General features: G+C 71.5%; 50 protein-coding genes and 2 pseudogenes (1 of these 52 only partly in view). 22 read left to right on the forward strand and 30 right to left on the reverse strand.

Features of this window, described 5'->3' with window-relative positions:
- Window positions 1-89 precede the first annotated feature (89 nt).
- The 10 genes from ABTX62_RS15575 to uvrC form a co-directional block, all read right to left on the reverse strand.
- Window positions 90-425, reverse strand: coding sequence for an RNA polymerase-binding protein RbpA (locus ABTX62_RS15575; protein ID WP_003957010.1), 336 nt, complete (start codon window positions 423-425; stop codon window positions 90-92).
- A 208-nt stretch (window positions 426-633) separates the two neighbouring features.
- The gene (gene secG, locus ABTX62_RS15580; RefSeq protein ID WP_502997958.1) at window positions 634-870 is read right to left on the reverse strand and encodes a preprotein translocase subunit SecG; all 237 of its coding nucleotides are present in this window, start codon (window positions 868-870) and stop codon (window positions 634-636) included.
- Between the two features lie 125 nt (window positions 871-995).
- Window positions 996-1,772 (reverse strand): triose-phosphate isomerase, encoded by a 777-nt coding sequence (gene tpiA / locus ABTX62_RS15585; RefSeq protein ID WP_352116662.1) that lies wholly within the window; start codon window positions 1,770-1,772, stop codon window positions 996-998.
- Between the two features lie 5 nt (window positions 1,773-1,777).
- On the reverse strand, window positions 1,778-2,989 hold the full coding sequence (locus ABTX62_RS15590) for a phosphoglycerate kinase (RefSeq protein WP_352116663.1): 1,212 nt from the start codon (window positions 2,987-2,989) through the stop codon (window positions 1,778-1,780).
- 144 nt (window positions 2,990-3,133) lie between these two features.
- The gene (gene gap, locus ABTX62_RS15595; RefSeq protein WP_283969818.1) at window positions 3,134-4,141 is read right to left on the reverse strand and encodes a type I glyceraldehyde-3-phosphate dehydrogenase; all 1,008 of its coding nucleotides are present in this window, start codon (window positions 4,139-4,141) and stop codon (window positions 3,134-3,136) included.
- 227 nt (window positions 4,142-4,368) lie between these two features.
- Window positions 4,369-7,323, reverse strand: coding sequence for a M14 family metallopeptidase (locus ABTX62_RS15600; protein WP_352116664.1), 2,955 nt, complete (start codon window positions 7,321-7,323; stop codon window positions 4,369-4,371).
- A gap of 165 nt (window positions 7,324-7,488) precedes the next feature.
- The gene (gene whiA / locus ABTX62_RS15605; RefSeq protein ID WP_283969816.1) at window positions 7,489-8,478 is read right to left on the reverse strand and encodes a DNA-binding protein WhiA; all 990 of its coding nucleotides are present in this window, start codon (window positions 8,476-8,478) and stop codon (window positions 7,489-7,491) included.
- Complete coding sequence (locus tag ABTX62_RS15610; RefSeq protein WP_352116665.1) at window positions 8,469-9,548, reverse strand: gluconeogenesis factor YvcK family protein; 1,080 nt, start codon at window positions 9,546-9,548, stop codon at window positions 8,469-8,471. The genes whiA and ABTX62_RS15610 overlap by 10 nt, the downstream gene beginning before the upstream one ends.
- A complete protein-coding gene (rapZ, locus tag ABTX62_RS15615; protein WP_352116666.1) occupies window positions 9,545-10,504 on the reverse strand; it encodes an RNase adapter RapZ in 960 nt (319 codons plus the stop codon). The genes ABTX62_RS15610 and rapZ overlap by 4 nt, the downstream gene beginning before the upstream one ends.
- A complete protein-coding gene (uvrC, locus tag ABTX62_RS15620) occupies window positions 10,501-12,696 on the reverse strand; it encodes an excinuclease ABC subunit UvrC (protein ID WP_352116667.1) in 2,196 nt (731 codons plus the stop codon). The genes rapZ and uvrC overlap by 4 nt, the downstream gene beginning before the upstream one ends.
- Window positions 12,697-12,959: 263 nt before the next feature.
- Here uvrC and ABTX62_RS15625 point away from each other — a divergent pair, with 263 nt between their 5' ends.
- From ABTX62_RS15625 to ABTX62_RS15640, 4 genes are all read left to right on the forward strand, one after another.
- Window positions 12,960-13,112, forward strand: coding sequence for a hypothetical protein (locus ABTX62_RS15625; RefSeq protein WP_352116668.1), 153 nt, complete (start codon window positions 12,960-12,962; stop codon window positions 13,110-13,112).
- Window positions 13,113-13,373: 261 nt separating this feature from the next.
- Window positions 13,374-14,321, forward strand: coding sequence for a hypothetical protein (locus tag ABTX62_RS15630; RefSeq protein WP_352116669.1), 948 nt, complete (start codon window positions 13,374-13,376; stop codon window positions 14,319-14,321).
- 146 nt (window positions 14,322-14,467) lie between these two features.
- The gene (locus ABTX62_RS15635; protein ID WP_352116670.1) at window positions 14,468-15,511 is read left to right on the forward strand and encodes a LacI family DNA-binding transcriptional regulator; all 1,044 of its coding nucleotides are present in this window, start codon (window positions 14,468-14,470) and stop codon (window positions 15,509-15,511) included.
- Entirely contained in the window at window positions 15,508-16,416 is a 909-nt protein-coding gene (locus ABTX62_RS15640) for a carbohydrate kinase family protein (RefSeq protein WP_352116671.1), read from the forward strand. The genes ABTX62_RS15635 and ABTX62_RS15640 overlap by 4 nt, the downstream gene beginning before the upstream one ends.
- Before the next feature lie 34 nt (window positions 16,417-16,450).
- Here the strand turns inward: ABTX62_RS15640 and ABTX62_RS15645 are convergent, their stop codons facing one another.
- Complete coding sequence (locus tag ABTX62_RS15645) at window positions 16,451-17,320, reverse strand: helix-turn-helix domain-containing protein (RefSeq protein ID WP_352116672.1); 870 nt, start codon at window positions 17,318-17,320, stop codon at window positions 16,451-16,453.
- A 101-nt stretch (window positions 17,321-17,421) separates the two neighbouring features.
- Between ABTX62_RS15645 and ABTX62_RS15650 the strand changes: the two genes are divergently transcribed.
- On the forward strand, window positions 17,422-17,973 hold the full coding sequence (locus tag ABTX62_RS15650; protein WP_352116673.1) for a YceI family protein: 552 nt from the start codon (window positions 17,422-17,424) through the stop codon (window positions 17,971-17,973).
- A gap of 76 nt (window positions 17,974-18,049) precedes the next feature.
- Here the strand turns inward: ABTX62_RS15650 and uvrA are convergent, their stop codons facing one another.
- Entirely contained in the window at window positions 18,050-21,076 is a 3,027-nt protein-coding gene (gene uvrA / locus ABTX62_RS15655) for an excinuclease ABC subunit UvrA (protein ID WP_352116674.1), read from the reverse strand.
- A 222-nt stretch (window positions 21,077-21,298) separates the two neighbouring features.
- Between uvrA and ABTX62_RS15660 the strand changes: the two genes are divergently transcribed.
- Window positions 21,299-21,988 (forward strand): maleylpyruvate isomerase family mycothiol-dependent enzyme, encoded by a 690-nt coding sequence (locus ABTX62_RS15660; protein WP_352116675.1) that lies wholly within the window; start codon window positions 21,299-21,301, stop codon window positions 21,986-21,988.
- Window positions 21,989-22,042: 54 nt separating this feature from the next.
- Window positions 22,043-22,699: an MBL fold metallo-hydrolase gene (locus tag ABTX62_RS15665; protein ID WP_352116676.1), complete on the forward strand. Its 657-nt coding sequence runs from the start codon at window positions 22,043-22,045 to the stop codon at window positions 22,697-22,699.
- 321 nt (window positions 22,700-23,020) lie between these two features.
- On the opposite strand, the gene aroQ is transcribed toward ABTX62_RS15665, so the two are convergent.
- Window positions 23,021-23,494 carry a type II 3-dehydroquinate dehydratase gene (aroQ, locus tag ABTX62_RS15670; RefSeq protein WP_352116677.1) on the reverse strand — a complete coding sequence of 158 codons (474 nt, stop codon included), beginning with the start codon at window positions 23,492-23,494 and terminating at the stop codon, window positions 23,021-23,023.
- Window positions 23,495-23,824: 330 nt separating this feature from the next.
- Here aroQ and ABTX62_RS15675 point away from each other — a divergent pair.
- A pseudogene (locus ABTX62_RS15675) lies at window positions 23,825-24,909 on the forward strand (S66 family peptidase).
- A gap of 94 nt (window positions 24,910-25,003) precedes the next feature.
- Window positions 25,004-26,278 carry an MFS transporter gene (locus tag ABTX62_RS15680; RefSeq protein ID WP_352116678.1) on the forward strand — a complete coding sequence of 425 codons (1,275 nt, stop codon included), beginning with the start codon at window positions 25,004-25,006 and terminating at the stop codon, window positions 26,276-26,278.
- 116 nt (window positions 26,279-26,394) lie between these two features.
- Here the strand turns inward: ABTX62_RS15680 and ABTX62_RS15685 are convergent.
- From ABTX62_RS15685 to ABTX62_RS15710, 6 genes and pseudogenes are all read right to left on the reverse strand, one after another.
- Window positions 26,395-26,549 (reverse strand): annotated as a pseudogene (locus tag ABTX62_RS15685) (ionic transporter y4hA); the annotation flags it as partial.
- Between the two features lie 117 nt (window positions 26,550-26,666).
- Entirely contained in the window at window positions 26,667-27,668 is a 1,002-nt protein-coding gene (locus tag ABTX62_RS15690; RefSeq protein WP_352116679.1) for a TerC family protein, read from the reverse strand.
- A gap of 222 nt (window positions 27,669-27,890) precedes the next feature.
- Complete coding sequence (locus ABTX62_RS15695; protein ID WP_352116680.1) at window positions 27,891-29,909, reverse strand: TerD family protein; 2,019 nt, start codon at window positions 29,907-29,909, stop codon at window positions 27,891-27,893.
- Between the two features lie 76 nt (window positions 29,910-29,985).
- Complete coding sequence (locus tag ABTX62_RS15700; RefSeq protein ID WP_283969801.1) at window positions 29,986-30,564, reverse strand: TerD family protein; 579 nt, start codon at window positions 30,562-30,564, stop codon at window positions 29,986-29,988.
- 139 nt (window positions 30,565-30,703) lie between these two features.
- A complete protein-coding gene (gene uvrB, locus ABTX62_RS15705) occupies window positions 30,704-32,830 on the reverse strand; it encodes an excinuclease ABC subunit UvrB (RefSeq protein ID WP_352116681.1) in 2,127 nt (708 codons plus the stop codon).
- Between the two features lie 40 nt (window positions 32,831-32,870).
- A complete protein-coding gene (locus tag ABTX62_RS15710; protein WP_352116682.1) occupies window positions 32,871-33,737 on the reverse strand; it encodes an MHYT domain-containing protein in 867 nt (288 codons plus the stop codon).
- A gap of 286 nt (window positions 33,738-34,023) precedes the next feature.
- Between ABTX62_RS15710 and ABTX62_RS15715 the strand changes: the two genes are divergently transcribed.
- Window positions 34,024-34,896, forward strand: coding sequence for a glycerophosphodiester phosphodiesterase (locus ABTX62_RS15715; RefSeq protein WP_352116683.1), 873 nt, complete (start codon window positions 34,024-34,026; stop codon window positions 34,894-34,896).
- A gap of 50 nt (window positions 34,897-34,946) precedes the next feature.
- Window positions 34,947-35,501 (forward strand): methylated-DNA--[protein]-cysteine S-methyltransferase, encoded by a 555-nt coding sequence (locus ABTX62_RS15720; protein WP_352116684.1) that lies wholly within the window; start codon window positions 34,947-34,949, stop codon window positions 35,499-35,501.
- A gap of 13 nt (window positions 35,502-35,514) precedes the next feature.
- Here ABTX62_RS15720 and ABTX62_RS15725 read toward each other — a convergent pair whose 3' ends face one another.
- The gene (locus tag ABTX62_RS15725; protein WP_352116685.1) at window positions 35,515-35,943 is read right to left on the reverse strand and encodes a VOC family protein; all 429 of its coding nucleotides are present in this window, start codon (window positions 35,941-35,943) and stop codon (window positions 35,515-35,517) included.
- Between the two features lie 105 nt (window positions 35,944-36,048).
- Here ABTX62_RS15725 and ABTX62_RS15730 point away from each other — a divergent pair, with 105 nt between their 5' ends.
- Window positions 36,049-36,957, forward strand: coding sequence for a pseudouridine-5'-phosphate glycosidase (locus tag ABTX62_RS15730; protein ID WP_352116686.1), 909 nt, complete (start codon window positions 36,049-36,051; stop codon window positions 36,955-36,957).
- The gene (locus ABTX62_RS15735) at window positions 36,954-37,919 is read left to right on the forward strand and encodes a carbohydrate kinase family protein (protein ID WP_352116687.1); all 966 of its coding nucleotides are present in this window, start codon (window positions 36,954-36,956) and stop codon (window positions 37,917-37,919) included. The genes ABTX62_RS15730 and ABTX62_RS15735 overlap by 4 nt, the downstream gene beginning before the upstream one ends.
- 84 nt (window positions 37,920-38,003) lie before the next feature.
- On the opposite strand, the gene ABTX62_RS15740 is transcribed toward ABTX62_RS15735, so the two are convergent.
- Window positions 38,004-38,795, reverse strand: a complete 792-nt coding sequence (locus ABTX62_RS15740; protein WP_352116688.1) for a methyltransferase — start codon at window positions 38,793-38,795, stop codon at window positions 38,004-38,006.
- Window positions 38,796-39,087: 292 nt separating this feature from the next.
- Here ABTX62_RS15740 and ABTX62_RS15745 point away from each other — a divergent pair, with 292 nt between their 5' ends.
- Entirely contained in the window at window positions 39,088-40,215 is a 1,128-nt protein-coding gene (locus tag ABTX62_RS15745; protein ID WP_352116689.1) for a magnesium and cobalt transport protein CorA, read from the forward strand.
- A gap of 58 nt (window positions 40,216-40,273) precedes the next feature.
- On the opposite strand, the gene ABTX62_RS15750 is transcribed toward ABTX62_RS15745, so the two are convergent.
- Window positions 40,274-40,702, reverse strand: a complete 429-nt coding sequence (locus ABTX62_RS15750; RefSeq protein ID WP_352116690.1) for a CBS domain-containing protein — start codon at window positions 40,700-40,702, stop codon at window positions 40,274-40,276.
- Between the two features lie 244 nt (window positions 40,703-40,946).
- Complete coding sequence (locus ABTX62_RS15755) at window positions 40,947-41,606, reverse strand: nucleoside/nucleotide kinase family protein (RefSeq protein WP_352116691.1); 660 nt, start codon at window positions 41,604-41,606, stop codon at window positions 40,947-40,949.
- A 132-nt stretch (window positions 41,607-41,738) separates the two neighbouring features.
- Between ABTX62_RS15755 and ABTX62_RS15760 the strand changes: the two genes are divergently transcribed.
- The 3 genes from ABTX62_RS15760 (at window position 41,739) to ABTX62_RS15770 (ending at window position 44,824) form a co-directional block, all read left to right on the forward strand.
- Window positions 41,739-42,437 (forward strand): DUF2293 domain-containing protein, encoded by a 699-nt coding sequence (locus tag ABTX62_RS15760; RefSeq protein ID WP_352116692.1) that lies wholly within the window; start codon window positions 41,739-41,741, stop codon window positions 42,435-42,437.
- A 284-nt stretch (window positions 42,438-42,721) separates the two neighbouring features.
- A complete protein-coding gene (locus ABTX62_RS15765) occupies window positions 42,722-43,201 on the forward strand; it encodes an anthrone oxygenase family protein (protein ID WP_352116693.1) in 480 nt (159 codons plus the stop codon).
- 132 nt (window positions 43,202-43,333) lie between these two features.
- On the forward strand, window positions 43,334-44,824 hold the full coding sequence (locus ABTX62_RS15770) for a glutamate synthase subunit beta (protein WP_352116694.1): 1,491 nt from the start codon (window positions 43,334-43,336) through the stop codon (window positions 44,822-44,824).
- A gap of 121 nt (window positions 44,825-44,945) precedes the next feature.
- Here ABTX62_RS15770 and ABTX62_RS15775 read toward each other — a convergent pair whose 3' ends face one another.
- The gene (locus ABTX62_RS15775) at window positions 44,946-45,431 is read right to left on the reverse strand and encodes a carboxymuconolactone decarboxylase family protein (protein ID WP_352116695.1); all 486 of its coding nucleotides are present in this window, start codon (window positions 45,429-45,431) and stop codon (window positions 44,946-44,948) included.
- Window positions 45,432-45,478: 47 nt separating this feature from the next.
- Here ABTX62_RS15775 and pdxR point away from each other — a divergent pair, with 47 nt between their 5' ends.
- Window positions 45,479-46,891, forward strand: coding sequence for a MocR-like pyridoxine biosynthesis transcription factor PdxR (gene pdxR, locus ABTX62_RS15780; RefSeq protein WP_352116696.1), 1,413 nt, complete (start codon window positions 45,479-45,481; stop codon window positions 46,889-46,891).
- A 187-nt stretch (window positions 46,892-47,078) separates the two neighbouring features.
- On the opposite strand, the gene ABTX62_RS15785 is transcribed toward pdxR, so the two are convergent.
- From ABTX62_RS15785 to ABTX62_RS15795, 3 genes are all read right to left on the reverse strand, one after another.
- On the reverse strand, window positions 47,079-47,891 hold the full coding sequence (locus tag ABTX62_RS15785; protein WP_352116697.1) for an SAM-dependent methyltransferase: 813 nt from the start codon (window positions 47,889-47,891) through the stop codon (window positions 47,079-47,081).
- A gap of 118 nt (window positions 47,892-48,009) precedes the next feature.
- Window positions 48,010-48,264, reverse strand: a complete 255-nt coding sequence (locus tag ABTX62_RS15790) for a DUF397 domain-containing protein (RefSeq protein ID WP_283969783.1) — start codon at window positions 48,262-48,264, stop codon at window positions 48,010-48,012.
- A complete protein-coding gene (locus ABTX62_RS15795; protein WP_352116698.1) occupies window positions 48,265-49,125 on the reverse strand; it encodes a Sco1979 family transcriptional regulator in 861 nt (286 codons plus the stop codon).
- 216 nt (window positions 49,126-49,341) lie between these two features.
- Between ABTX62_RS15795 and ABTX62_RS15800 the strand changes: the two genes are divergently transcribed.
- The 3 genes from ABTX62_RS15800 to ABTX62_RS15810 all read left to right on the forward strand — a co-directional run bounded on the left by ABTX62_RS15800 (window position 49,342) and on the right by ABTX62_RS15810 (window position 52,600).
- Entirely contained in the window at window positions 49,342-50,031 is a 690-nt protein-coding gene (locus tag ABTX62_RS15800) for an ATP-binding protein (RefSeq protein WP_502997959.1), read from the forward strand.
- Window positions 50,028-50,462 (forward strand): hypothetical protein, encoded by a 435-nt coding sequence (locus ABTX62_RS15805; RefSeq protein WP_352116700.1) that lies wholly within the window; start codon window positions 50,028-50,030, stop codon window positions 50,460-50,462. The genes ABTX62_RS15800 and ABTX62_RS15805 overlap by 4 nt, the downstream gene beginning before the upstream one ends.
- A gap of 182 nt (window positions 50,463-50,644) precedes the next feature.
- Window positions 50,645-52,600, forward strand: coding sequence for an ABC transporter ATP-binding protein (locus tag ABTX62_RS15810; RefSeq protein WP_352116701.1), 1,956 nt, complete (start codon window positions 50,645-50,647; stop codon window positions 52,598-52,600).
- A 9-nt stretch (window positions 52,601-52,609) separates the two neighbouring features.
- Here the strand turns inward: ABTX62_RS15810 and ABTX62_RS15815 are convergent, their stop codons facing one another.
- Window positions 52,610-52,792, reverse strand: coding sequence for a DUF8839 family protein (locus ABTX62_RS15815; protein WP_184912631.1), 183 nt, complete (start codon window positions 52,790-52,792; stop codon window positions 52,610-52,612).
- Between the two features lie 917 nt (window positions 52,793-53,709).
- Complete coding sequence (locus tag ABTX62_RS15825) at window positions 53,710-55,593, reverse strand: FUSC family protein (RefSeq protein WP_352116702.1); 1,884 nt, start codon at window positions 55,591-55,593, stop codon at window positions 53,710-53,712.
- A 251-nt stretch (window positions 55,594-55,844) separates the two neighbouring features.
- Here ABTX62_RS15825 and ABTX62_RS15830 point away from each other — a divergent pair, with 251 nt between their 5' ends.
- Entirely contained in the window at window positions 55,845-56,795 is a 951-nt protein-coding gene (locus tag ABTX62_RS15830) for an expansin EXLX1 family cellulose-binding protein (protein WP_352116703.1), read from the forward strand.
- Here ABTX62_RS15830 and ABTX62_RS15835 read toward each other — a convergent pair.
- Window positions 56,782-57,069: the 3' end of a nucleotidyltransferase domain-containing protein gene (locus tag ABTX62_RS15835; protein ID WP_352116777.1), read on the reverse strand. It continues 489 nt past the right edge of the window; only the last 288 of its 777 coding nucleotides appear in the window; the start codon falls outside the window, past its right edge; it ends in the stop codon at window positions 56,782-56,784. The two genes, ABTX62_RS15830 and ABTX62_RS15835, sit on opposite strands and share 14 nt — an antisense overlap.

The raw sequence follows: 57,069 nt of genomic DNA on the forward strand, positions 1-57,069 counted from the left end.
CCTCGTACTGGGTGTACTTGGGCTTGCGCCCGGTGCGGCGAGAGTGCGTGCCGGGCGTCGCGACGGGGCGAACGTTGCCTGCTGCGGCACTAGATCTCGCCCCGGAGTTTGGCGAGCGCCTCGGCGAGGATCGCTTCGCCGTCCGCGTCGCTGCGCCGCTCCCGTACGTACGCCAGGTGCGTCTTGTAGGGCTCGGTGCGCGGCGGGTCCGGCGGGTTGTCCCGGTCCTGGCCTGCCGGAAAGCCGCAGCGGGGACAGTCCCAGGTATCGGGCACCTGCGCGTCGCTGGCGAAGCTCGGCTGGGTCTCGTGTCCGTTGGAGCACCAGAAGGAGATGCGCAGCCGCGGCGCGGACTCGCCGCGCTCGGCCTCGCCCATCGGCCCCGCCCCGACCCGGCTTCCCCGGATCGCGTTGCCACTTGCCACGGTCGTAACTCCCTGCGTGATGGTGCCGCGAAGCGAGTCGGCGTTCCGCTTCGCTGCGAGCGCCTCAGTCTACGTAAGGCCCAACGCGCGTCCAGTGATTGGAGTTACAACCCTCACACCTGGACGCAAGCCCCATGATAGGCCGCGCTCAGCTGCGCGTACCGAACATGGGGCCTTACGTACGAGTTCCGTGTGGATTGCTGCTCGGTCAGTTGTTCACCTTCATCAGGATGCCGAGCACGATGATGCACGCGAACCACAGCAGACCGATCACGACGGTGATCCGGTCGAGGTTGCGCTCGGCGACCGAGGAGCCGCCGACGGAGGACTGCATGCCGCCACCGAACATGTCGGAGAGACCGCCGCCCTTCCCCTTGTGCATCAGCACCAGCAGCATCAGCAGCAGGCTGAAGAAGATCAGGGCGATCGAGAACCCCAAAACCACGGCTGGACCAACTTCCTCGGATTCGGACGGACGACGCGGGGCCCAGCACAGCGCTGGACCCCGCAAGGGTACGACGGATCGTCGCTACGGCATACTCGCGATGCGCCGGGTCGCCTCCGGGGCGCTCACTGATCGCGGAAGCGCACGATCTTGACGAACTCGTCGGCGTCCAGTGAGGCGCCGCCGACCAGGGCACCGTCGATGTCGGCCTGGGCCATGATCTCCGCGACGTTGCCGGCCTTGACCGAGCCGCCGTACTGGATACGGACCTTGTCGGCCAGCTCCTGCGAGTACAGCTCGGCGATCTTGCCGCGGATCGCCGCGCAGACCTCCTGGGCGTCCTCGGCGCCGCAGACCTTGCCGGTACCGATGGCCCAGACGGGCTCGTAGGCGATCACGACGGTCTCGGCCTGCTCGGCCGGGAGGTCCTTCAGACCGCCCTCGACCTGGGCGAGGGTGTGGGAGACGTGGTTGCCCGCCTCGCGGACCTCCAGCTCCTCACCGACGCACAGGATCGGCGTCAGACCGTGCTTGTAGGCGGCCTTGACCTTGGCGTTCACCAGCTCATCGGTCTCGGCGTGGTACTGGCGGCGCTCGCTGTGGCCGATGGCGACGTACGTGCACTTCAGCTTGGCCAGCATGGGGCCGGAGATCTCGCCGGTGAAGGCACCGCCGTCGTGCGCCGAGATGTCCTGGGCGCCGTACTTGATCTTGAGCTTGTCGCCGTCGACCAGGGTCTGCACGGAGCGCAGGTCGGTGAAGGGCGGCAGGACGGCGACCTCGACGGCCTCGTAGTCCTTGTCGGCCAGGGCGAAGGCGAGCTTCTGGACGTGCGCGATGGCCTCGAGGTGGTTGAGGTTCATCTTCCAGTTGCCCGCCATCAGCGGCGTGCGCGTGCTCATTGAGTTCAGTCCTCCAGTGCGGCGAGGCCGGGGAGCGTCTTGCCCTCGAGGTATTCGAGGGAGGCGCCGCCACCGGTCGAGATGTGGCCGAATGCGTTCTCGTCGAATCCCAGGATGCGGACGGCCGCGGCGGAGTCGCCACCACCGACCACGGTGAAGGCCTGGGAGTCGAGGAGGGCCTGGGCGACCGCCTTGGTGCCCTCGGCGAAATCGGGGTGCTCGAAGACGCCCATGGGGCCGTTCCAGAAGACGGTGGCGGCGTCGGCGATCTTCGAGGCGTACAGCGTGCGGGACTCGGGGCCGATGTCCAGCCCCATCTGACCGGCCGGCATGGCGTCCGCGGCGACGGTGCCGGGCCGGGCGGGGGCCTTGGTCTTGAGGTCCGGGAACTCCGGCGCGACCACGACGTCCACGGGCAGGACCAGTTCGACGCCGTTCTTCTCGGCGCGCTCGATGTACTCCCGGACGACCGGGAGCTGGTCCTCCTGCACCAGGGACGTGCCGATCTCGTGGCCCTTGGCCTTGAGGAAGGTGAAGACCATGCCGCCGCCGATGAGCAGGCGGTCGGCCTTGCCGAGCAGCTGGTCGATGACGGCGAGCTTGTCGGACACCTTGGCGCCGCCCAGGACGACCGCGTAGGGCCGCTTGACGTCGTCGGTCAGCTTCCTCAGCACGCCGACCTCGGTGGCGATGAGGTGGCCGGCGTAGTGCGGCAGGCGGGCCGGGAGGTCGTACACGGACGCGTGCTTGCGGTGCACCGCGCCGAAGCCGTCACCGACGTAGACGCCGGCGAGGGCGGCGAGCTCGTCGGCGAAGGCGCCGCGCTCGGCGTCGTCCTTGCTCGTCTCACCGGCGTTGAAGCGCAGGTTCTCGACGACCGCGACCCGGCCGTCGGCGAGACCGGCGACGGCGGCACGGGCGGACTCGCCGATCGTGTCGGTCGCGAAGGCCACGTCCGCCCCGAGGAGTTCACCGAGGCGCGCGGCGGCCGGGGCGAGGGAGAAGGCCGGGTCCGGGGCGCCCTTGGGGCGGCCCAGGTGAGAGGCGACGACCACCCGGGCGCCCGCGTCGGCGAGGGCCTTGACCGTGGGCAGCACGGCGCGGATGCGGCCGTCGTCGGTGATGCGCGTGCCGTCCAGCGGCACGTTCAGATCGGCGCGGACGAAGACCCGCTTGCCTGCGACCCCTTCGGTGAGGAGTTCGTCGATCGTCTTCATGAGGGGACTCTCCTGAAAGAGCTCGTGAACGCTCGAAAGCGCTCTTGATCGAACAGCTCTGATCTGTACGTGACGCAGGGCTCGGGCGGCGCGTCCTCGCGCCGCCCGAGCCCTGCTGTCACATGGCCGTGCCTGCTCGGTTGATCAGAGCTGGTTGCCGACGAAGACCGTAAGGTCGACGAGGCGGTTGGAGTAGCCCCACTCGTTGTCGTACCAGCCGATGACCTTCACGTTCTTGCCCTCCTGGACCATGGTCAGGGAGGAGTCGAAGGTGCAGGACGCCGGGGCGTTCACGATGTCGGAGGAGACGATCGGGTCCTCGGTGTACTCGAGGATGCCCTTGAGCTCGCCCTCCGCGGCCTTCTGGAAGGCGGCGTTGACCTCTTCCTTGGTGACCTCGCGGCCGAGCTCCAGCACCAGGTCGGTGACCGAGCCGGTCGGGACCGGGACGCGCATGGCCATGCCGTCCAGCTTGCCCTTGAGCTGCGGCAGGACCAGCGCGGTCGCCTTGGCGGCACCCGTGGTGGTCGGAATGATGTTCTCGGCGGCGGCACGCGCGCGGCGCAGGTCCTTGTGCGGGAAGTCCAGGATGCGCTGGTCGTTGGTGTACGCGTGCACCGTCGTCATCAGGCCCTTGACGATGCCGAAGTTCTCGTCGAGGACCTTCGCCATCGGCGCCACACAGTTGGTGGTGCAGGAGGCGTTGGAGATGACGTGGTGGTTCGCCGGGTCGTACGTGTCCTGGTTGACGCCCATCACGATGGTGACGTCCTCGTCCTTGGCCGGAGCCGAGATGAGGACCTTCTTCGCGCCACCGGCGATGTGCTTCTCGGCGTCGGCCTTCTTGGTGAAGATGCCGGTCGACTCGATGACGACGTCGACGCCCAGCTCGCCCCACGGGATGTCGGCGGGGTTGCGCTCGGCGAGCACCTTGATCGTCTTGCCGTCGACCGTGATGGTGTCGGCGGTGTGGGTGACCTCCTGCTTGAGACGGCCCAGGATGGTGTCGTACTTCAGCAGGTGGGCGGTGGTCGCGGTGTCACCCAGGTCGTTGACAGCCACGATCTCGATGTCTGCACCCTGCTCCAGCAGCGCGCGGAAGTAGTTGCGACCGATACGACCGAAGCCGTTGATGCCTACGCGGATCGTCACGAACCGATCTCCTCGTTGGTACGCCGGCCACGAGGTGCCGGCGAGCTCTGTTTGGGATGTCCCCGACCGCCTACGACCCTACCTCTCGTAAGCCCTGGTAGTGACATCCAGATGCCTCATACACGGCAGGGCGGTCCGTACCCGCCAGTAGGGGTACGGACCGCCCACCACCGAGAGCGGGACCACTCGGTTTGGCCAGGGGACGTGTTCCCTGACGGCCAGGGAAATCACCCGTCCAGGGAAGCGAGCGCCTTCCTCATCAGTGCCGCCCGGTCGGCAGCGCCGCCGACGTGCTCCAGGCCGAAGCCCAGCAGCACGGTGTCGTCCGTGGTGACGGCGCCGTACGTCTGGAACAGGGCGCCGGTGCGTGCCCAGTCCTTCAGGACGGCCGGGCTGCCCTCGGGCGGTCCGCTCACCTTCCAGGCGCCGAGCGAGGTCTCGAAGCCCTCGGTCTCCTTCGCCGTGCCGCCGACGACGAGCGAGGCGTTGTCGGCGAGGACGCCGTGCCCGCCACTGCCCGGGTCGGTGACGTAGGCGATCGAGACCTCCACCGTTGTGCCGGCGTAGGCGCTCAGGTCGAAGTTCACCTGCTGCCAGCCGCCGGAGGCGCCGGTGAGGCTGTTCCACGTGCCGGTGGTGCCGGTCGCGGTGCAGCCGTCGGCCGCCACGGTCAGGTAGTGCTTCAGCCAGGGGTGCTCGTTGACGTAGAACCCGCCCTCGCACTCCGTCGGCACGGTGCTCCTGGTGGCGCCGCCCGCCTCGGGAAGGGTCGTCCAGTCGTCGGCACCCGTGGTGTGGGCCTCGACGATGGCGTGGTCGTAGCCGGGCTCCGTGTCCCACAGCAGCTGGGTGCGCAGGGTGGGCTTGTCGGCCGCGGTGACATGGGTGAGGTCCACGGTACGGGTGAGGCGTTTGTAGGCGTCGTCGGTGTGGACGGCGGCGGCCATCGACGAGCCCGCGAACGGGCCGTACGGGTTGACCGTGCCGGCGAACTGCCCGGCGCCCTTGCTCGCGAACTGCGGGAACTCGTCGGTCCCGAGCTCGTCCGAGGTCACGCTGTAGGTGCCGGCCTTGTCCAGCGGGTTGCCGGGGGCCGCGCCGAGCGGGCTGGTGACGCCGCCCAGCTCGCCGGAGCCGGTGAAGCCGGTCGCCCCGGGGGTGGCGGTACGGGTGTAGGCGCCCAGGTAGTACTGGCTGAAGTCGTTCGACAGCGCGCCGCCGCCGAGGTCCACGTTGCCGCCGGCCTGCTCACCGGCCTCGATGAGCCAGCCCCCCTCGTTGAGGAAGGCCCGCAGCTGGAGCTGGGTGGCGACGCCCGGGACGCTCGCGCCCGTGTAGTGGACGACGGTGTCGAAGTGGCTCAGCACGCCCAGCGCGTCGGGTGCGCCCTGCCGGGAGACGTCCCAGACGATCGCCTTGCGGCCGCTCGCCTTGAGCGCGTCCACGTAGGTCTGCGCCTGCGTGGCGGCCGCGCCCTCCTCGGCGACGACGAGGGTGTTCGCCCGGGGGCGCTCGGCGACGGTGTAGGTGAAGCGCTCGCTGGAGAGCTTCCTGCCGTTCTTCGCCTCGCCGGTGAACCAGACCTCGACCTTGTCGCCCGGCTCGCCGTCCTTGACCTTGGCCCGGTACTCGTCGAAGTAGAGGTTGTCCTCACCGCCGTAGGTCTCACCGCCCTTCCAGGGCTTGAGCGCCATGTCCAGGGTGCGGCCGCCGTTGACGCGGTACCTGAGCTCCTTGTCGCGCACCGACTTGCGTACGACGACGGAGACCTCCTGGTCGGCGCCGCGGGAGTACGACGTGGGGAACGCGGCCGGGGTGAAGTCGGCGGCGCTCAGGCCGACCGACGAGGAGGGCCGGTCGGGACGGGCGGCGGACTCGGCGACGGAGAGCGCGAACGGGACGTTCTTGGCGAACTCCTGCCGGATCAGCCTCTCGTCGTCCGGGAAGGTGAAGACCGACTGGCAGTCGGCCGCCTTCCACTCGTCGTTCGGGTCGAGGTCCGAGACGGTCTGGCAGGTCGACATCTCTGGGGTGAACATGGCCAGCCCGTTGACGTTCGCCGCGTGGCCGTCCGCCTCGCCGTTGGTGGTGTACAGCTCGGAGGAGAGCTGCGGGTGGTAGCCGGGGATCGCGGAGTTGTCGGGCGTGCCGGCCAGCGCCTCGTACAGGACGTCGTCCGGGGTGTGCGTGGCCACCTGCCAGCCGACTCCGTAGAGGAGGAGTTCGGCGGCGGAGTGGTAGTTGATGCCGTAGGTGAAGCCGATCCGCTTCTGGAAGGCGTCCAGGGCCTGGGTCTCCGGTTCGGAGTTCGGGCCCCCGCCGCGGTAGGTCTGGCTGGTGGGGTTGGGGGACGACCCCTCGTTGTCGTAGCCCCATTTGTAGGCGAAGTTGCGGTTGAGGTCGACGCCGTCACCGGTGGTGATGGTGCCGTCGCCGTTGACGTCCCGCAGGTTCTTGCGCCACTGGCGGTTCGCCGGGTCCGCGAAGGTGAAGTCGTAGCCGTCGGGGTTGGCCGACAGCAGGAACCACAGTTCGGTGGAGTCGACGATCTTCTTGACGCGCCGGTCCTTCTTGTAGTTGTCCAGATAGTGGTGCATCAGACGCCGTGTCATCTCCGGCGTGATCCACTCGCGCGCGTGCTGGGCGGACATGTAGAGGACGGAGGGCTTGGAGCCGTCCTTCGTCCTCTTCGCGCCCTTGGTGAGCTTCAGGGCGAGGATGTCCTGGCCCTTGATGGTCTTGCCGATGGAGACGACCTTGGTGAGGTCCGGGTTCTCCTGTGCGGTGCGCAGGAGTTCCTCCCGCAGACCGCCCTTGCCGCTGTACGGGCGGAACACACCCTCGGCGGCGCCCTCGACGCGGGCCTCGGCCCGGGCGGAGAGCTCGTGCACGGTGAGGTCGACGCCCCGCTTCTCCAGCTTCTTCGCCTGCTGGTCCGTCAGGTAGACCTCGACGGTCGCGGCGCCCTTCTCGGGGACGCGCTCGCTCAATTCGTGACCGTCCTGGCCGGCCGCCAGCAGCAGGGGTACCTGTTTGCGGGTGACGTCGGCGCGGAAGACCTTGACTTCGTCCAGGCCCGACGGGGTCGAACCACCCGGTTCCGCCTGGGCAATGGGTGCGAAGCTCGCTCCGCCGATCAGGAGCGCGCCGACAGCGAGGATCGATCTCGCTCTACGTCTCATGAACCCCCCTAGCGTGGGTCCGCCACAGCAGCGAACAGATGCCAGGCTCATGACACTCCATGATCGAGTCAAGGGTGCCTCACCGACACGCGAACACCGGCGCCGACCACCCAAGTGGGCGTCGGCACCGGTGTGCTGATGGTTCGTGAGGTCAGGCCGTCGGCATCAGCCCACGAGATGGTCGGCCAGGTCCTCGCTGAGGTTGGCCTCCGTACCGGGAATGCCGAGATCGGAGGCACGCTTGTCGGCCATGGCCAGCAGGCGGCGGATCCGGCCGGCGACGGCGTCCTTGGTCAGCGGCGGGTCGGCGAGCGCGCCCAGCTCCTCCAGGGAGGCCTGCTTGTGCTCCATCCGCAGCCGGCCGGCGGCGGCGAGGTGCTCGGGCACGTCGTCGGCGAGGATCTCCAGGGCGCGCTGCACCCGAGCACCGGCGGCGACGGCCGCGCGGGCCGAGCGGCGCAGGTTGGCGTCGTCGAAGTTGGCGAGCCGGTTCGCCGTGGCGCGCACCTCGCGGCGCATCCGGCGCTCCTCCCACGCCAGCACCGACTCGTGTGCGCCGAGGCGGGTCAACAGGGCGCCGATCGCGTCACCGTCCCGGACGACGACCCGGTCCACTCCGCGCACCTCGCGGGCCTTGGCGGGGATCGACAGCCGACGGGCCGCGCCGACCAGGGCCAGCGCGGCCTCGGGGCCCGGGCAGGTCACCTCCAGGGAGGAGGAGCGGCCGGGCTCGGTGAGCGAGCCGTGCGCCAGGAACGCGCCACGCCAGGCGGCCTCGGCGTCGCAGGTGGCCCCCGAGACCACCTGCGGGGGCAGGCCGCGGATCGGGCGGCCCCGCCCGTCGACCAGGCCGGTCTGGCGAGCGAGCTGGTCGCCGCCCGCCACCACACGCACCACGTAGCGCGAACCGCGACGCAGTCCGCCCGGGGCCATCACGATCAGCTCGGAACTGTGTCCGAAGATCTCCAGGATGTCCCGCTTGAGCCGGCGGGCCGCCATCGCCGTGTCCAGCTCCGCCTCGATCACGATCCGACCGCTCACCAGGTGAAGGCCGCCGGCGAACCGCAGAATGGCGGAGACCTCCGCCTTTCTGCAGCAGGTACGGGTGACGGGGAGCCGGGAGATCTCGTCCTTCACCGCTGCCGTCATCGCCATGGGCCGATCCTTCCATGCATCCGAAAAATACGGTCGTACGCGGCGGCCAACAGCTCCGGGTCGTGCCTCGGGGTGCCGTCGGGCCGGGCCACCGGCGCCAGCTCGACCGCGGCCCCGAACCGCTTGGCGGCATCGGTCAGGGAGTCGCGGTCGGGCACGGCGGCCTCGTCGGCCAGCACCACGTCCAGGGCGAGTTTAGGGGCGTGTCGTCCCAAAACCTCCAAATGACGCTGCGGGGAGAAGCCCTCGGTTTCTCCGGGCTGCGGCGCGAGGTTCAGGGAGAGTACCCGGCGGGCCTTCGTCTGCGAGAGCGCGTCCAGCAACTGGGGCACGAGCAGGTGCGGAATGACCGAGGAGAACCAGGAGCCGGGGCCGAGCACCACCCAGTCCGCGTCGAGGACGGCCTTGACCGCCTCGGGCACGGCCGGGGGGTCGCACGGCACCAGGTGCACGGACTGCACCTCACCCGGGGTGAGGGCGACGGTCGCCTGGCCGCGGACCGTGTCGACCTCCTCCGGGCGGGCCGGGTCGTGGCCCTTGACCAGGGCCTGGAGCTCCAGCGGCACGGCGGACATCGGCAGCACCCGCCCCTGGGCGCCCAGCAGCCGCCCGACCAGGTCGAGGGCCTGGACATGGTCGCCGAGCTGTTCCCACAGGGCGACGATCAGCAGATTGCCGACCGCGTGCTCGTGCAGGTCGCCCTTGGACTGGAAGCGGTGCTGGATGACCCGGGCCCAGGTCTGGCCCCAGTCGTCGTCGCCGCACAGCGCGGCCAGCGCCTTGCGCAGGTCGCCGGGCGGCAGCACGCCGAGCTCGTCGCGCAGCCGACCGCTGGAGCCGCCGTCGTCGGCCACGGTGACGACGGCGGTGAGGTCACCGGTGATCCGGCGCAGCGCGGCGAGCGAGGCGGACAGGCCCATGCCGCCGCCGAGGGCCACGACCTTGGGCTGGGTGCCCCGGCGGCGCGGTCTGCCGCCCCGGGCCTCGGCGGGCCGGCCGCCCTTGCCGTCCGTGTTGCCCTCGGGCACCACCCGGCGCAGCCGGCTCAGCCGCGGAGTACGTCGTGTCATTCGCGTCCCATGTCCCGGTGTACGACCACCGTCTCCACACCCTCGGCGGCGAGCCGGGCGGCGAGCCTCTCCGACATGGCGACCGAGCGGTGCTTGCCGCCCGTGCAGCCCACGGCGATGGTCACATAGCGCTTGCCCTCACGGCGGTAGCCGGTGGCGACGAGCTGGAGGAGCTCCGTGTAGCGGTCGAGGAACTCCTTGGCGCCGGGCTGGTTGAAGACGTAGCCCGACACCTCCTCGTTCAGGCCCGTGTAGGGGCGCAGCTCCGGGACCCAGTGCGGGTTCGGCAGGAAGCGGCAGTCGACGACGAGGTCGGCGTCGACCGGCAGCCCGTACTTGTAGCCGAACGACATCACCGTGGCCCGCAGCTCCGGCTCCTCCTCCCCCGCGAACTGGGCGTCCATCTTGGCGCGCAGCTCGTGCACGTTCAGGCTGGAGGTGTCGATCACCAGGTCGGCGTCCCCGCGCAGCTCGCGCAGCAGCTCGCGTTCGGCGGCGATGCCGTCGACGATGCGGCCGTCGCCCTGCAGGGGGTGCGGGCGGCGCACCGACTCGAAGCGGCGGACCAGGGCCTCGTCGGAGGACTCCAGGAAGACGATCCTCCGGGTGACGTTCTTCGCCTCCAGGTCGGCGAGGGACTCACGGAGGTTGTCGAAGAAGCGGCGGCCGCGGACGTCGACGACGACGGCGATCCGCGCCACATTGCCCTGGGAGCGGGCGCCGAGCTCCACCATGGTGGGGATCAGCGCGGGCGGCAGGTTGTCGACGACGAACCAGCCGAGGTCCTCCAGGCACTTCGCCGCCGTGGACCGCCCGGCTCCGGACATGCCGGAGATGATCACCAACTCGGGGATGGCCGCTTCCGGGACCGGGGCCTTCTCGTTGGGCGTGCCCGTACTCACCTGTGCTCCGTCTCCGGTCTGCTCTTGCTGCCCGTGGTGGTCGTTCACATTCATGTCTCCTGCCCCCGTCGTTCGTCCGGGGCTCCCGTCGTCACGGGTACCCCACTGGAACCCATGGTGCCGGGTTCCTCCTCCATGATCTCTCCAGTCGCCGTGTTGACGGCGGGTGCGGCCGGGGCCGACCGGGCGAGTGCCACCGCGATCGTCTCGGCCGTCTTGCGGCCTATGCCGGGGACCTCGCAGATCTGGTCGATGGTGGCGGATCGCAGTTTCTTCAACGAGCCGAAGTGCTTCAGCAGTGCCTGCTTGCGCGTCTCCCCGAGACCGGGGACGTCGTCCAGGGGGCTGGAGCGGAAGCGCTTGGACCGCTTCGTGCGCTGGTAGCTGATCGCGAACCTGTGGGCCTCGTCACGCACACGCTGGAGGAGATACAGGCCCTCGCTGGTGCGGGGCAGGACCACCGGGTCGTCGTCGCCGGGCAGCCAGACCTCCTCCAGGCGTTTGGCGAGGCCGCAGACGGCGATGTCGTCGATGCCGAGCTCGTCCAGGGCGCGCCGGGCGGCGGCGACCTGGGGGGCGCCGCCGTCCACGACCACGAGCTGGGGCGGGTAGGCGAACTTCTTGGGACGGCCGTCGTCCTCGGTGAGGGTGTTCGCGCTGGTGAGGGTGTCCGTACCGGTGACGGTGTCCGTACCGATGTCGGCGAGGGTGTCCGTGCCGGTGGCGGCGTCCGTACCGGCGAGGGCGTCCGCACCCGTGGGGGAGCCCTCGTGCCCGGCGGTCTCACCGTTCTCGATGCTCCCGGCGCTCCCGGTGGCCTCGCCGTCGGCCCACTCGCCCGTCTTCTCCTTCTCGGCGAGATAGCGCCGGAAGCGGCGGTTGATCACCTCGTGCATCGAGCGGACGTCGTCCTGCCCGGCGAAGCCCTTGATCTGGAAGCGGCGGTACTCGCTCTTGCGGGCGAGCCCGTCCTCGAAGACGACCATGGAGGCCACGACGTCGTCGCCCTGGAGGTGGGAGATGTCGTAGCACTCGATCCTGAGCGGGGCGCTGTCCAGTTCGAGGGCGTCGGCGATCTCCTCCAGGGCGCGTGAGCGCGTGGTCAGGTCGGAGGCGCGCTTGGTCTTGTGCAGCACGAGCGTCTGCTGGGCGTTGCGCTGCACGGTCTCCATGAGGGCCTTCTTGTCGCCACGCTGCGGGATGCGCAGGGAGACACCCGAGCCGCGCCGCGTGGTGAGCCACTCCTGGACGGGCTCGACGGGGTCGGGCAGGGCCGGGACCAGGACTTCCTTGGGGACGGCGTCCCCCGTCTCCTCGCCGTACAGCTGCTGCAGGGCATGCTCCACGAGGGCGCCGGTGGTGATCTCCTCCACCTTGTCGGTGACCCAGCCGCGCTGGCCGCGCACCCGCCCGCCGCGCACGTGGAAGATCTGGACGGCCGCCTCCAGCTCGTCCTCGGCGACCGCGATCAGGTCGGCGTCGGTCGCGTCGGCGAGCACGACCGCGTTCTTCTCCATGGCCTTCTTCAGGGCCTCGATGTCGTCACGCAGCCGGGCCGCCCGCTCGTACTCCAGGTCCTCGGCCGCTTCGCCCATCTGCTTCTCCAGGCGGCGGATGTACGTGTTCGTGCGGCCGGTCATGAAATCGCAGAACTCGTCGGCCAGTTCCCGGTGCTCGTCGGCGGAGACGCGGTCCACACAGGGGGCCGAGCACTTGCCGATGTAACCCAGGAGGCACGGGCGGCCGGTGCGGGCGGCGTTCTTGAACACGCCCGCGGAGCACGTACGCACGGGAAAGACGCGCAGCAGGAGGTCGACCGTGTCGCGGATCGCCCACGCGTGCGCGTACGGCCCGAAATAGCGCACGCCCTTCTTCTTGTGACCGCGCATCACCTGCACGCGCGGGTACTCCTCGTTCATCGTCACCGCGAGGTACGGGTAGCTCTTGTCGTCGCGGTACTTGACGTTGAACCGGGGGTCGTACTCCTTGATCCACGAGTACTCCAGCTGGAGCGCCTCGACCTCCGTGGACACCACCGTCCACTCCACGGACGCGGCCGTGGTGACCATGGAGCGGGTGCGCGGGTGCAGGCCCGCCAGGTCCTGGAAGTAGTTCGCCAGGCGCTGGCGCAGGCTCTTGGCCTTTCCGACGTAGATCACCCGGCGGTGCTCGTCACGGAACCTGTACACCCCCGGTGAGTCGGGGATCTCACCCGGTTTGGGACGGTAGCTGGAGGGGTCGGCCATGTCTCACACCCTACTGGCGAGCACCGACAGTCCGGCGCGGTCGCCGGGGCGCGATCACGCCCCGGCGGCAGGGCGGTTTCCAACGGCATACCCCGCCCCGGGGTTACGGCCCGCCGGGAGCGGGAATGGGGCTCACCCACGGGACAAGGCGACGTCCGGCGGACGGAGCCGGTCCCGGTGCAGGCACAGGTTGTCGGTGCGGACCGTCGTTCCCGGTGCGGAGCGGGCGGGCCACGGGTCGGAGGGCTGCGCACATGAAGCGGATGCGGATCGAGAAAACCCGGCGGGCGGTCCGTGCCCGCAGGTACCCGGACGAGCCGTTGGCGCTGCGCGACGCCCTGGACCCGCGCGATCCCGACATCGCGCGGGCCAAGCGCCTGGCCCTGCGGGAACAGGGCGGAAGCGACCGCTCCTAGAAGCCCACGTCCACTGCGAACGCCCGGGGCGCACGCCCCGGGCGTTCGCATGTCCGGACGGAGCCGGCCGGAGCGGGTACGTCACTGTCCGGCATCAGGTGTTGTCGGGGCCAGGTCAACACGCTTCAATGCGGGGGAACTCGGGACCCTGAACCACGACGTACGGATGTGAAGACCTCCCTGACGTCGAGACGGAACGGCCCCGGGCGGCCCGCGCCGACGGTCTGACCAGCCGTCGCCGACTCACAGAGAGGCCCCTGCATGCCGCACGCCCCACAGCACGCGGACGTCGCCACCGCGGAACTGGACTCGGCCCTGCGAGGAGGCCCCTTCCATGTCGCCCTGCGCGCCGCGATCGCCGCCCGCGGCCTGCCCCTGCAACGCGTGCAGCACCATCTGTCCCGCCACGGTGTGAAGGTCGGCGTCACGAGTCTCAGTTACTGGCAGCAGGGGGCCCGACGCCCACAGCGCCCGGAGTCGCTGCGGGCCGTGCGCGCGCTGGAGGAGATCCTGGAGCTTCCCGAGGAGTCGCTGATCCGGCTGCTCGCGGAGTCCGGGCAGAGCCCGTCCGGGCTGCGGCCGGCCGCCCGCTCCTACCGCTCGCTCGTCGAGGCCTCCGGGGTCCTGGACCAGTTGCTGGCCGAGCTGGGCTGCCCGCCGGACGGGGGCCTGCACACCCTCGGCCACCACGAGCGGCTCCGGATCGGGGCCCGGCGCGAACTGACCGAGCGCGAGTCGCACCACATCGTGCGCGCCCATCGGGACGGCATCGACCGCTTCGTGGCCGTCCACCACGGCGACCGGGGAGCCGCGCCCGAGCGCATGCGGGTGCACGCCCTGGAGAACTGCCGTACTGGGCGGGTCCGTTGGCACCGCGACACAGGCGTGCTCGCGGCCGAGCTGCTCTTCGACACCCGGCTTCGGGCCGGGGACACCTTCCTGTTCCGCTACGGCGTCGAGGACGGCACGGCGGGCGTGTCCCGCGAGTACGTCCGCGGCTTCGACTCCCCCGGCGGCCAGTACGCCCTCCAGGTCTGCTTCGACGCGGCGGCTCTCCCGGTGCGCTGCCACCGCTTCGCCCAGCACTCGGCGGCGGCGCCGCGCAGCGGATGCCAGGACCTGGCGCTGAGCGGCCGGCACCGGTCGGTGCACCTGGTCGAGCCGCGGGTGCGGGCGGGGTTCCTGGGGATCGGCTGGGACTGGGAGTAGCGGCTCGCGGGGCAGCGGCCCGCCGTCGGCGCTGCGGGCCTCCATGTGCCGTAAGCGATTGCGTAATCGATTGCGCAAGCGTTTACGTCGGCCGCTTCGATGGGGTACGTTCCCCGCCGGGGCCTGATTGAGGAGGCGGGAGCGGCATGGCGACGATGGCCGATGTGGCGCGGAGCGCCGGTGTCTCCGTGGCGACCGTCTCGCACGTGCTGAACGGCACCCGGCCGGTGTTGCCGCACACCCGCCAGGCGGTCCTCGACGCCGTGGAGGAGCTCGGCTACACCACCAACACGCTGGCCCGTTCCCTGGTGACGTCCCGCACCCGGTCGTTCGGGCTGGCGGTGTCGGCGATCAGCAACCCGTACTTCACGGAGATCCTCCAGGGCGTCGAGGCCGCTGCACTGGAGGCCGGCTACAGCCTGCTGATCGCAGATCCGCACGACGACCCGGAGCATGAGCGCAAGGTGGTCCAGCTGCTGCACGAGCGCCGGGTGGACGGCATGATCGTCGCACCCTCGGCCGACCCCCGCGGGCTGCTCGCCTACCTGGGGCGGCACGACGTACCGGCCGTGTTCCTAGACCGGCTGGTGGAAGCGCCGGGGGCCGCCGCCGGTCCGGGCTTCGACCAGGTGTGCGCCGACAACGCCGAACCGATGTCCCGGCTGGTCACCCATCTCGCCGGCCTCGGTCACCGGCGGATCGGGCTGGTGGCGGGACGGCCCGGGCTCAGCACCACGAGCGAACGGATCACCGGCTACCGCAGTGGTCTCGCGTTCGCGGGGCTGGCGTACGACGGGCGGCTGCTGGTGCACGGCGACTCGGAGTCGGCCGGCGCCGAGCAGGCCACGGAGGCCCTGCTGTCCCTCGGTGTGCCGCCCACCGCCCTGGTCACCGGCAACAACGCCATGACCATCGGCGTGCTGCGTACCTTGAGCGCGCACGGCCTGTCCGTACCGGGTGACATCGCGCTGTGCTGCTTCGACGACTTCGCCTGGGCGGATCTGTTCTCGCCCCGGCTCACCGCCATCGCGCAGCCCGGCAAGGACATCGGCGCCCGGGCCGTGGGCGTGCTCCTGGAGCGCCTCGCCGAACCGGACCGGCCCGCCCGGACCGTGCGCCTGCCCTGCGCCTTCGTCCACCGCACGTCCTGCGGCTGCCCGAGCCCGTCCGAGGAAGGAACACCGTCGTGATCGTGGTCGCCGGTGAGGCACTGATCGACCTGGTACCGCAGGGCACGGGAGCCCTGGCGGCGCTGCAGCCGGCCCTCGGCGGCGGCCCGTTCAACACGGCCGTGGCGCTGGGACGCCTCGGCTCCTCCGCCGCCTTCTGCTCCCGGGTGTCGGCCGACGCCTTCGGGGAGGCCCTGCTGGACCGGCTGCGCGAGACCGGGGTCGATGTGTCCGCGGTGCAGCGGGGCGCCGAGCCGACGACCCTCGCCGTCGCCACGGTCGGCGCGGACGGTTCGGCGGCGTACTCCTTCTACGTCGACGGGACGGCGGACCGGCTGTTCTCGGCGCCCTCGGTGCTGCCGTCCGGCACCCGGGCGGTGTCCTTCGGCACCTGCTCGCTGGTGCTGGAGCCGGGAGCGAGCGCATACGAGGAGCTGATGCGCCGGGCGTCCGCGCAGGGCGTGTTCACGGCGCTGGACCCGAACATCAGGCCCGGGCTGATCCCGGACGCGGACGCCTACCGGGCACGGTTCAAGAGCTGGCTGCCGTCGGTGTCCCTGCTGAAGCTGTCCGAGGAGGACGCCGAGTGGCTGGGCGGGACACCCCAGGAGTGGCTGGCGGCCGGCCCGGTGGCGATCGTGATCACCCGGGGCGGGGACGGTCTGACGGTGTTCACCGCCGACGGCGGCGTGTACGCGGTGCCGGGCGAACGTGTGGCGGTCGTGGACACGATCGGCGCGGGCGACACGGTCAACGCGGCCCTGCTGCACGGGCTCGCGGTGCGCGACGCCCTCAGCAGGCACGCGACGGCCGCGCTGGGCCCCGACGGCTGGAGGGAACTGCTGGGCTTCGCGGCCCGCGCGGCGGCCGTCACCTGCTCACGGGCCGGGGCGGAGCCGCCCCACGCGCACGAGCTGACGGACTGACCCGGCAGAAGGACTCGCGGCGGACCGAGAGGCCTCAGCCGGTCTCCCCCGTCGCGACGGCCCGCAGGGCGCCGGGGCGACGGCCGTTGAGGCGGTCCAGGGCGGCGGCCGTGGCGTCGTCCGCGGGGAGGTGGATGACGACCTGCTGCCCCTCGTCGGGAAGCGTGAGCGTCTCGACCAGCAGCCGCAGGGAACCGGCCTCGGGGTGTTCGATGTCCTGGGAACCCGTCCGCCGCGGTGTCATGGCCAGGGCGGCGAAGCGGTCGGTGAACTCCGCGCCCGCCGTCACCGTCAGCTCGTCGGCCAGCTCGGCGAGGTACGGGTCCCTCAGCGGGACGCCGTGCCGGAGCCGGGCGACGAGATCGTCGGCCACCCGGTCCCACTCGCGGTAGGCGCCGCGTGCCCGCTCGTCGGTGAACAGGTACCGGAGCAGATTGGGCCGCTCGTCGTCGAGCAGACCGAGGGGGCCCACCAGCCGCTCGTACCCGGCCGTGTGGGCGAGGACGTCGCCGATCCAGTTGACCACCAGCGCGGGAGCCGGTTCCAGGCGGTCCAGCACGGCTCGCACGGTGGGGCGTGCCGCGCGGCTGAGCGGCGGGGCCGCCGCACAGAGCAGCGGGTCGCCGCCGTCCGCCTCCTTGGTCAGGCGGCGCAGCAGCATCCGGTCGCGCAGGGAGAGGTTCAGGGCGTCGGCCAGGGCGCCGAGCACCTGGGCGGACGGGTTGCGGTCGCGGCCCTGTTCCAGCCGGGTGAGGTACTCGACGCTGACACCGGCGAGCGTGGCCAGTTCGGCGCGCCGCAGGCCCGGGGTACGGCGCCGGGGCCCCGCGGGCAGACCCGCCTCGGCCGGGGTGACGGCTTCACGCCAGGTGCGCAGGAACGTGCCCAACTCGTTGTCGCTCACCCGCCGAACGTACCGGGCGCGCGGGCGCGGAGGGTGGCCCCGTCACTACCAGGCTCCGGCCGGTCTCCCTTCCGGGCCGCGCGGACCACAGGGTGGAGGGCATGACGAATGACACCGCCACCACCGCCCTGCCGCTGGCTCCCGGTCAGTGGGCCCTCGATCCGTTCCACTCCTCCGTCAACTTCACCATCCGGCACCTGGGCATCGCCAAGGTGCGGGGGCGCTTCGAGCGGCTGGAGGCCGAGCTGTTCGTCGGGGAGCGGGTCGAGGACGTGCGGGTCTCCGCGACCGTCGACCTGGCCTCGGTCGACACCGGCAACCCCGACCGGGACGCGCACGTCCTCGCCCCCGACCTGCTCGACGTGGCGAAGCGCCCGACGATGACGTACCGCTCGACGCGGGTGTCGGGCGCGGGGGAGGAGTGGACCATGGAGGGCGAGCTGACGATCGGCGGCGTGACCCGCCCGGTGACGCTCGCCGTGGAGTTCGGTGGGCTGGTCGAGGTGCCGATGGACGGCAGCCGGCATGCCGGGTTCGAGGCGACGGGTGAGATACGGCGCAGCGAGTTCGGGCTGGACTTCGCCCCCGGTCTGCTCGGCGAAGTGGTCAAGATCCAGCTCGACATGCAGTTCGTGGAGCCGAAGGACGCCTGAAGGACCCCTGACCGCACGCGGAACGCGCCGTGCCCCACAGGACATTGCCTGTGGGGCACGGCGTTCGGCCGGGACGTCAGCCCTTGCTGGTCCGGGTCGTCTTCTTCGCTGCGGCCTGGGTGGTCTTGGCCGTCGTCTTCTTGGCGGTCGCGCCGCCGACCGTCTTGGTGGCGGTCTTGCGGGGCGAGGCCGTCTTGGCCGCGACGGTCTTGCGGGCCGTCGTCTTGCGGGGTGCCTTCACCGAGGACGCATCACTGACGCGGTCGGCGCCGAGGATCTCGCGCAGGAACTTGCCGGTGTGGCTGGCCGGGACCCCCGCCACCTGCTCGGGCGTGCCCTCGGCGACGACCAGCCCACCTCCGGCGCCGCCTTCGGGGCCCATGTCGACGATCCAGTCGGCGGTCTTGATCACGTCGAGGTTGTGCTCGATGACGATGACCGTGTTGCCCTTGTCGACCAGTCCGGACAGGACCGTCAGCAGCTTGCTGATGTCCTCGAAGTGCAGACCGGTGGTCGGCTCGTCCAGGACGTAGACCGTACGGCCGGTGGAGCGCTTCTGCAGCTCGCTGGCGAGCTTCACGCGCTGTGCCTCGCCACCGGACAGGGTGGTCGCGGCCTGGCCGAGGCGGACGTAGCCGAGACCGACGTCCTTCAGCGTGTTGAGGTGCCGGGCGATCGCGGGGACCGCCTCGAAGAACTCCGTGGCCTCCTCGATCGGCATGTTCAGGACCTCGGCGATGGACTTGCCCTTGTAGTGGACCTCCAGGGTCTCCCGGTTGTACCGGGCGCCGTGGCAGACCTCGCACGGGACGTAGACGTCCGGGAGGAAGTTCATCTCGATCTTGATGGTGCCGTCGCCCGCGCAGTTCTCGCAGCGGCCGCCCTTGACGTTGAAGGAGAAGCGGCCGGGCAGGTAGCCGCGGACCTTCGCCTCGGTGGTCTCGGCGAACAGCTTGCGGATGTGATCGAAGACGCCGGTGTACGTGGCCGGGTTGGAGCGCGGGGTGCGGCCGATGGGCGACTGGTCCACGTGCACGACCTTGTCGACGAGGTCGTCGCCGTCCACGCGCGTGTGCCGCCCGGGCACGCTCCGGGCGCCGTTCAGCTCGCGGGCCAGGTGGGTGTACAGGATGTCGTTGACCAGCGTCGACTTGCCGGAGCCGGAGACACCGGTGACGGCGGTGAAGACGCCCAGAGGGAACGAGACGTCGATGTCCTGGAGGTTGTTCTCCCGGGCACCGTGCACCGTGAGCTGCCGGGACGGGTCCAGCGGGCGCCGGATGTCGGGCAGCGGGATGGCCTTCCTGCCGGACAGGTACTGCCCGGTCCGCGACTCGTCGTTGGCCAGCAGCTCCTTCAGGGAGCCGCTGTGCACGACCCTGCCGCCGTGCTCACCGGCGCCGGGGCCGATGTCGACGACCCAGTCGGCCATCTTGATCGTGTCCTCGTCGTGCTCGACGACGATGAGCGTGTTGCCCATGTCGCGCAGCCGGACCAGGGTCTCGATCAGCCGGTGGTTGTCGCGCTGGTGCAGGCCGATGGACGGCTCGTCCAGCACGTACAGCACGCCGACCAGGCCGGAGCCGATCTGGGTGGCCAGGCGGATGCGCTGGGCCTCGCCGCCGGACAGGGTGCCGGCCGCGCGGTTCAGCGAGAGGTAGTCCAGGCCGACGTCGACGAGGAAGCGCAGCCGCTCGTTGACCTCCTTCAGCACGCGCTCGGCGATCTTCTTGTCGCGGGCGGTGAGCCTCAGCTCGCCCAGGAAGTCCGCGCAGTCGCTGATCGACATCGCGGAGACCTCGGCGATGGACCTGTCCATGATCGTGACCGCGAGGACGATCGGCTTCAGGCGCGTGCCCTCACAGGTCGGGCAGGGCACCTCGCGCATGTAGCCCTCGAAGCGCTCGCGGCTGGAGTCGCTCTCCGCCTCGCTGTGTCGGCGCTTGACGAACGGGACGGCGCCCTCGAAGGCCGTGGTGTACCGGCGCTCACGGCCGTAGCGGTTGCGGTAGCGGACCTCGACCTGGGTCTTGTGGCCGTGGAGCAGGGCCTTCCTGGCGCGCTGCGGCAGTCCCGCGAAGGGGATGTCGGTGCGGAAGCCCAGCGCGTCGGCGAGGGCGCCGATCAGGCGGCCGAAGTAGTCCTTGGTGTGGCCGTGGGACCAGGGGTGGATGGCGCCCTCGTCCAGGCTCTTGTCCGGGTCCGGGACGATCAGCTCCGGGTCGACCTCCATGCGCGTGCCGATGCCGGTGCAGTCGGGGCAGGCGCCGAAGGGCGAGTTGAAGGAGAAGGAGCGGGGCTCCAGCTCCTCGAAGGACAGGTCGTCGTACGGGCAGTACAGGTGCTCCGAGAACATGCGCTCGCGCTCGGGGTCGTCCTCGGGGAGGTCGACGAAGTCGAGCACGACCATGCCGCCGGACAGACCGAGGGCGGTCTCGACGGAGTCGGTGAGGCGGCGCTTGGCGCCGTCCTTCACCGTGAGGCGGTCGACGACCACCTCGATGGTGTGCTTCTCCTGCTTCTTCAGCGTGGGCGGGTTCGACAGCTGGATCGTCTCGCCGTCGACCCGCGCGCGGGAGTAGCCCTTGGTCTGGAGGTCGGCGAAGAGGTCGACGAACTCGCCCTTGCGCTCGCGCACCAGCGGCGACAGCACCTGGAAGCGGCTGCCCTCGGGCAGCTCCAGGACCCGGTCGACGATGGCCTGCGGCGATTGGCGGGTGATCGGGCGGCGGCACTGCGGGCAGTGCGGCTTGCCGATGCGCGCGAAGAGCAGGCGCAGGTAGTCGTAGACCTCGGTGATGGTGCCGACCGTGGAGCGCGGGTTGCGCGAGGTCGACTTCTGGTCGATCGAGACGGCCGGGGACAGGCCCTCGATGAAGTCGACGTCCGGCTTGTCCATCTGGCCGAGGAACTGCCGGGCGTACGAGGAGAGCGACTCGACGTAGCGCCGCTGGCCCTCGGCGAAGATGGTGTCGAAGGCCAGCGAGGACTTGCCCGACCCCGACAGGCCCGTGAAGACGATGAGCGAGTCGCGCGGGAGGTCGAGCGAGACGTTCTTGAGGTTGTGCTCGCGCGCTCCACGGACGATGAGACGGTCGGCCACGCCGGTCCGCACCTTTCTTGAGAGAAGTGACAGGGGCGGGGCCCCCGTCTTTCTCAGACTAGGGGGAGCCACTGACAACGCCGGACGGATTCACGGGTTGTCAACAAACCCCGGCTCTCCAGCATGCCCGACGCCACGTCCGACCATATAGCACGTGCTTTCGATTTACGGCACTGCTTCACCACCTTCACCCGAAGGAGTGGCGGAGCTAAGGTCAGCAGCATGATTGATCACGCTCATGACCTGGCATCTGTACGTGACGCGACGGAACGGCTGCTGACCGCAGTCGGCACACTGGACGACGCGGCTGTGACCCACCCGTCACGGCTGCCCGGCTGGAGCCGCGGCCATGTCCTGGCCCATCTCGCCCGCAACGCCGACGCCCTGGTGAACGTGCTCGAAGGGCGTCCCATGTACGTCTCCGGCGCGGCCCGGGACGCCGACATCGAGCGGGACGCCCCGCGCGGTCTGGACGTCCAGCTCGCCGACCTGCGGGAGAGCTCGGCCCGCTTCCAGGAGGCCGGGGGCGCCCCCGCGGACTGGGCGCGCACGGTGGAGCTGCGCAACGGCGTCACGGACTCCGCGTCCCGGGTGCCGTTCCGGCGATGGGTCGAGGTGGAGCTGCACCACGTGGACCTGGACATCGGGTACGAGCTGGAGGATCTTCCGGCGGACTTCACCGAGCGGGAGATCGGCTTCCTCGCCGACCGGTTCGCCGGGCACCCGGACGTGCCGCCCACGCGCCTCACGGACGGCACGTGCGCGTGGAGCACGGGACGGCAGGCCGAAGGCCGTCCGGAGGTGACCGTCACGGGCTCTCCGGCGGACCTGCTGGGCTGGCTCGCCGGCCGCCGTACCGGGACCGCGCTGAAGGTTGACGGGGGTCCGCTCCCGGCGTTGCCTCCGCTGTAGGGCCGCTTCCCGGGTGCGGCACCGGGGCCGCTCCCCGGCTATAGGCTGGCGGACATGACGTACAGCGGAGAGGTGACGGTCGGCGGACCGGCCGATGTGCACGAGCTCAAGGACCTGATGATCACGAAGATCGCGGTCGGCCCGATGAACAACAACGCCTATCTGCTGCGCTGCCGGGCCACGGACGAGCAGTTGCTGATCGACGCCGCGAACGAGGCCGGGACACTGCTCGGCATGATCGGCCGTGACGGCATCGCGTCCGTCGTCACGACCCACCGGCACGGCGATCACTGGCAGGCGCTCGCCGAGGTCGTGGCGGCCACCGGCGCCCGCACGTACGCGGGCCGGGAGGACGCCGAGGGCATCCCCGTACGCACCGACGTGCTGGTCGACGACGGCGACACCATCCGGGTGGGCGGGGTGGAACTCACCGCGCGCCACCTGGTCGGGCACACGCCCGGTTCGATCGCTCTCGTCTACGACGACCCGCATGGGCACCCCCATGTGTTCACAGGGGACTGCCTCTTCCCGGGCGGTGTGGGCAACACCCACAAGGACCCCGAGGCGTTCGCCAGCCTCATCCACGATGTCGAGACCAAGATCTTCGGCGCCCTTCCGGACGAGACCTGGGTCTACCCGGGGCACGGCAACGACACGTCCCTCGGCGCGGAGCGTCCGCACCTGCCGGAGTGGCACGCGCGCGGGTGGTGAGGGACGCGCCGCAGTGGAACGCGCGGGTGGTGACGGACGCGTCGGAGTGGTGCGTGACTGCGCGGGGCGCGAACGTGCGGAGTGGTGAGCCGCGCACGCGCCCCGTGTGAATCGTTCGCACACACCGGCGCCGCACAGACGCTCCCCTCCACGTTGGTTGCGCAGTCAACTGGTATCAGCCCCGCGCAGGATGACGGCTCCTGGGCGGATGGGCCGCCGGCCTGTCGATCCCCGCCCTCGGCCGGCGGCCCCGGCACATGCCGCCGCCGTCGGTGAGCGGCGCTCGCCCTGCCCGGCGGGGCTTACATCGTCGGCTGCCGCCTACGCGTCCGCCCGCGCCGCCCCGGTCAGCGCCACGACGCGCTCCACCCCGAAGACGTACCCCTGCACGCCGCAGCCCGCGATGACCCCGTCGGCGCGCAGCGAGACGTAGGAGTGGTGCCGGAACGACTCGCGCTGGTGGATGTTGGAGATGTGGACCTCCAGCACCGGCAGGCCGTCACAGGTGTTGAGGGCGTCCAGGATGGCGACGGAGGTGTGGGAGTAGGCCCCCGGGTTGATCACGATGCCGCAGTGGTTCAGCCGCGCCTCGTGGATCCAGTCGACCAGCTCGCCCTCGTGGTTGGATTGGCGGAAGTCGACCGTACCGCCGTGCGCGGCCGCCGCCTTGGCGCACAGGGCCTCGACGTCGGCGAGGGTGTCGGAGCCGTAGATCTCCGGCTGACGCTGGCCGAGCAGGTTCAGGTTGGGGCCGTTGAGGATCATGATCGGGGCGTTGGCCAGGGTACGGGGCACGGTTCCTCCGGTCCGTTCGGGTCGCGGCCCGTGACGGACCGCTGCTCACAGCCGGTCTATCACGGTGCGCGCGGCCGATCCCCCTCCGCACTCGACGCCGGCTTCTCGCGGTGTGCCGCGGCCGGCCCCCCTCCACGCTCAACGCCGTTTATCGCGGTGCGCCGCAACCGTCCCGACTCCGCCCTCACCACCCCTTGTCGCGGTGCGCCGCAACCCTCCCCTCCCCGCCCTCACCACCCCTTGTCGCGGTGCGCCGCAACCCTCCCCTCCCCGCCCTCACCGCCGGTTTATCGCAGTGCGCCGCAGCCCGGCGGGTCGTAGTCTCCCGGCATGACGAGCCTGACCAGCCCGACTTGTCCGCCCAAGCCGTCGCCCGGCGACCGCATCGCGGTGATCTCCCCTTCCTCCGGCCTGCCGGGCCTCTTCCCGCTCCCCTACGAGCTGGGCCTCGATCGGCTGCGCAAGGAATACGGGCTGGAACCCGTCGAGTACCCGGCGACCCGCGTGATGGGTTCCACGCCCCGGGAACGGGCCGACGACATCCACGCCGCCTTCTCCGACCCCGGCATCAAGGCGGTCGTCGCGTCGATCGGCGGGGACGACCAGATCACCGTGCTGCCGTATCTGGACCGGGAGTTGATCCGGGCGAACCCGAAGCCGTTCTTCGGGATGAGCGACAACACGAACCTGCTCGCGTTCCTGCGCACCTGCGGCATCGTGGCCTTCCACGGGGGAAGCGTGATGTGTGAGCTGGGCCGCCCCGGGGCCATATGTGTGAGCTGGGCCGCCCCGGGGCCATGCACCCGCAGACCGCCGAGTCCCTGCGGGCGGCCCTGTTCACCTCCGGTCCGTACGAGTTGAAGCCCGCCGAGCGGTGGCGCGACATCGATCGGGACTGGGCCGACCCGGCGACCTTCGACGCGGAGCCGGAGACCCGGCCCGGGACCGGCTGGACCTGGGTGAACCCCGACCGGGTGATCGAGGGCCGCAGTTGGGGCGGCTGCCTGGAGATTCTCGGCTGGCTCCTGATGGCCGACCGGGAGATCGCACGCGACCTGTCCGCGTACGACGGCGACGTGCTGCTCCTGGAGACCTCCGAGGGCATGCCGAGCGCCACGGAGGTCTTCTGCACCCTGCGGAACATGGGCGAGCGCGGGCTGCTGGGGCGCTTCTCGGGCCTGCTCATGGGCCGGCCGAAGACCTGGTCCTTCGAGCAGCCCAACACCCCTGAGGAGGGCGCCCGTTACGCGGCCGACCAACGCGAGGCCGTCCTGCGCGCCATGCGGACCTACGCTCCCGGGACCACGATCGTCTTCGACGTGGACTTCGGGCACACCGATCCGCAACTGGTGATCCCGTACGGCGGAATCGTGCGCGTGGACGGCCCCGCCCGGCGCATCACGGTCACGTACTGAGGGCCCCCGAGCCCTCCACGCGCCCCCGTAACCGTCGGTCACGGTGGGTAGTTGACGCGGCATGCACGACGTACGCACCGTAAGGGTCCCCTCCATGCCGCGTCTCGCGGCCGCCTCCCTCGCCGGCACCGCCATCGAGTTCTACGACTTCTTCGTCTACGGCACCGCGGCGGCTCTGATCCTGGGGCCGTTGTTCTTCCCGACCTTCTCCCCGGTGGCCGGGACGCTGGCCGCCTTCGCCACCTTCGGTGTCGGCTTCGTGGCCCGGCCGCTCGGATCGGTGCTGTTCGGGCACATCGGGGACCGGCGCGGGCGGCGGCCGGTGCTCCTCGCCTCTCTGTTGCTGACCGGGGCCTCCACCGTCGCGGTCGGCTGCGTGCCGACGTACGACACGATCGGCGTGGCCGCTCCCCTGCTGCTCCTGGTGCTGCGCTTCCTCCAGGGGCTGGGGCTCGGCGGGGAATGGGGCGGGGCGGTCCTGCTGGCCGTGGAGCACGCGCCGGCCGAACGACGCGTGCTGTGGTCGAGCTTCCCGCAGGTCGGGCCCGCGCTGGGGTTCCTTCTCGCCAACGGTGTGGTGCTCGGGCTGTCCGCGACGCTGACCGAGGCGCAGTTCGCCACGTGGGGGTGGCGGGTGCCGTTCTGGGCGGCGGGGGTGCTGGCCGTGGCCGGACTGTGGCTGCGCTCGTCGCTCACCGAGAGCCCCAGCTTCCTCGCGATCGGCGACCACGCGCGCGTGCCCTTGGCCGAGGTCGTCCGCGACCACTGGCGGCTTCTCCTGCTGACCGGCGGAGGGCTCGCGATCGGCTACGCCATCTTCTACGCGGTGACGACCTGGTCCCTCGCCTACGGGACGGAGCGGCTCGGGGTGAGCCGCTCCGTCATGCTCACCTGCATCATGGGCGCGGTGCTGGTGAAGGGCGCGCTCACCCCGCTGATGGCGCTGCTCGGCGACCGCTGTGGCCGGCGGCCGCTGTGTCTGGCCGGTTGTGCGGCCGCCGCTCTGTGGATGTTCCCGATGGTCGCGTTGCTGGCCACCGGGGCGCCGCTGCCGATGTTCCTGGGCTTCCTCGGGGCGATGCTGGCGTTCATCACGATGTTCGCCGTGATCGCCGCATATCTTCCGGAGCTGTACGAACCTCGGGTGCGCTGCACCGGCGCCGCCGTGGGCTACAACCTCGGCGGGGTCCTCGGAGGCGCGCTCACACCGATCGTGGCGACGGCCCTGGCCGAGCAGGGCGGACGGGTGCCGTGGGGCGTGGCCGCCTATCTGACGGCGATCGCGCTGTTCAGCCTCGGATGTTTCGCGTTGCTGCCGGAGACACGTCCCATGCCGGCCGGGGCGGTCGCGGGGACCGCCGCCGGATGAGACCGGGGGTGCGGCGGGTGCACCCGCCGCGGCGACGCCCGGTGACCGTGCCGCTCGCGCGACGGAGTGCGTACAGGCCGGCGTGAGCGTGTACGCGCGCCGATGCGGGTGACCGCCTACGGGTTGATCGCGAGTTCCAGGCACGCCGCGGACAGCACCAGGTGGAAGCCGCCCTGGAGCGGTGTGGCCCTGCCCGGCACCACGGCCAGCGAGGCCACCACCACGTCAGGGCGGGCAGCACCGTGTGCGTGGCGCCGAGGCCGAGGACGATTCATGGCGCCCCCGGGCCGGGGGACGCGCTCAGGTGACAAAGCAAGCACCGGGACCGATGTCGGCACAGCGCCGACCACCGGTCCCGGTGTTGGTCGTTCCTGCGTCCGACGCGCGGTCAGACGTCGATGGTGTCCTTCGGAGCTTCTCCGCTCTCGTCCTGCGCCGCCTCGGCCGCCGCCTGCTTCTTGGAAGCGCGCAGGCTGGTGATCGTGGTGACGATCAGGACGCCGCAGATCACGCCGAGAGAGACCGGAATGCTGATCTCGGGGACGTGGACGCCCGACTCGTGCAGTGCGTGCAGCACCAGCTTCACGCCGATGAAGCCGAGGATGATCGACAGGCCGTAGCTGAGGTGGACCAGCTTCCTCAGCAGGCCCCCGATGAGGAAGTACAGCTGGCGCAGACCCATCAAGGCGAACGCGTTGGCCGTGAAGACGATGTAGGGGTCCTGGGTCAGGCCGAAGATCGCGGGGATGGAGTCGAGCGCGAAGAGCACATCGGTGGTGCCGATGGCCAGCATCACGACCAGCATCGGGGTCATGACCCGCTTGCCGTTCTCCTGGATCCACAACTTGGTGCCGTGGTAGCGGTCGGCCACACCGAAGCGGCGCTCGGCGGCCTTGAGCAGCTTGTTCTCCTCCCAGTCCTCGTCCTGCTCGTCGGCCCGGGCCTCCTGGATGAGCTTCCAGGCGGTCCAGATGAGGAAGGCGCCGAAGAGGTAGAAGACCCAGGAGAAGCTGGCGAGGATCGCCGCACCGGCGGCGATGAAGATCGCCCTGAGGACCAGGGCGATGAGGACACCGATCAGCAGCACCCGCTGCTGGTACTGCGACGGCACCGCGAACTTCGCCATGATCAGGACGAAGACGAAGAGGTTGTCGACGCTGAGCGACTTCTCGGTGATGAAGCCGGCGAAGAACTCACCGGCGGGCTGACCGCCGGCGAACAGGAGCAGACCGAACCCGAAGAGGGCGGCCAGCACGATCCAGACGACCGTCCAGATCCCGGCTTCCTTGATCGACACGTCGTGCGGCTTGCGGCCGATGAAGAAGTCGACGGCGATGAGGGCGGCAAGGCCCACGATCGTCAGGACCCATAGGGTCGCGGAAACATCCACTGCGCCTCCGGCAGTCGTAACGGCAAGTGTCAGCGTCGTCGCTGCCGGAGGTCTCTTCCACCCAAGGATGGGCCGACGCCCCGGGATCTGGCCTGATCCGTATTGACGGGTACGCCGCAGCAGACAGGGAGTACTCCCCTCCGTGCCACCAACAGTACCCAATCACCAAGAACAGGTAAAGCACTTGGCAAAAGAAAGGCCAAATCCCCTGGTCACTGCCCTTTACGTGAACTTGGCACGAGCGGCGGCGACCTGGGCGAGCACCTGCTGGAGGACTTGGCTGCCGGGCGGCACCAGAGTCGGCTCGTACGTCCAGGCATGGCCGACCCACGGGTCGGCGAGGTGGTCGTCGGCCACCGGTGTCAGTCGTAGCAGCGAACGCCACAGCGGATCGAGCAGGGGACCGTACCCGGAGGACTCCTCCCGGTCGGCGACCATCATCAGGTGGACGCCGAAGGCAGGGCCCTCGTCGGCGAGGTAACGCAGCTGGTTCACCGCCCGGTCGTCGAAGCCGTGCGGGAAGTCGTTGACGATCAGGAGCTGCTGGGAGGTGTCGAAGCCGGCCGGGAGGGAGTCGGCGGCGCCGCCCCGGACCGCCATCTGCACCAGGTCGACCCGCTGGGTGAGCCGACCCAGCACCTCGGCCACCCCGGCGGCCCCGCGCGCGGGCGGGGCCGCGAGCACGCCGGTCTGCACCAGGGGCGCCAGCGGCTGCCCTCCCGAGCCGGCCGGGTCGATGACATGGACGGTGAACTCACCGGCCGGATAGACGGCCAGCAGCCTGGCCGCGTGCGCGACCGCCGTCTCCATGGCGAGACGGCTCATGGCGTGGGAGTCGGTGAACGGACCGTCGGACGAACCGGCCGCTCCGCTGTCGATCCACAGGCCGCGCTCCAGCGGCAGCCGGACCAGCATCGGGATGCGGATCCGCTCCGCCTCGGGGAGACGCAGATCGCCCAGGCGCAGGGCCATGGGTATCTCCACCGGCACCCGGTAGGCGTGCCAGACGGGGTTGTCCCAGCGGGCGTACGCCGCCGGAAGGGCCGGTTCGACGACGTCGGCCTCGGCCGCGAGCTGGGCGAGGTCCCGGTCGAGGCCCTCGCGGGCCTGGTCGACGAGCTGGGCGTGCCGGGCCCGGGCCGCCTCGCGGGCGGCGTCACCCTGTCCACCGATCCGGCTGCGCGGGTCGGAGAGGACCTGCTCCAGCTCCTTGTCCATGCGGGACTCGGCGAAGTCGACGGCGCTGCGGTAGGCGGCGGTGGTACGGGCCAGGTCCTCGAACATGCCCCACACCTGGTTGTAGAGCCGCTCCTCCATGGACCAGCCGGTCGCGTCGCCCGCGACGGGCCGGGCGGGCTGTCCGGGTGCGGCCGGGAGGGCTGTCGGGGGAGGCGGGGGCGGAGCGGCGTTCTGGCGGCGCGGGTGGCTGTAGTCGATCGGGCCGCCGGCCGTGGCCGCGGACGGCTGGGTGACGGCGTTGGAGTCGGATACGCCGCCGGGGTACGACGGCTGCTGTGGGGTGGGCTGCCCCGGGCCGCCGGGCGTCTGGTCGCCGTACGGGGACGTGGGGGGCGCAGGACCGCGCTGAGGTGCCGTACCGCCCTGGTCCGGGCCGAGGGCTGGGGCCGCCGCCTGCCGCGAGCGGTCGCCGTCGGCCGTGCGGGGCGGGGGTGCCTGCACCGAACGGGCCACTCCCCGGGCCACCGCGTCGTTGATGCTGCCGGTCAGCCGGTGGGCCTGTGGCAGCCCTTGATCGGTGAGGAGTTCGGCGAGGCCGCCGGCGTAGCCCTGGCCGACGGCGCGCACCTTCCAGGCGCCCTGCCGGCGGTAGAGCTCCAGGGCGACGACGGCCGACTCGGTCTCCAGGCCGGTGACGGTGTAGCTGGCGACCTCTCCCCCGTCGAGGCCGGTGACGGCGACGAAGGGGGCCGCCACCGCGCCGAAACGGACCGGGCCCGTCCCGCCGACGGGCAGGGCGAGCAGCACACTGACACGGTGGACGGTCTCCGCCACGGCGTTCAGGTCCACCGCGAGGCGGTGGTCGGCGGCGGCCTGCCGGGAGACCTCGAGACCCGGCTGGGTGGGTGCGCCCGGGTGGGCCACCCACTCCACGCCGTGGATCCGGCCGTTCTCGTCACCGAGCGCGGCCACGGCCACGATCGGCGTACCGGCCGAGATCCGGATCTCGAGACGGGCCTGGGAGAGCGGATGGTTCTGCCCTCGCACCAGCTCGGCCGTCATCGCCCACGTCCCCCTGTGTCGTTGTGTGGTGTCGTGTGCTGCCCGCCGGGCCCGCCGGTCCCGGGCCCGGGGTGCGTCAGAGCACCGGCAGAATCGCCGGCATCAGGTCCTGGAAGGTACGGCCGTTGGCGGGGTTGCCGAGGGCCGTCATGTTCCAGCCGGGGCCCGAGCGGTGGACCTTGGCCATGATCTGAGCCGTGTACTGGCCGCCGCCCGCGAGCGTGTAGCGGGCGAGTTCCTGGCCGTTGGTCTCGTCGACGAGGCGGCAGAACGCGTTCTGCACCTCCTGGAAGGTCTGGCCCGTGAAGGAGTTCACGGTGAAGACGATCTGGTCGATGTGGACCGGGACCCGTGCGAGGTCGACGAGGATCGCCTCGTCGTCGCCGCCCTGGCCGACACCGCCGACGAGGTTGTCGCCGGTGTGACGCACCGAGCCGTCGTCGCTCACCAGGTGACGGAAGAAGACGACGTCGACCGGCTGCTTGTCCGCGAACAGGACGGCGGAGGCGTCGAGGTCGACCTCCCGTGTGCGCGAGCCGAACAGGCCGCGCCGAGGAGCCGCCTGCCAGCCGAGACCCATGCGAACCGCAGTCAGGCTGCCACCGTCGTTCTTCTGCAGACTGATGGCCTGACCCTTGGTCATGTTGACGGTCACGCGCTGATTCCCCTCTCGAACGTCCCCTGTTGCCGCGTGCTCGCGGTTGACCAGAACCCTACGCAGGGGCACTGACAGTGACGTACCCCGGTCCGCCATTTGTGTCGGTCTTGCAACACTGCGCGTATGCGGCACGCTGTCAGGCCAGGCCGGCCTCCTTCATCTGGCGCAGTTCCTTCTTCATCTCGGAGACCTCGTCGCGCAGCCGGGCCGCGATCTCGAACTGCAGCTCCGCCGCGGCGGCCCGCATCCGCGCGGTCAGCTCCTCGATCTGCCCGGCCAGTTCGGCCGCGGGGCGGTCGGTCGGCACCGTCTCCTCGGCCTTGCCCTTGCCCTGGGCCGCCTTGCCGAGGGAGGGCACGGGAGCCTTGGTGCCTCCGCCGTCCTTCTTCGCCTTGCGGTAGCCCGAGCCGAGCAGCTGCTCGGTGTCGATGTCCTCGCGGGCGATCTGGGCGACGATGTCGTTGATCTTCTTGCGCAGCGGCTGGGGGTCGATGCCCCGTTCCGTGTTGTACGCGATCTGCTTCTCGCGGCGCCGGTTGGTCTCGTCGATGGCCTTCTCCATCGCCGGGGTGATCTTGTCGGCGTACATGTGGACCTGGCCGGAGACGTTGCGCGCGGCGCGGCCGATGGTCTGGATCAGGGAGGTGCCGGAGCGCAGGAAGCCCTCCTTGTCGGCGTCCAGGATCGCCACGAGGGACACCTCGGGCAGGTCGAGTCCCTCGCGCAGGAGGTTGATGCCGACCAGCACGTCGTACTCGCCCGCGCGCAGTTCACGCAGCAGTTCGACACGGCGCAGGGTGTCGACGTCGCTGTGCAGATAGCGGACCTGGATGCCCAGTTCGAGGAAGTAGTCCGTGAGGTCCTCGGCCATCTTCTTGGTGAGCGTGGTGACCAGGACGCGCTCGTCCTTCTCGGTGCGCTGCCGGATCTCGTGCACCAGGTCGTCGATCTGGCCCTCGGTGGGCTTGACGACGACCTCCGGGTCGACGAGGCCGGTGGGGCGGATGATCTGCTCGACGAAGCCGTCCGAGCGGGACATCTCGTAGGTGCCCGGAGTGGCCGACAGGTAGACCGTCTGGCCGGTGCGCTCCTGGAACTCCTCCCACTTCAGGGGGCGGTTGTCCAGGGCGGAGGGCAGCCGGAAACCATGGTCGACGAGGGTGCGCTTGCGGGAGGCGTCGCCCTCGTACATGGCACCGATCTGCGGGACGGTGACGTGCGACTCGTCGATGACGAGCAGGAAGTCGTCCGGGAAGTAGTCCAGCAGGGTGTTGGGCGGGGAGCCTGGCGAGCGGCCGTCGAAGTGCATCGAGTAGTTCTCGACGCCGGAGCAGCTGCCGATCTGGCGCAGCATCTCGATGTCGTACGTGGTCCGCATGCGCAGGCGCTGGGCCTCCAGCAGCTTGCCCTGCTTCTCCAGTTCCGTCAGGCGCTCGCCCAGTTCCTTCTCGATGTCGTTGACGGCCCGCTCCAGGCGCTCTGGTCCTGCGACGTAGTGGGAGGCCGGGAAGACGTAGAGATGCTCGTCGTCGCTGATGATCTCGCCGGTGAGCGGGTGCAGGGTGGACAGCGCCTCGATCTCGTCGCCGAACATCTCGATGCGGACGGCCAGCTCCTCGTAGACCGGGAAGATCTCGATGGTGTCGCCGCGGACGCGGAAGGTGCCGCGGGTGAAGGCCATGTCGTTGCGCGTGTACTGGATGTCCACGAAGCGGCGCAGCAGCTGGTCGCGGTCGATCTCCTCGCCGACGCGGAGGGGGACCATCCGGTCCACGTACTCCTGCGGGGTGCCCAGGCCGTAGATGCAGGAGACCGAGGCGACCACGACGACGTCGCGGCGGGTGAGCAGCGAGTTGGTCGCGGAGTGGCGCAGGCGCTCGACCTCCTCGTTGATCGAGGAGTCCTTCTCGATGTAGGTGTCCGACTGCGGGACGTACGCCTCGGGCTGGTAGTAGTCGTAGTACGAGACGAAGTACTCGACGGCGTTGTTCGGGAGCAGCTCGCGGAACTCGTTCGCCAGCTGGGCGGCCAGGGTCTTGTTCGGCGCCATCACGAGCGTGGGGCGCTGGAGTTTTTCGATCATCCACGCGGTGGTGGCGGACTTGCCGGTGCCGGTCGCGCCGAGCAGCACGACGTCCTTCTCACCGGCCTCGATGCGCCGGGCGAGTTCGGCGATGGCCGTCGGCTGGTCGCCGTTCGGCTGGTAGGGGCTGACGACCTCGAAGGGCGCCACCGTGCGTTCGATCTTTGAAACGGGCCGCATGGCATCCACCGTACGACTCCGCACTGACAATGGGCTCTGATCAGCGGTTCTGCGGGGTGCGGGACTCTCGGTGCTCCACGGTGCGGCGGGGGCGGAGCCGCAGGCGGTGGGCGGAGTGCTGGACGTGGGTGTGGGCGGGGATGCCGGGCTTGCGCTCGACGGGGACGACGGTGGGCTTCCCCATGACCATGAGCGGGTCCAACATGACGACGACGCCGGCCAGGAGCAGGAAGGCGAGCGGGCCGACCAGCATGGGGGCGAGCAGGTTCGCGGGCGACTCGCCCGTGGCGGGTTCGGCCGTGCCGTGCAGGTGGACGGTGAGGGCGGCCATGCCGGTGTAGTGCATGCCGCTGACGGCGAGTCCCATGACGAGGCTGGCGCCCACGCTCCAGAGGAAGCCCCTGACCTGGCCGGCGGCCCACAGGGCGGCGGTGGCGGCACACATGGCGATCACGACGGAGACGGCGACCGTGACGGTGTTGTACTGCAGCCTCCCGTCCAGGCTCATGCTGGCCATGCCGAGGTAGTGCATCGACGCAATGCCCAGGCCGGTGATGGTGCCACCGGTGAACAGGGCCGTACCGCGGGCTCCCCGGTAGCCGACGATGAAGATGCCGATGCCCACCATGATGACCGCGACGGCGAGACTGGCGAAGGTCATCGCCTTGTCGTAGTGGATCGGGGTCCCTCGGATCGTGAACCCCATCATCGCGACGAAGTGCATGGTCCATATGCCGGAGCCGATGGCGGCGGAGCCGAGGGCGAGCCAGCCGGGGCGCCAGGACTGGGCGACGAGCATGGATCTCGTGGTGCATCGCAGGCCCAGTGCGCCGCCCAGACAGGCCATGAAATAGGCCACCAGGGGTGTGACCAGGCCATAGCTGAATCCGTCGACCGTGCCCTGCATGCGGCTGCCTTCCCGCCCTCGTACGTCCCGGAATTCCTGATGTGCGCCCCCTCCCAGGACCGCACGAGCGGTCAGGGTTGACGCAGAGAGTATGACCCCCACCGGAATGGTCGAACGACTTTCCGGCAAAGAAACACGGCCTTGCCGCAGTTGTGCGGTACCAGTGAGCGGAGTTGGGCCGACACCGTTCAACGTGTGGCCATCCTGTACCCCTCTCGCGTTGACCCTCTGCTGTCACAGTTGTGCTGTCCGTGATGTCACCGATCACTCGTCGCGAGGAGTACGCATGCATGCGCGCGCTGTCGCCGCCTCGACCACCGCGCTCCTGGGGACCGCCGCTCTCCTGTTCCCCGGCTCCGCCGCGCGGGCCGCGGGTGGCGGCCCGTCCCCGGTGGTCATCGCGCACCGGGGTGCTTCCGCCTACGCGCCCGAGAACACCCTGGCGTCCGTGGACAGAGCGGCGGAGCTGGGCATCCGCTGGGTGGAGAACGACGTGCAGCGGACCAGGGACGGGGAACTGGTCGTCATCCACGACGACAACCTGCGGCGCACCACCGACGCCGAGGAGGTCTTCCCCGACCGGGCCCCCTGGAAGGTGAAGGACTTCACCGCCGCCGAGATCGCCCGGCTGGACGCGGGCAGCTGGTTCTCACCCGCCTACGCGGGCGCGCGCGTGCCGACCCTGGAGCAGTTCGTGCACCGCCTGGAGCGTCATCACCAGAAGCTTCTGCTGGAGATCAAGAACCCGGAGCTGTACCCGGGCATCGAGCGGCAGACGCTGAAGGTCCTCAGCAACGAGGGCTGGCTGGACCGGTCGCATCGGGCGGGCCGGCTGATCGTGCAGAGCTTCAGCGCGGACAGCGTGCGGACGGTGCACGAGCTGAAGCCGGGAGTGAAGACGGGCCTGCTCGGGACGCCACCGGTGTCGGACCTGCTCGCCTGCGCGGAGTTCGTCGACCAGATCAACCCCTCGTACAGCTCGCTCTCCCCCGCATACGTCTCCTCGGTGCAGGCGTTCGACGGGCCGCACGGCAGGCCGATGGAGGTCTTCGCCTGGACGGTCGACGACGCGAGGACGGCCCGGCGGGTCGCCGCGTTCGGCGTCGACGGGATCATCACCAACAGGCCGGATGTGGTGCGGAAGGCCGTGGGCGGCTGATCCGGTGTTCCGTCGGGCGCGTTGTCGGTGGCGGGTCCTACGGTGGGCGCATGGACAGCGAAGGGCAGGACGAGCCGCGGGTCGTGTGGGCGGTCGTGCAGAGCGGGATCGGGCCGCTGCTGCTGGCCGCGAGCCGGGACGGCCTGGTCAACGTCGTGTTCCACGCCACGGACGCGGTGCGGGAGCGGGCCGTCGAGCGACTGGCGTCGCGGCTGGGCACCGAGCCCGTCGAGGCACCCGGCTCCCCCCTGCTCGCCGAGGCGATACGTCAGGTCGAGGCCTACTTCGCGGGGGCGCGACGCGACTTCGACCTGCCGCTGGACTGGTCGCTGATCTCCGGCTTCAACCGGGAGGTCCTGCGCGAACTGACCTCGGGCGTGCCGTACGGCACGGTCGTCGGATACGGCGATCTGGCCGCGCGGGTCGGTCAGCCGGGCGCGGCCCAGGCCGTGGGCATGGCGATGGGCGCCAATCCGCTGCCCGTGGTGGTGCCTTGTCACCGGGTGGTCGAGAGCGGCGGCGGCATCGGCGGCTTCGGGGGCGGCCTGGAGACGAAGCGGCGGCTGCTCGCCCTGGAGGGTGTCCTTCCCGAGCCGCTCTTCTGACACCCGGGCCCGGTCAGTCGTAGTGCCGGGCCTCGAAGACGTTGCCGTCCGGGTCGCGGAAGTAGAAGCTGCGGGTGGCCGCGCCGCGGGCTCCGAAGGCGTCATGGGAGAGGTCCGACATCGGTACGGAGCGTTCTTCCAGGCGGCCGAGGAGGGCGTCGAAGCCGCCGCGGGACAGCGACAGGCAGACGTGGTTCACCGGGTGCCCCGCGCTGTCGGCCGAGCCGGGCAGCATCGTCATGCGCTCGGCGTAGGTCAGCGGCATGAGGTCCAGGAGGGTCTCGTCGTTGACGCGCACGGACGGGAAAGGTGCCTCGCCCGCGGCGAACTCCGCGACTCTGACCGCCTCCAGGCCGACGGCCTTCGTGTAGAAGTCGGCGGCGGCGAGCGGGTCGCGCACCCAGAGGACGACGTGGTCGAGACGTGGCGTGTGGTCCGTCATGCACCCCAGGCTCGTGACGACTCCGGCGGCCCGCAAGGGTTTGGCCCGGCGCGCCGCCCGCCAGAGATGAGGAAAGACGACTGACCGAGGGCAGGAGGCGGGCGCGTGGTGCTGGTGGTGTCCGAAGAAGTGCGGGAGGCGATCGACGCGCGCCGGCCCGTCGTGGCCCTGGAGTCCACGATCATCGCCCACGGGCTGCCGCGCCCGAGCAACCTCCAGGTGGCTCTGGAGCTGGAGACGGCCGTACGGCAGGAGGGGGCGGTGCCCGCCACGATCGCGGTACTGGACGGGCGGCCGCACGTCGGCCTGGACAAGGAGCAGCTGGAACGGGTCGCGAACGAGGACGGGATCCGCAAACTGGGCCACCGTGACCTGTCGCTCGCGGTGGCGTCCGGGGCGAGCGGGGCGACCACGGTGTCGGCGACCGCGCTGCTCGCGGCGCGGGCGGGTGTACGGGTCTTCGCGACGGGTGGACTCGGCGGGGTGCACCGGGAATGGACGGTGACGCAGGACGAGTCGGCCGATCTGGGGCTGCTGGCGCGCACGCGCATCACGGTGGTGTGTGCCGGGGTGAAGTCGATCCTGGACGTGCCGGCGACCCTGCAGCGGCTGGAGACGCTGGGTGTCGCCGTGGCCGGTTACGGCACCGGCCGGTTCCCCGGCTTCTACCTCTCCGACTCGGGGCACGCCGTGGACTGGACGCTGGGGACGCCGGAGGAGGTGGCGGGCGTGATGCGGGCGCAGGACACGCTCGACGGGCCGCGGTCGGCGCTGATCGTCGCCAACCCCGTCCCCGAGGAGGAGCAGCTCGATCCGGACCTGCACGCACGCGTGCTGGCGGACGCGCTGCGGGCGTGTGCGGAGGAGGGGATCACCGGCCAGGCGGTCACGCCGTTCCTGCTCGATCATCTGGTGCGGCACACGGACGGCGCCTCCCTGAGCGCCAACCTCGCGGCGGTGCGCGGCAACGTACGCCTGGCGGCACGGATCGCGGCGGCCTGGACCCGGGGATGACGAGGGCCGGCGGCGCGGGGCCGGGAGTGGAACCGGGCTCCGGGGTCGCGGGCTCGGCGGCGGGGCGTGGGCTGCTGGTCGTCGGGGATGTCATCACCGATGTCGTCGCGCGCTACCGAGGGCCCCTCGCGGCCGGTACGGACACGCCTGCCTCGATCCGGACGGTGGCGGGCGGGGCGGGGGCGAACGTCGCCTGCTGGGCGGCTCACCGGGGAGCGCCGGACGTGCGGCTGCTCGGGCGTGTGGGAGCGGAGGCGGCCGGCTGGCACGAGCGGGAGCTCGTCGCCCAGGGCGTGCGTCCGCGGCTTGTCGTGGACCCGCTGGTGCCGACCGGCACGGTGGTCTGCATGGTCGACGGGGGCGCTTCGGCGGAGCGGACGTTCCTCACGGACAGCGGCGCGTCGTTGCGGCTCGAACCCGCCGACTGGTCGGACGCGCTGCTCGACGGAGTGGCCCGGCTGCACCTGTCGGGCTACCTCCTGTTCTCCGAGCCGAGCAGGGCCCTGGTGACCGTGGCCCTGGAAGCCGCACGCGCGCGTGGCGTACCGGTGAGCCTGGACCCGGCATCGGCCGGCTTCCTCGCGGAGCTGGGGGCGGAGCGGTTCCTGGCGCTCGTCGACGGAGTGGACGTCCTGCTGCCCAGCCGGGACGAGGCGCGCCTGCTGGCGGGGCCGGCGGACGCGGCCGAGGCGGCGGCCGAGCTGAGCCTGCGCGTGCCGCTGGTCGTCGTCAAGCAGGGTCATGAGGGGGCCGTCGTGGCTCGCGCCGGCAAAGTGTGCGCTCGTGTTCCGGCCGCGCCGGCGACAGCACGGGACACGACCGGTGCCGGTGACGCCTTCACCGGCGCGTTCCTCGCCGCCCTGCTCGCGGGTGCCGGGCCGGAGGACGCCGCGGCGGAGGGCTGCCGGGTGGGTGCGCGAGCGGTGGAGAAGGTGGGCGGCAGACCGCCCCTGCCGAGCTGACGAACCTGGCCGGGCCTGCGGGCCCCGCCCCCTTCGTGCCTCGCCCCGTTCCCACCGCGCGGCACGCCCCCTCGGCACCGCCGCCTACCGCTTGCGCCCCCACGCCGAGATCATCGGGGCCGTCGTCAGATCGAGCGCACCCGACGTGACGTTCCCGAGATGCCGGTCGATGTCCTGGTCCGTGGCGAGGCCCGCGCCGACGAGCTGGTCGCGGACCTGGCGGATCGTGACGGACTCCAGGGCTGCGCAGGCCGGCGACGTGAGGGGAAAGTAGGCGTCGGCCTGGACCCGGGTCAGTCCGGCCTCCCGGAGCAGTCGCGGCAGCGTGCGGCCGCAGGGGAGGTCGGTCCTGCGGTCGGCGAGCAGTGTGCGGAAACCCTGCCGCAGCCGGTTCGCGAGCTGCTGCTCGGGGCCGTACTCGTCGGGGCAGAGCAGGGGTTGCAAAGCGGGGTCGGCGTCCTCGACCAGGAGGCGTCCGCCGGGGCGCAGGGACATGACCATGGAGCGCAGCGCCTGTTGCCGGTCGGTCACATGGACGAGAGCGAGGCGGGCGTGCACGAGGTCGAAGCCCTCCCCCGGGGGTTCCGGCGAGCCGAGCTCGTGGGCCCGCACCTCGACGGGTGGCCGGGCGGCGGAGGCGAGCCGTGAGGTGTCGGTGTCGGTCGCGACGACACGTCCGGTCGGACCGACCTTCTTGGCCAGCCAGGACACCACGGTGGTGTCGGCGCCGACCTCCCAGCACCGCCAGCCGGATCCGACGCCGAGCTCTTCGAGGTGCCGGAACGTCGTGGGGTCGAAGAGGGCGGCGAAGGCGCTGAAGTGCTCGGCCGCCTGGGTCTGCCGGTTGTCGAGGAGATGCCCATCGGTTCGCGTCATGCCTCGATCATCCCAGTTGTCTGACTTATCCGTAATCGTCGACGCTCCGGCGCGTAGTACCGCGTCGGACGCCGCCGCACGCCGGAACCGTTCGGCGCGGCACACCAGAACCGTTCGGCGCGAGCATGCGTCGATGCGTCAGGACCACGGCGTCGGCTCGTCGTTCGTCCACAGCCGGGAACCAAGCGGAATGGGTCGTATCCACAGGCTCACCCGCAGCTCACACAGGCCTGGCAGACTGACGCGCCAAGGCGCAGGAACGGCGCGAGATGTTCCACGCGAGGAGATCCGGATGTCCATGGCAGGGAATCTGCGGAAGGTGACGAGCCTCGGCGGGGTCGGCGGCCTGCGCAGAGTGGCCCGGCTGGCCCGACGGCGTCCGCGTGTCGACCTGAGTCACCCGGCCCGGTCTCCGCTGGGCTCCTCTGTGGTGAACTGCGTGACGTACCAAGACGGCGTGCGCACCGACGCGCGCGGTGACCTGGTGGACGCCGTGGAGCGGGTGCGCAGGAGCCGGGACGGCTTCGTCTGGCTCGGTCTGCACGAGCCCACGGACAGCGAGTTCGCGGGCATCGCCGAGCTCTTCGACCTGCACCCGCTGGCCGTCGAGGACGCGATCGAGGCCCACCAGCGCCCCAAGCTGGAACGCTACGGCGAGACACTCTTCGCGGTGTTCAAGACGGTCTGCTACGTCGAGCACGAGGAACTCACGGCCACCAGCGAGGTGGTGAACACCGGCGAGATCATGGTGTTCGTCGGCGCGGACTTCGTGGTCACGGTGCGACACGGCCGGCACGGTTCGCTGGGACCGCTGCGCGAGGAGCTGGAGTCCGACCCGGGTCAGCTCGCCAAGGGCCCGTCGGCGGTGCTGCACGCGATCGCGGACCACGTGGTCGACGACTACCTGACGGTCACGGACTCGGTGCACGCGGACATCGACCACGTCGAGACGGACGTGTTCTCGGAGGCCGGCGCGCGGGCCGACCCCGGGCGCATCTACCAGCTCAAGCGCGAACTGCTGGAACTGAAGCGGGCGGTGGTGCCACTCAGCAGGCCGCTGGAGGATCTCGCCACCCGGCCGATCCGCGTGGTGGACCCGGAGATACAGGCGTACTTCCGCGACGTCTCGGACCATCTGCTGCGGGCGAAGGAGCAGATCGCGGCCTTCGACGAACTGCTCAACTCCATTCTCCAGGCGCACCTCGCGCAGGTCACGGTCGCGCAGAACGAGGACATGCGGAAGATCACGGCATGGGCCGCGATCATCGCCGTGCCGACGATGGTGTGCGGCGTGTACGGCATGAACTTCGAACACATGCCGGAGCTGCAGTGGCGGTACGGCTACGGCATGGTCATCGGCGTGATATCCGCCGCGTGTCTCGCCCTGTACCGGGGGTTCCGGCGCAGCGGCTGGCTCTGAACCGGCCCCGTGACCCCCGGAGGGCCTGCCTGAACCCCCCGGGGGGTGAACGTCGGGGTCAGTGCGACGCGGTCGTGGCGTAGACACCCTCCGCCCACGAGGCGATCTGGTCCTGCGCGAGGTGCCGGACCAGGTCGGCTTCGCTGATCATGCCGACCAGGCGCTTGTCCTGGATCACCGGCAGTCGGCGGATCTGGTGCTCCCGCATCTCGCGGAGCACGTCGCCGACATCGGCGTCCGCGGCGATCCAGCGGGGCGTGCCCTTCGCCATGTCGCCCGCGGTGACCCTGGCGGGGTCGTGACCCATGGCGACGCAGCCGACGACGATGTCGCGGTCGGTGAGGATGCCGCAGAGCCGCTCGTTCTCGTCGCTGATGGGCAGGGCGCCGACGTTCAGCTCGCGCATGAGCTGGGCGGCGCGGTCGAGGGTTTCGTGCGCGGGGATCCACTGGGCGCCGCGGTGCATGATGTCTCCGGCGGTGGTCATGGAGTACCTCCCGGTGCCGGACGGCCGGCGCGGCGCCGGACGCGCCGCGAGTCCCGGCGCCCTTCATTCTCGCCGGGCCACCGGGCGCCCGCACACGGAGCCCGGCCCCACGGCCCGGTTCCTGGCCCTGCCGCCTCAGCGCCGCCGCCCGGTGCCGACCTCTGCCGCCTCCGCCGGATATCGGGCCCCGGCGCCACCTCGTCCGCCGCCACCGCACCCGGGCGCCGGCACCCCGGCTCCTGGCTCAGCCGCTCCGACCACTCCGGCCGCTCCGACCGCTCCAGGCGGGGTGGCGGGGGTCATCGGCCCGCACCAGGACATCGGCCGTGGCCACCGGGTCGGTCTCCTGCTCGTAGCGCTCGAACGCCGGGAGGGTCCAGTGCTCGGTCCCGGGTGTGCGACGGCGCAGGGCGCCCGGTGAGAGGAGGACATGGACGCTCAGATCGAAGGGGAACCAGTGCCGGAGGAGGAAGGGTCCGTGCAGCAACAGCACACCGCCGGGCGGGAGTTCGGCGTAGGGACTGCGGGTGGCTCGGTCGGCGGCGGGGTCCCACAGGTCGGGCAGGACGCGCCCGTCGCCGCCGGCTTCGAGCGGACCGAACACCTCACGCCACAGGGCGCCGGTGTCGTACCAGCCGCTGTAGTAGGCCTCGACGTCCTGATGGCCGTACTCCAGCCGTACCGAGGCGGGCCGCAGGAAGCCCTCCGTGCCCACCACGAGCGAGGAACGGCCGCGGACGCGCAGCGCCTCGGAGATCCGGTCGGCGAGGTCTCCCGGGCCGGCTGCCGGGGCGCCGTCGAGAGCGATGCGAAGCCAGGGAGAGCCGTCGGCGGGCTTCAGATCGAGGAGACGCTCGGCGAGCAGGTCGCCGAGCCGTTCCCAGGTGATCGCTTCGAGTCGCACATGACCCATGATGCGTCAGCCCACCGCGGGAAGCGTCCGGCCCTGAGGCGCCGCGCGGGGACGGTGCCCGGATCGCCAGGATCTGTGGCGGGCTGCGCAGTTCACGCCTCCGTCAGCGGGAATGAACCCTCTATGGTCCCCCGCGCGACGCTCCAGCCCTTCACCGGACTTCTCGCCTTCCAGCCCCTCAAGCGGCGCTACTGCGCCGAGTGCCGGCGGGGGCCGTTGCCGCTGCTCGTCCTCGAGGACGGCGCCCCGCGCTGTCTCGACTGTGCCGACCTCGGGCATCTGGTGTTCCTGCCCAGCGGTGACACCGCGCTCACCCGCAGATCGCGGGAGGAGAGCACGCTGTCGGCGGTGGTCGTGCGGTTCAACCGGCGAAAGGGCCGGTACGAGCGGCAGGGCGTGCTGGTCGAGGACGCGGCACTGGCCAGGGCGGAGCAGCGGTGTCTGGCGGACGCCGAGGCGAGACGACGGCGCCGGGTGCGGGACGCGCGGCGGCGAGCGGCTCAGGACGCCCTGTTCGCCGAGGCGTTCGCGACCGAGATCCTGCTGCTGTTTCCCGGGTGTCCGGCCGATCGGGCACGGGCCATCGCCCTGCACGCCTCGGAGCGGGGCAGCGGGCGGGTCGGCCGCAGCGCGGCGGGGCGTGCACTGACGGAGTCCGCGGTGACCTCGGCGGTCGTGGCGTCCGTACGGCATCTGGACACGCCGTACGACCGGCTGCTGATGAGCGGGGTGCCGAGACACGAGGCCCGGCGGCGGATCGCGGCGGCGGTGGCGACGGTAATGAGGGGATGGACGGAGGCACGGCTCGGTTCCGCGGGGTGACACAAGAGCGCCGGGGCTCTGAGCCGTCATGTCGTCGGCCGTCGTGCACGTCGGCCGTCGGCCGTGGTTTCGTCATGCCGTGGTGCCGTCGGCCGTCATGACGGCCTGACGTGGTCCCATGGTGCCGTCGGCCGTCATGACGTCGACGCGGGCGTTTCGGCGGGCCGTGGACGTTCGCTTATGGCGTCGCGCCGCTCGGCCATGGTCACCGCGCCTGTTCGGGAATTCACTGGGGTCGAGGAAGGGGTGCCGGACGGTGTTCCGGCGCGACGGGCGGGAGAGAGATGATCGACGGACCGTACTTCGTGCTCACGGTGCTGGGTGTGCTCGGGACCGGCCTGGTGGCCGGGGTGTTCTGTGGGTTCTCGACCTTCGTCATGCGCGGCCTCGGCATGCTGCCGCCCGCGCAGGGGGTCGCCGCGATGAACGCGATCAACGTGGCGGCGGTGAAGCCTCCGTTCATGATCGTGTTCCTGGGTTCGGCCGTGCTGTGTGCGGTGATCGCGGTGGTGACGTTCGTGCTGTGGCCGGAGGAGGGGACGGTGGAGCTGCTGGTGGGCAGCGCGCTGTACCTGTTCGGCACGTTCGGGCCGACCATGGTCGCGAACGTGCCGCGCAACGACGCGCTGGCCGGTCTGGAGCCGGGCACACCGGAGGCGGCGGCGTACTGGCCGGTGTATGTGCGCGAGTGGACGCTGTGGAACCACGTCCGCACGGCGGCCTCGGCCGGAGCGGCACTGGCGTACGTGCTGGCGCTCACCTGACACCCGCGCCCGGGGGCGACAGGCATCGGCCGGGAGGCGGACGTATCGTGGCGAGAAGGAGTGCCGCCAGAGTGGGACCAGTGCCGCCCCACGACGCACGGCCTGTCTCACGCGCACGCAAGGAAGACGGCCATGGCCGATCCCAAGGGTTTCATGACCACGCCCCGCCAGGACTGGCCGCGCAGGCCGGTCGAGGAACGGGCGCGCGACTGGGACGAGGTTCATGTCCCCGGGGCGCTGCTGCCGATCATCAGCAAGCAGGCCGACCGGTGCATGGACTGCGGCATTCCCTTCTGTCACGACGCCTGCCCGCTGGGCAATCTGATCCCGGAATGGAACGACCTGGTGTCCCGGGAGGACTGGCGGGGGGCCGCCGACCGGCTGCACGCCACCAACAACTTCCCGGAGTTCACCGGCCGGTTGTGCCCCGCTCCGTGCGAGGCGGGCTGTGTGCTGGCGATCAACCAGCCGGCCGTCACCATCAAGAACGTGGAGTGCGCTATCGCCGACCGTGTCTGGGAGGAGGGCTTCGCGCCGCCGAGGCCGCCGGAGCGGCTGTCCGGCAGGACGGTCGCGGTGATCGGTTCGGGACCGACCGGGCTGGCCGCGGCCCAGCAGCTGACCCGGGCCGGACACACGGTCGCCGTGTACGAGAGGGACGACCGGCTCGGCGGGCTGATGCGGTACGGCATCCCGGCGTTCAAGATGGAGAAGCACCATCTGGAGCGGCGGCTGGAGCAGATGCGGGCCGAGGGGACGAAGTTCCGGACGTCGACGGCGGTCGGCCCGGACGTCGGGGCCGACGAGCTGCGCTCCCGCTACGACGCCGTGGTGCTCGCCACCGGGGCGACCGCCTGGCGTGAGCTCCCGGTGCCGGGACGCGAGCTGACGGGCATTCACCAGGCGATGGAGTACCTGCCGTTGGCCAACCGGGTGTGCGAGGGCGATCTGGAGACGTCGCCGCTGTCGGCCGCCGCACAGCACGTCGTCATCGTCGGTGGCGGCGACACCGGGGCGGACTGTCTGGGGACGGCCGTCCGGGAGGGTGCCGCGTCCGTGACCCAGTTGGACATCTACGCACTGCCGGACACGGTGCGCGACGAGGACACCGAGCCGTGGCCGACCTACCCGATGCGGGTCTATCGACTGTCCGCCGCCCACGAAGAGGCCCGAGACCTGCGCACCGCCCCGGTGGCGGACGCGGACGCACGCCTGTTCGCGGCCTCCACGCTGCGCTTCGACGGTGACGCGCAGGGGCGGGTGCGGTCGCTGCACCTGGTCGAGGTGGACGCGCGGCGCCGCCCCGTGGGAGGCACCGGGCGCACACTCCCCGCCGACCTCGTGCTGCTCGCCCTCGGTTTCTCCGGGCCGGACCGGGAGGACGGGCTCGTCGATCAGCTGGGGCTGGAGATGGAGCCCCGCGGGACGATCGCGCGGGACGCCGCTTTCGCCACGAACGTGCCCGGGGTGTTCGCCGCGGGGGACGCGGCCCGGGGGCAGTCGCTGATCGTGTGGGCGATCGCCGAGGGGCGGGCGGTGGCGGCAGCCGTCGACCGTCATCTGACGGGCAGTTCGCGGTTGCCGGCACCGATCGGGCCGTACGACCGGCCCAGGGCGGTGTAGACCGCCGGCCCGCTCGACCACGCCGCCCACCTGCCCGCCCGAAAGACGACCACCGCCCGCCCGAACGAGCGATCACCGCCCACCCCGAACGAACGGCCACCGCCCACCCGCGGGACGACGATCACCGCTCGTCCGTCCCCGCCACCTTCCCTGTCGACAGCGCCACCCGGTTCCACGTGTTGATCGTGCAGATCAGGGCGAGCACCTGGGCCAGTTCGCGGTCGTCGAAGTGTGCGGCGGCCTGCGCGTAGACGTCGTCCGGGACTCCGGCGTCGGAGACGAGGGTCATCGCGTCCGTGAGGGCGAGGGCCGCCTGCTCCCGCTCGGTGAAGAAGGGGCGGGCCTCGCGCCACACGGCGACCATGTGGAGGCGGTCCTCGCTCTCACCTGCCTTGCGGGCGTCGTTGGTGTGCATGTGCAGGCAGTACGCGCAGTGGTTGAGATGCGAGGAGCGGATCTGGATCAGCTCGACGAGGGCCGGGTCGAGGCCCTCACGGGCGGCGGCGTCGAAGGCGATGAGGGCCCGGAAGGCCTTCGGGGCGGACGTGCCGAAGTCCAGCCGCTTCGGGGCCGGACGGGTGCGGTGCGTGCTCGTGTTCGTCGTCATGCCCTCGAATCTACGAGCAGGAAAGACCCGCTGTAGAGTGCATTTTCATGGCATCATCGTGGGTCAATTCCGCGCAGCGGATCGGGTCCGACCTGCATCTGGAGCTGACCGGGCCGGGCGGCCGGCGGGCGGCGCTGACCCGGGCCCTGCGGGAGGCCGTGCGCAGCGGGCGGCTCGCTCCGGGCACGCGGTTGCCCCCGTACCGCTCGCTCGCGGCAGACCTCGGCGTCGCCCGCAACACGGTGGCGGACGCGTACGCGGAGCTCGTCGCGGAGGGCTGGCTCACCGCACGGCAGGGCTCGGGGACCCGGGTCGCGGAGCGGGCGGAGCCGCTGCCGCCCGCCGCGCGCGTGCCCAAGAAGGCACCGCCACGCGCACGTGGTCCCCGGCACGACCTCGCCCAGGGCACACCGGACGCCTCGGCATTCCCGCGCACCGCCTGGCTGGCCTCCTACCGGCGGGCCCTCCAGCAGGCACCCAACGAGGTGTTCGGTCCGGGTGACCCCGCCGGCCGGCCGGAACTGCGCCAGGCACTCGCGGAGTATTTGGCACGCGCGCGTGGGGTGCGGACCGAGCCGGGCCGGATCGTGATCTGCTCCGGCTTCGCGCACGCGTTGCGGCTGTTGTTCGGAGGCGGTGTTCTGCGCGGGCCGCTGGCGGTGGAGGCGTACGGGCTCGGGTTCCACCGGGAGGTCCTGGCCGCCACCGGCGTGCGCACCGTGCCGCTCCCCCTCGACGAACACGGCGCGCGCGTCGACCGGTTGGGGCGGGAGCGGGCGGCGCTGCTCACGCCGGCGCACCAGTTCCCGACCGGCGGCCCGCTGCATCCGGCGCGCCGGGCCGCCGTGATCGACTGGGCCTGCGCGCATGACGGACTGGTCCTGGAGGACGACTACGACGGGGAGTTCCGCTACGACCGCAAGCCGGTGGGTGCCGTCCAGGGGCTCGACCCCGAGCGGGTGATTCACATCGGCTCGGTCAGCAAGAGCCTCTCGCCGGCGGTGCGACTGGGCTGGATGGTGCTGCCGGAGCGGTATACGGGCGCCGTCGTGGCCGCCAAGGGGGAGCGCGAGGCGTGGGCGAGCGTCCTCGACCAGTTGAGTCTGGCGGACTTCATCGCCTCGGGGTCGTACGACCGGCATGTACGCCGGATGCGGCTGCGGTACCGCAGCCGCCGGGACCGGCTGGTCGCGGCGCTCGCCGAACACGCGCCGCACATCGAGGTCACCGGCATCGCGGCCGGGCTGCACGCGGTGCTGCGGCTGCCGCCCGGCACCGAGGTGTCCGCGGTCAAGGCCGCCGCGTGGCAGGGCATCGCCCTCGACGGCCTCGCCGCGTTCCGGCACCCGGAGACGGACATGCCGGCGGGCGACGGTCTCGTCGTGGGGTACGCCACCCCCTCCGAGCACGCCTACGGGCCGGCCCTGGAGGCACTGTGCGGTGCGCTGCCACCTCCATGACCGGCCCGAAGCGGAACAGGGGGCCCGGGGTAACCACAGGCCCGCCCTCCCGCTTCCATGACCGGCTCGAAGCGGAACCCGAGAGCCCGGGAACCAGCGGCCCGCGCCGCCGCCTCCACGACCGGCCCGAAGCGGAACCCGGGGCCCGGGAAACCAGCGGCCCGCGCCCCGCCCAACCCCGAGGTGCTCAGGCCTTGCGTGCCACCGCCCCGTACCCCGGGATCACCCCGTCGCCCTGCCCGGGCACTGGCTCGCCGAGCTCGGGGTGCCAGCGGTGAGGGACCTCGACGCCGGGTTCGACGAGGTCGAGGCCGTCGAAGAAGCGGGTGAACTCCTCGCGGGAGCGCAGGGCCAGGGTGACCCCGGCGGCCCGCAGCTTCTCGGTGGCCGCCTTCGACTCCTCCGGGGTGAAGTCGGCGGTCGCGTGGGTCATCACCAGGTAGCTGCCGGAGGGCAGTTCGGCGACCAGCCGGCGGACCAGGTCGTGGGCGCCGTCCTCGTCGGAGACGAAGTGCAGCAGCGCGACGAGCGACAGGGCGACGGGCCGGGTGAGGTCCAGGACCTTCCTCGCGCCCTCCAGGATGGCGTCCGGGTCGCGCACGTCGGCCTGGAGGTACTCGGTCACGCCCTCGTCCGTTCCGCGCAGCAGGGCCGCCGCGTGGGCCAGCACGATGGGGTCGTTGTCGCAGTACACGACCCTGGCCTCGGGGGCGGTCTCCTGGGCGATCTGGTGGAGGTTGGGTGCGGTCGGTATGCCGGTGCCGATGTCCAGGAACTGCCGGACACCGCTCTGGGCCAGCCAGCGCGTGGTGCGGTGCATGAACGCGCGGTTGACCCGTGCCATCACCGGCACCCTCGGGTCGAGGGTGAGCATCTGCCGGCCCATCTCCTCGTCGACCGGATAGTTGTCCTTGCCGCCGAGGTACCAGTCGTACATCCGCGCGGGATGGGGTCTGGTCGTGTCGATGTGGACGGCCGACGTGGGGTGCTGCCCGGTCATGTGGCACTCCGTAAGGCGCAGAGGGTGGTCAATCCGGCACCGGCGATTCAGTGACAACGCAAGGAACGTGAGGAAGTGAGGAAGGTGAGGAAGTCGAGCGACGGCAACGGCCATCACACTAGGACAGCAGGAAGTCCGCCGCCCCCGCCTTCGCTCCCTCGATGAAGGCCGTCATCTCGTCCGTGGTGTAGATCAGCGCGGGACCGTCCGGGTCGGTGGACTGGCGGAGGGCGATCCGGCCGTCGGCGAGTTTCATCGCCTCCAGGCAGTTCCCTCCGTTTCCGCCGCTCCACGGCTTGTGCCAGCCTTCGCTGCCCAAGTCACGCGCGGGCATGCCGTTGTAGACGTGTTTGCGCGGCTTGATGCGATCCATTCACAGCTCCTTGCGGAGGTCCCGGAGGATCTCCTTCGTGCGATGTGCCGTAGCGGCCTGCGCCGCCATGCGGTCCATGACCTCGAGGTGGGTCGCCACCTCGCTGCGCGCGTCGAGATAGACAGCGCCGGTCAGGTACTCGCTGTAGACCATGTCCGGCAGTTCGGGCACGGTGAATCGGAACAGCACGAACGGCCCGTAGGTGCCCGGGTGCGGTCCATTGGCGAACGGGGCGACCTGCAGCGTCACGTTGGGCAGTTTCGTGGCGTCGAGCAGTTTGTCGATCTGGGCACGCATCACCTCCGGACCACCGGTCGGGCGCCGCAGCGCGGTCTCTTCCATCACGACCCACAGCCGGGGCGCGTCCTCGCGGGTGAGCAGGTCCTGGCGCCGCATCCGCAGGGCGACGTGGCCCTCGATGTCCTCGGGGCTGGTCTGGCCGATGGCGCCGGAGCGGAGCACCGCGCGCGCGTAGTCCTCGGTTTGGAGCAGTCCGGGGACGAAATGAGGCTCGTAGCTGCGGATGACGCCGGCGGCGCCCTCCAGGCTGACGTACATCGAGAACCAGCCGGGCAGGATGTCGTGGAAACGCTGCCACCAGCCGGGCGTGTTGGCGTCCTCGGCCAGCCGGACGAAGGCTTCGGCCTCCGCGCCGGAGATTCCGTATGCCTTGAGGAGCAGTTGCAGGTACGGGATTTTGAGCGCGACCTCGGCCATCTCCATACGGCGGACGGTGGCGGGAGCGACGCGCAGGATGCGCGCGGCCTCCTCGCGGTTCATCCCGGCGCGTTCCCTCAGGTCCAACAGGCGTCGGCCGAGTACGACCTGACCGACCGTCGGCGCGGACCGCGGTTCACTCACGCTCCACCTCCACGAAGAGTTCTGACGAGCCGGCCACAAAAGAACGCTGACAGCCCGGCGGCGCCATTCGAAAACCCTTTCGAAGAGCCGATCCGAACAGGCATCTCGAACGAATCTTCGATGGTCTCAATTGGCGCCGCGCGTGGTGCTGTTGCGAGCAGTGTGCCACGGCCTTCCAGACCGTCACACAGCACTCTGCAATTTTCAGAGTGACACTTGCCAAGTGTTCGCGCCGGGGCGATAGTGGCAGACGTGATTCCGTCCGCGCCCTTAGGAACAGATGCCGCCGCAAGCCCTCTCGGGCTTGGCGCCGCCACGGGAGAGGCCCCCCTCGGGGTCGCTGCCGAGCGCAGGTTCCGTTTCGAGCTGGCCGCACATCCGGGTTCTCCCGCCCAGGCCAGACGCCTGACGCAGGCCCGGCTCACCGGCTGGTCGGTGTGCGAGGACACGTGCGACAGCGCGGCCTTGGTGGTCTCCGAGCTGGTCACCAACGCCATCGTGCACACGGCGAGCACCCACATAGTGTGCGAGCTGCACGACGGCGACGACCTGGTGCGGATAGCCGTGCGGGACGAGGGCTGCGCCCCCGGCCAGCCCCACGCCGCCAGCCGGACCCGGCCCGAGGAGGAGCACGGGAGGGGACTGCTCCTCGTCGACGCCCTCTGCCATGCCTGGGGTGCCCACGAGGACGGCCCCGGGCTGCTGGTCTGGGCCGAGCTGCCGCGCACGGCCGACGCCCCGCCCGATCCGGCCGGCCCCCGCGGCGACCTGGGCTGGGGCACCCGCCCGAAGCGGGCCCCGTCCGACGACCCGGGCGACGGCGACGGCACCCACCAGACACGCCACCTGCGGGACGCCCCAGAGGTCCCCCCGCAGGGGCGCCACCGAGACCTGGGACGCACATGAGCCCCGCGCACGCGGGCCGCGTGCTGAACCTGGACACCCTGGTCCGCGTCGGGCGCGGACTGCGCCCGCCCGGCCCGGCCCTGCGCCTGCCCGTGCCCGACGGCATGACCGACCCGCTCGGCTGCGACGCGGTCGCGATCCCCGCCCACGTCGGCCCGCTGGTGATGCCCCGGCTGCCCCGCGTGGGCTGCGTCTACGCCGACGAGACGCACTGGTGGTGGCTGGTGCCGTCCGACTCCGACCACGCCCTTGAATGGCCCTCCCCGGCGCGCTACACCACCGGCGCGGTCGTCCCGGACCTGCTGGAGATCCCCGACCTGATCCACCGCCCCGACGGCACGCTTCCGTACACCCCGCCCATCCCCCTCTACCTTGCGCTGTGCCGTGCCACGGGGACGGCGCCGTCCTGGTCCCGCCCGGTCAGCGCGTAGCCGGGACCGGCAGACCGCTGCGCCGCACCACCCCGCACCTCCGCGCCGCCCCTCCGCCTCCCCGGGCGGGTCGTGCGCCCGCGCGCTTCCGGCGCCCCGGGGTGCGCCCTGCCCGGGCCCGGACCCGCCCCGCGATAGTGGGCCGCTCACGGGCTGGCACGAGGCGGGGAGGTCGGTCGACGGTGGGGAAGAAGCGGACCGCGCCGGAGGTGTCCGAGTCGGAGCGGCTGCTCTTCGGCGGGCCGCTGCGCTACGACATGGGCTGGAACCAGCACGCCGACGCGTTCCTGGAGCTGAACTTCCGTGCCATGATCACCCGGCTGCCGTCCCTGCTGGCGTCCAGCCTGCGGCTCGCGCGAGAGGCCGACCGGGGCGCCGCGCGGACCGTGCTGGCCGCCGAGGCGGGCCGGGGCGTGGCGCAGGCGGTGAGCCTGCTCGCGGTGAACAGCGTGCTGGCCCGGCTGATGGGCGGCGGCCCGATCGACGACCGGTTGCGCGGAGCCGTCCCCGCCCTGGTCACGGTGGCCGTCGTGATGTTTCTCGCGGCGCTGCTGCGAGCCGCGAGCACCTACGCCACCGGTCGGCTGGAGCCCAAGGTGGAGCGGGTGGCGACCGAGCGGTACCTGGAGCGGGCCGCGGCCGTGGAGCTGGCCGCGATCGAGGACCACGCCTTCCACAAACTGCTGGACACCGCGCAGTACGGCGCCGCCTCCGCCCGCCGGATGATCTCCTACGGCACCCGCGTGATCAACGCGATGATCTCGCTGGTCGCGGCGGCGGGTGTGCTGACCGTGCTGCACCCGGCCCTGCTGCCGCTGCTGGTCACGATGACCCTGCCGAGTGCCTGGAGCGCGCTGACCGTCGCCCGGCGGCGTTACGAGTCCTTCCACGCCTGGGTGCAACATGCCCGCGCGGGCCGGCTGCTCGGCAATCTGCTGATCGAGCCCGAGGCGGCCCCCGAGATCAGGGTGCACGGGGTGGGCTCCTTCCTGCTGCGGCACTTCCGCGCGATGTCGGAGACGGCCGAGACCGAGCAGGCGCGCCTCGCCGGGCTCGCGGCGCGCACGGGCCTGATCGCGGCGGCGTGGACGGGCCTGGCGACGGTGGCGACGTACGCGACGCTGGGCGGGCTGCTGCTGACGGGGTCGATGGCCCTGTCCGTCGCGGGTACGGCCGTGATCGCGATCCGGACCGGCTCGCAGAGCCTGGACACGCTCGTCGTGGAGGTCAACGCGCTGCACGAGGAGGCCCTCTTCGTCGGTGATCTGCATCGGCTGTACACCGAGGCGGACCAGTGGGCGATTCCGGCGGGCGGCGCGTCGCTGCCGGAGGATCCGCGCGAGATCCGCTTCGAGAACGTCACGTTCCGCTACCCGGGCGACTCGGCCCGGCCGGCGCTCGACGACGTGACGCTCAGCCTGCCGCTCGGCCGGATCGTGGCGCTGGTCGGTGAGAACGGTTCCGGCAAGACGACCCTGGTCAAGCTGCTGGCCGGGCTCTACACACCGGAGCGGGGCCGGATCCTGTGGGACGACGTGGACGCGGCGACCGCCGACCGGCACCGGCTGGCCGAGCGGATCGCGATGGTGGCGCAGGACTTCAAGCGCTGGCCGTTCACGGCCCGGGTGAACGTCGCCCTGGGGCGTGCCTCGGTGCCCGTGTGCGAGGACCGGCTGGCCGCGTCGGTCGCCGAGGCCGGGGCACAGGCCGTGATCGCGGACCTGCCGCGCGGACTGGACACGCTGCTCGCCCGCAATTTCAGCGGCGGGCACGAACTGTCGGGCGGTCAGTGGCAGCGGCTGGGCATCGCCCGGGCGGCCTACCGCAAGGGTCGCATCCTCATCGTGGACGAGCCCACGGCGGCCCTGGACGCCCGGGCCGAGCTGGAGGTCTTCGACCGGATCCGCGCCCTGGCCGACAGCGGCCAGACGGTCGTACTGATCACGCACCGGCTGGCGTCCGTACGGCACGCGGATCTGGTGCACGTCCTGGACCAGGGCCGGCTCGTGGAGTCAGGGACGCCGGACGAGCTGCTGGCCACGGGCGGGCTCTACGCCGAGCTGTACGCGCTCCAGGCGGAGCAGTTCGCCGCGTCGCCCGCGCCGGTCCCGAAGGTGCCGGCGCCGAAGGCGGGCTGAGGGCACACGTCAAGCGGTGGCGTCGGCCACGTCCCCGCTGCGCACGATCACCAGGAACATGTCCGTGGCGAGGTCCATGACGACCTCGGCGGGCAGGCCTTCCCGACGCCGCGCCTGCGCGAACTCCTCCGCAGGCCAGGAGCCACGCGGCCCACCGGCGGGAAAGCGTTCGAGCACCGTTCGCCCGTTCACCCTGCACCTCCATGTTGCGCTGTACTCGTAGAGTTAAACGCCAACCATGGGGTGAACGGCTCGCGAAGTGACGGTTCTGAGACGTAGTTGACACGCGTTCACCGCCAAGTGTGACCAAGCTCTCAGCCTCTTGGCGCATATGTTCACTTTCCGTATCAGTCGTCGCACTCGCCGTGATACCGGCTGTGCTCACTTCCCGCAGGCGCATCACCGGCCGACGCGCGCCCCTCGATCTCCTCGCACCCATCCTGCCGACCCAGCGCGGTGAGGTGTCACGAGCCGCGAGGCGGGAGATGCCCGATTTGATCCAGAAGGGTGGTGACCGGCGGAAGGATCGGCACTCACCGCCGCCCGGGAGATTTCCCGCGATGTCTTCGCGTGCCGTCGGTGTCGTAGTGCTGGACGCGCCGGCCGTGGCCCCGGTCGACGAGGGCGGGGACAGCCGCTCCTCCAGCTCCCGCACCACCGCCGCGACAGCGTGGGGTGCGAGCGCGGTGGTGATCCGGCCGTCGCCATGCTCCGGTGTGGGTACGGGTCGGCGGCTGGCACGTCACCGCTGCCGGAGCGATCCCGGCCCGGGTGCGGCGAACCCCAGACCGGGCCCGGGTGCGGCCCCCGGCCAGCGGGGCAGACTCCGGCCCGGGTGCGGCCCCCGGCCAGTGAGGCGGACTCCGGCCCGGGGGCGGCCACCGGCCAATGGGGCGGCCCCCAGCCCGGGAAACGGACCCCGGCCAGGGTGGCGAACCCCAGACCGGGCCCGGGGGCGGCCACCGGCCAGTGAGGCGGACTCCGGCCCGGGGGCGGCCACCGGCCAGTGGGGCGGCCCCGGGCCGGCGCGGGGAAGCGGACCCCGGCCCGGGTGGCGGACTCCGGCCCGAGGGGCCCCCGGCCCGGGGGCGGTCCCGCGGGCAGTCGCGCTATCCGGCGAGGGGCGGCCGTAGTCCCACCCGTTCTCCCGGACCGGCGAGTTCGGCGAGGACGGCCGTGAGGCGTTCCTTGTGGTGGGGCCCGATGCGACCCGTGTCGTCCAGGTGCACGGCACAGGCGGTCGTGGTGTCGACGAGGCGTTCGAGGAGGCGGGCGACCTCGTCCGCGCCCTCGGTGTGCCGGGCGAGTGCGGGGAGTTCGTGCGCGGCGAGGGAGATGGCCGATCGGGCCTCGGCGAGGGTGCGATAGGCCTCACGGCGCAGGGTCCAGCGGGTGGCGCGGTGGTCGGACGGGGTGCCCGAGGTCCCGATGCGCGGGGCGTCGGCCTCGTCGAGAACGTGCGTGAGGTAGGCGTAGGCGGCCTCGCTCGCCGTGCTGAGCCGGGCCCGCACTCCCCCGCCGCGCTGGCCGGGCATGGGCAGGTGCCCGGCGATCAGCACGATCGCGCAGGCCAGCAGCGTCTCGCCGATCCGGCCGGCGGAGGCCTGGGGCTCGCCGCCGACCATGACGAGCGCGAGGACGAGGACGGTGACGACGGCGGTCTGGGCGGCGAAGTGCCGGGTGGCGACGGGGATGAGCGCGCCGCTGAGGGCGACGAGCGCGATGAGCCCTTCCGGGCGGGGCAGGACGGCGGCGAACCCGGCGAAGAGCAGCGCCCCGAGGACGGTCCCGGCGGCCCGGTTCAGCACCCGCGAGGCCAGCGGCCCCAGGTCGGGCTTGACGAGGAACACGGCCGTGGCGGGCAGCCAGTACCAGTGCTCGTGCTGCCCGTACCACTGGCTCCGGTGCAGGGCCTGGGCGACCGCCGCGCTGGCCCCGAAGCAGAGGGCGACGCGCAGCCCGTACTCGCGTCCGGCACCGCCGAGGGCGGCGCGCAGCCGGTCCCCGGCGCTGCGGGGCCGGGTGTGCAGATCGCCGCCCTCGCCCTGGTCGAACACCTCTGCGGCGTGCAGGAGGGCGTCGTCGAGGGCGCGCAGGGCGGGCGCCGCGCGGGAGGGGGCGGGCAGCGGCCCGGTGTGGGTGTTGCCGCGCACGGCGGCGGCGAGCCGCCGGGGGCCTTCGGAGGCCCGCTCGGCGACGGTCTCCTCGGCCCAGGCGAGCGCGGTGGCGGCCTCGGCGAGGGGCAGGGCGGCGGCGTACTGCGCGTGCAGCCGCCGCTCGGTGGAGGAGGAGGCGTACCTCCGCAGCCGGGGCCCGGCGAGGGCGTCCTGGGCGTGGTCGAGGGCGGCGGTCAGCGCGGCCCGGCGGCGGATGGCGTCCGGCCCTCCGGCGGCGTCGAGCAGTTCGGCGACGGCCTCGTAGACACCGGCGACGGCCTCCCGCTCCCCGTCGAAGCGGAAGTCACCGGCCAGGGAGCCGGGCGTGGGCAGGACGAGCCGCAGCACGAGCAGCCATCCCGCTCCGGCGAGGTAGGCGAGCGCCCGCTCCCACCCGGGCTCCGGCAGGGGCATCCCGGCGCCGATGGCGGCGCCGACGAGCAGTTGTGTCCCGACGGCGGACGCCACGGGCCCGACGGCGCTCATCCCCCCGGCGACGAGCCCGACGGCGGTGAGCACCACGGTGAGCACGACCGCCCCGGTCCCCTGCCCGGTGTACGTCCCGATCACGACTCCTGCCGCACCGCCCAGGGCGGGTACTCCGATCCGCTTGACCGAGACGCGCCGGCTCCCGGGCCGGTCGTTGATGCCGGCGAGCATGGCGGCGACGGCGGCGACGACACCGAGGGAGACGAGGCCGGTCCGGACGGCCAGCAGCAGCAAGGGCCCGGCGGACAGGGCACCCCGCGTCACCGCGCTCCAGGGCACGGGCCCCCGCTGAGCGCGCAGGGCGTGCGCGAGCCAGGGCGGAAGGTGCGGGGTGACGCGGCGGGACACGGGGCTCCTGTCGTCTCGACGAGGGCAGGGGTGAGCCTTCGGGCGACGGTGGCCGGGGCGGGGTGTGGCTGCCCACGGTAGGCGGGGTTCCTGGAGGATAGGTTTCCGGAACGTGTCGGGCGGCTCGAAACCGGCGTTCTTTATGTACGCAATCAAGAGCCGGCCCCGGCAACCTTTCCGGGCCCGGCGGCCACTGGTGAGTCGTGAGCGCGCGTTCTCCCGAACCACGCAAGGACCCGAAGGACTGATCCGTGGCATCCACATCCCACCGCCGTCCCCTCCGCAAGCGGGGCACGGCCCTCGTCTGGGCCGTCGCCGTGGCAGCCGTGGGGCTGCTCGTGTCCCTGGTGATCGCCCTGCGCCCCGGCGGCGAACCGGAGACGGTGCGGACGGCGGCCGGCAGCACCCGGCCGAGCGCCCCGCCGGCGAGCGACGGGCCCACGTCTCCGGCGCCGAAGCACTCGACGGCCTCCCCGTCCGCCTCGGCCTCCACCCCGGCACCCGCTCCGACCACCGCGTCGGCGCGGCCCTCGCCCGCCGCCACCAAGTCCTCCGCCCCGCGTCCGGCGTCCGGCACGACGCCCCTGGCAGGCCGGATCAGGCCCGGGACCGACTACAACGGCGTCGCCACCCACTACGACGCCAAGGACGGTGACGGCGCCTGTCTGTACGGCCCGAGCCCCGACCTGATGGTCGCGGCGATGAACCACACCGACTACGAGACGTCCCGGGCGTGCGGGGCGTACATCCTGGTCCGCGCGGCGAGCGGCGCCTCCGTCACCGTCCGCGTCACCAACGAGTGCCCGCTGCCCTGCGCCCCCGGCCAGCTCGACCTCAGCAAGGAGGCCTTCGCGAAGCTCGCCGGTCTCTCCGCGGGCCGGATACCCGTCACCTGGAGTCTGCTGAGTCCCGGCACGTCAGAGACACTCTCGATCCGCTACAAGACCGGCTCCAGCAGCCACTGGTGCGGCATCCAGGCACTCGGCCACCGCAACCCGCTGGCCCGGCTGGAGGTCAGGACCGGCAGCGGCTGGAGCCGGCTGACGCGCACCGAGTACAACTACTTCCTCTCCCCCGACGGCACCGGCTGCGGCGGCTCCCTCAGGCTCACCGACATCTACGGCGAACAGCTCACCGTCGACGGCATCGCGCTGCGCCCGGACGCCGTCCAGCCGACCCGCGTCCAGTTCACCCGGCGGTGACGGCGGTCACGGCCCGGGCGAGGAGTTCCTCGGCGTCGGTGACGGTCCGGGCGAGTGCGGCCGGATCGTCCGTGAGGGTGCGCAGGACCGCGTCCACCTCCCCCAGCCCCGCCCGGGCCAGCAGCCCCTTGTCGTTGGTGACCCATGCTCCGCGCGCCGCCAGCACGGCGTGCGCCGTCTGTGTCGCGGCCAGGGCGATCGCCCCCGCGACTTGTGTGACGGCGCCCTTGGGAGCGTGTCCGGCCTTGGCGTAGGAGAGGGTCGCCGTGGCCAT

This window comes from Streptomyces sp. NPDC096046 (assembly GCF_040303285.1).
Classification (GTDB): Bacteria; Actinomycetota; Actinomycetes; order Streptomycetales; family Streptomycetaceae; genus Streptomyces.

Coding starts and splice junctions, on each gene's coding strand:
- tpiA (WP_352116662.1), bottom strand. CDS start 1,772: ATGAGCACGCGCACGCCGCTGATGGCGGGCAACTGGAAGATGAACCTC.
- ABTX62_RS15590 (WP_352116663.1), bottom strand. CDS start 2,989: ATGAAGACGATCGACGAACTCCTCACCGAAGGGGTCGCAGGCAAGCGG.
- ABTX62_RS15600 (WP_352116664.1), bottom strand. CDS start 7,323: ATGAGACGTAGAGCGAGATCGATCCTCGCTGTCGGCGCGCTCCTGATC.
- whiA (WP_283969816.1), bottom strand. CDS start 8,478: ATGGCGATGACGGCAGCGGTGAAGGACGAGATCTCCCGGCTCCCCGTC.
- ABTX62_RS15610 (WP_352116665.1), bottom strand. CDS start 9,548: ATGACACGACGTACTCCGCGGCTGAGCCGGCTGCGCCGGGTGGTGCCC.
- rapZ (WP_352116666.1), bottom strand. CDS start 10,504: ATGAATGTGAACGACCACCACGGGCAGCAAGAGCAGACCGGAGACGGA.
- uvrC (WP_352116667.1), bottom strand. CDS start 12,696: ATGGCCGACCCCTCCAGCTACCGTCCCAAACCGGGTGAGATCCCCGAC.
- ABTX62_RS15625 (WP_352116668.1), top strand. CDS start 12,960: ATGCGGATCGAGAAAACCCGGCGGGCGGTCCGTGCCCGCAGGTACCCG.
- ABTX62_RS15630 (WP_352116669.1), top strand. CDS start 13,374: ATGCCGCACGCCCCACAGCACGCGGACGTCGCCACCGCGGAACTGGAC.
- ABTX62_RS15635 (WP_352116670.1), top strand. CDS start 14,468: ATGGCGACGATGGCCGATGTGGCGCGGAGCGCCGGTGTCTCCGTGGCG.
- ABTX62_RS15650 (WP_352116673.1), top strand. CDS start 17,422: ATGACGAATGACACCGCCACCACCGCCCTGCCGCTGGCTCCCGGTCAG.
- ABTX62_RS15660 (WP_352116675.1), top strand. CDS start 21,299: ATGATTGATCACGCTCATGACCTGGCATCTGTACGTGACGCGACGGAA.
- ABTX62_RS15665 (WP_352116676.1), top strand. CDS start 22,043: ATGACGTACAGCGGAGAGGTGACGGTCGGCGGACCGGCCGATGTGCAC.
- ABTX62_RS15680 (WP_352116678.1), top strand. CDS start 25,004: ATGCCGCGTCTCGCGGCCGCCTCCCTCGCCGGCACCGCCATCGAGTTC.
- ABTX62_RS15695 (WP_352116680.1), bottom strand. CDS start 29,909: ATGACGGCCGAGCTGGTGCGAGGGCAGAACCATCCGCTCTCCCAGGCC.
- uvrB (WP_352116681.1), bottom strand. CDS start 32,830: ATGCGGCCCGTTTCAAAGATCGAACGCACGGTGGCGCCCTTCGAGGTC.
- ABTX62_RS15710 (WP_352116682.1), bottom strand. CDS start 33,737: ATGCAGGGCACGGTCGACGGATTCAGCTATGGCCTGGTCACACCCCTG.
- ABTX62_RS15715 (WP_352116683.1), top strand. CDS start 34,024: ATGCATGCGCGCGCTGTCGCCGCCTCGACCACCGCGCTCCTGGGGACC.
- ABTX62_RS15720 (WP_352116684.1), top strand. CDS start 34,947: ATGGACAGCGAAGGGCAGGACGAGCCGCGGGTCGTGTGGGCGGTCGTG.
- ABTX62_RS15725 (WP_352116685.1), bottom strand. CDS start 35,943: ATGACGGACCACACGCCACGTCTCGACCACGTCGTCCTCTGGGTGCGC.
- ABTX62_RS15735 (WP_352116687.1), top strand. CDS start 36,954: ATGACGAGGGCCGGCGGCGCGGGGCCGGGAGTGGAACCGGGCTCCGGG.
- ABTX62_RS15740 (WP_352116688.1), bottom strand. CDS start 38,795: ATGACGCGAACCGATGGGCATCTCCTCGACAACCGGCAGACCCAGGCG.
- ABTX62_RS15745 (WP_352116689.1), top strand. CDS start 39,088: ATGTCCATGGCAGGGAATCTGCGGAAGGTGACGAGCCTCGGCGGGGTC.
- ABTX62_RS15750 (WP_352116690.1), bottom strand. CDS start 40,702: ATGACCACCGCCGGAGACATCATGCACCGCGGCGCCCAGTGGATCCCC.
- ABTX62_RS15760 (WP_352116692.1), top strand. CDS start 41,739: ATGGTCCCCCGCGCGACGCTCCAGCCCTTCACCGGACTTCTCGCCTTC.
- ABTX62_RS15765 (WP_352116693.1), top strand. CDS start 42,722: ATGATCGACGGACCGTACTTCGTGCTCACGGTGCTGGGTGTGCTCGGG.
- ABTX62_RS15770 (WP_352116694.1), top strand. CDS start 43,334: ATGGCCGATCCCAAGGGTTTCATGACCACGCCCCGCCAGGACTGGCCG.
- ABTX62_RS15775 (WP_352116695.1), bottom strand. CDS start 45,431: ATGACGACGAACACGAGCACGCACCGCACCCGTCCGGCCCCGAAGCGG.
- pdxR (WP_352116696.1), top strand. CDS start 45,479: ATGGCATCATCGTGGGTCAATTCCGCGCAGCGGATCGGGTCCGACCTG.
- ABTX62_RS15785 (WP_352116697.1), bottom strand. CDS start 47,891: ATGACCGGGCAGCACCCCACGTCGGCCGTCCACATCGACACGACCAGA.
- ABTX62_RS15790 (WP_283969783.1), bottom strand. CDS start 48,264: ATGGATCGCATCAAGCCGCGCAAACACGTCTACAACGGCATGCCCGCG.
- ABTX62_RS15805 (WP_352116700.1), top strand. CDS start 50,028: ATGAGCCCCGCGCACGCGGGCCGCGTGCTGAACCTGGACACCCTGGTC.